The sequence below is a fragment of the Actinomyces minihominis genome (assembly GCF_900187855.1).
GTDB classification, from domain to species: domain Bacteria; phylum Actinomycetota; class Actinomycetes; order Actinomycetales; family Actinomycetaceae; genus Scrofimicrobium; species Scrofimicrobium minihominis.
Map to the genome: position 1 here is coordinate 1 of NZ_FYEG01000011.1, position 48,332 is coordinate 48,332.

The 48,332-nt window shown below is 58.3% G+C and carries 37 protein-coding genes, 1 other RNA gene and 1 pseudogene; 26 read left to right on the forward strand and 13 right to left on the reverse strand.

Annotated elements, in window-relative coordinates; genetic code table 11:
- Nucleotides 1-41 precede the first annotated feature (41 nt).
- The 7 genes from CS903_RS08685 to CS903_RS08715 all read left to right on the forward strand — a co-directional run bounded on the left by CS903_RS08685 (nt 42) and on the right by CS903_RS08715 (nt 7,798).
- Nucleotides 42-164: a hypothetical protein gene (locus tag CS903_RS08685; protein ID WP_503089913.1), complete on the forward strand. Its 123-nt coding sequence runs from the start codon at nt 42-44 to the stop codon at nt 162-164.
- Between the two features lie 548 nt (nt 165-712).
- Complete coding sequence (locus CS903_RS08695) at nt 713-901, forward strand: AsnC family transcriptional regulator (RefSeq protein ID WP_099333169.1); 189 nt, start codon at nt 713-715, stop codon at nt 899-901.
- 102 nt (nt 902-1,003) lie between these two features.
- Nucleotides 1,004-2,203 carry a recombinase family protein gene (locus CS903_RS08700; protein ID WP_207203803.1) on the forward strand — a complete coding sequence of 400 codons (1,200 nt, stop codon included), beginning with the start codon at nt 1,004-1,006 and terminating at the stop codon, nt 2,201-2,203.
- Complete coding sequence (locus tag CS903_RS08705) at nt 2,196-3,755, forward strand: recombinase family protein (protein ID WP_099333171.1); 1,560 nt, start codon at nt 2,196-2,198, stop codon at nt 3,753-3,755. The genes CS903_RS08700 and CS903_RS08705 overlap by 8 nt, the downstream gene beginning before the upstream one ends.
- Before the next feature lie 485 nt (nt 3,756-4,240).
- On the forward strand, nt 4,241-4,369 hold the full coding sequence (locus tag CS903_RS09635; protein ID WP_277984885.1) for a hypothetical protein: 129 nt from the start codon (nt 4,241-4,243) through the stop codon (nt 4,367-4,369).
- 169 nt (nt 4,370-4,538) lie between these two features.
- Entirely contained in the window at nt 4,539-6,443 is a 1,905-nt protein-coding gene (locus tag CS903_RS08710) for a YcaO-like family protein (protein ID WP_129587643.1), read from the forward strand.
- Between the two features lie 50 nt (nt 6,444-6,493).
- The gene (locus tag CS903_RS08715; protein WP_242491826.1) at nt 6,494-7,798 is read left to right on the forward strand and encodes an MFS transporter; all 1,305 of its coding nucleotides are present in this window, start codon (nt 6,494-6,496) and stop codon (nt 7,796-7,798) included.
- Nucleotides 7,799-8,107: 309 nt separating this feature from the next.
- Here the strand turns inward: CS903_RS08715 and CS903_RS09325 are convergent, their stop codons facing one another.
- The 5 genes and pseudogenes from CS903_RS09325 to CS903_RS08740 form a co-directional block, all read right to left on the reverse strand.
- Entirely contained in the window at nt 8,108-8,518 is a 411-nt protein-coding gene (locus CS903_RS09325) for a hypothetical protein (RefSeq protein WP_129587644.1), read from the reverse strand.
- Nucleotides 8,519-9,139: 621 nt separating this feature from the next.
- A pseudogene (locus CS903_RS09805) lies at nt 9,140-9,247 on the reverse strand (transposase-like zinc-binding domain-containing protein); the annotation flags it as partial.
- A 226-nt stretch (nt 9,248-9,473) separates the two neighbouring features.
- Nucleotides 9,474-10,073 (reverse strand): hypothetical protein, encoded by a 600-nt coding sequence (locus tag CS903_RS08730; RefSeq protein ID WP_129587645.1) that lies wholly within the window; start codon nt 10,071-10,073, stop codon nt 9,474-9,476.
- 65 nt (nt 10,074-10,138) lie between these two features.
- Nucleotides 10,139-10,873 (reverse strand): hypothetical protein, encoded by a 735-nt coding sequence (locus CS903_RS08735; protein ID WP_099333177.1) that lies wholly within the window; start codon nt 10,871-10,873, stop codon nt 10,139-10,141.
- Nucleotides 10,870-11,772, reverse strand: coding sequence for an ABC transporter ATP-binding protein (locus tag CS903_RS08740; protein ID WP_164996723.1), 903 nt, complete (start codon nt 11,770-11,772; stop codon nt 10,870-10,872). The genes CS903_RS08735 and CS903_RS08740 overlap by 4 nt, the downstream gene beginning before the upstream one ends.
- A gap of 115 nt (nt 11,773-11,887) precedes the next feature.
- Here CS903_RS08740 and CS903_RS08745 point away from each other — a divergent pair, with 115 nt between their 5' ends.
- Together CS903_RS08745 and glnA are read left to right on the forward strand one after the other, a co-directional pair.
- Complete coding sequence (locus CS903_RS08745; RefSeq protein ID WP_099333179.1) at nt 11,888-12,127, forward strand: AbrB/MazE/SpoVT family DNA-binding domain-containing protein; 240 nt, start codon at nt 11,888-11,890, stop codon at nt 12,125-12,127.
- Nucleotides 12,128-12,391: 264 nt separating this feature from the next.
- Nucleotides 12,392-13,813 (forward strand): type I glutamate--ammonia ligase, encoded by a 1,422-nt coding sequence (gene glnA / locus CS903_RS08750; RefSeq protein ID WP_099333180.1) that lies wholly within the window; start codon nt 12,392-12,394, stop codon nt 13,811-13,813.
- Nucleotides 13,814-13,860: 47 nt separating this feature from the next.
- Here the strand turns inward: glnA and CS903_RS08755 are convergent, their stop codons facing one another.
- Nucleotides 13,861-14,346, reverse strand: a complete 486-nt coding sequence (locus tag CS903_RS08755) for a TM2 domain-containing protein (protein WP_099333181.1) — start codon at nt 14,344-14,346, stop codon at nt 13,861-13,863.
- Nucleotides 14,347-14,660: 314 nt separating this feature from the next.
- On the opposite strand from CS903_RS08755, the gene CS903_RS08760 reads away from it, so the two are divergent.
- From CS903_RS08760 to CS903_RS08785, 6 genes are all read left to right on the forward strand, one after another.
- Nucleotides 14,661-16,262 (forward strand): cell wall-binding repeat-containing protein, encoded by a 1,602-nt coding sequence (locus CS903_RS08760; RefSeq protein WP_099333182.1) that lies wholly within the window; start codon nt 14,661-14,663, stop codon nt 16,260-16,262.
- Nucleotides 16,263-16,511: 249 nt separating this feature from the next.
- Nucleotides 16,512-17,762, forward strand: a complete 1,251-nt coding sequence (locus CS903_RS08765) for a sugar ABC transporter substrate-binding protein (RefSeq protein WP_099333183.1) — start codon at nt 16,512-16,514, stop codon at nt 17,760-17,762.
- A gap of 228 nt (nt 17,763-17,990) precedes the next feature.
- Nucleotides 17,991-19,604 carry an ABC transporter permease subunit gene (locus CS903_RS08770; RefSeq protein WP_242491827.1) on the forward strand — a complete coding sequence of 538 codons (1,614 nt, stop codon included), beginning with the start codon at nt 17,991-17,993 and terminating at the stop codon, nt 19,602-19,604.
- A 1-nt stretch (nt 19,605) separates the two neighbouring features.
- Nucleotides 19,606-20,520, forward strand: a complete 915-nt coding sequence (locus CS903_RS08775) for a sugar ABC transporter permease (RefSeq protein WP_099333185.1) — start codon at nt 19,606-19,608, stop codon at nt 20,518-20,520.
- Between the two features lie 50 nt (nt 20,521-20,570).
- A complete protein-coding gene (locus CS903_RS08780; protein WP_207203804.1) occupies nt 20,571-25,190 on the forward strand; it encodes a DEAD/DEAH box helicase in 4,620 nt (1,539 codons plus the stop codon).
- Between the two features lie 24 nt (nt 25,191-25,214).
- Nucleotides 25,215-26,030 carry a DNA-formamidopyrimidine glycosylase family protein gene (locus tag CS903_RS08785; RefSeq protein ID WP_099333187.1) on the forward strand — a complete coding sequence of 272 codons (816 nt, stop codon included), beginning with the start codon at nt 25,215-25,217 and terminating at the stop codon, nt 26,028-26,030.
- Here the strand turns inward: CS903_RS08785 and CS903_RS08790 are convergent.
- Nucleotides 25,988-26,731 (reverse strand): DNA-3-methyladenine glycosylase I, encoded by a 744-nt coding sequence (locus CS903_RS08790; protein ID WP_164996724.1) that lies wholly within the window; start codon nt 26,729-26,731, stop codon nt 25,988-25,990. The genes CS903_RS08785 and CS903_RS08790 overlap by 43 nt on opposite strands.
- A 134-nt stretch (nt 26,732-26,865) precedes the next feature.
- Here CS903_RS08790 and CS903_RS08795 point away from each other — a divergent pair, with 134 nt between their 5' ends.
- The 4 genes from CS903_RS08795 to CS903_RS08810 all read left to right on the forward strand — a co-directional run bounded on the left by CS903_RS08795 (nt 26,866) and on the right by CS903_RS08810 (nt 31,704).
- Nucleotides 26,866-27,930, forward strand: coding sequence for a zinc-binding alcohol dehydrogenase family protein (locus tag CS903_RS08795; RefSeq protein ID WP_099333189.1), 1,065 nt, complete (start codon nt 26,866-26,868; stop codon nt 27,928-27,930).
- 195 nt (nt 27,931-28,125) lie between these two features.
- Nucleotides 28,126-30,039 (forward strand): anthranilate synthase family protein, encoded by a 1,914-nt coding sequence (locus CS903_RS08800; protein WP_099333190.1) that lies wholly within the window; start codon nt 28,126-28,128, stop codon nt 30,037-30,039.
- A gap of 42 nt (nt 30,040-30,081) precedes the next feature.
- Nucleotides 30,082-30,930 (forward strand): Nif3-like dinuclear metal center hexameric protein, encoded by an 849-nt coding sequence (locus CS903_RS08805; RefSeq protein WP_099333191.1) that lies wholly within the window; start codon nt 30,082-30,084, stop codon nt 30,928-30,930.
- Nucleotides 30,931-30,978: 48 nt separating this feature from the next.
- A complete protein-coding gene (locus tag CS903_RS08810) occupies nt 30,979-31,704 on the forward strand; it encodes a CT398-like coiled coil hairpin domain-containing protein (protein ID WP_099333192.1) in 726 nt (241 codons plus the stop codon).
- Between the two features lie 30 nt (nt 31,705-31,734).
- Here the strand turns inward: CS903_RS08810 and rnpB are convergent.
- The 5 genes from rnpB to panB all read right to left on the reverse strand — a co-directional run bounded on the left by rnpB (nt 31,735) and on the right by panB (nt 36,209).
- Nucleotides 31,735-32,118: RNase P RNA component class A (gene rnpB, locus CS903_RS08815), an RNA gene on the reverse strand.
- Between the two features lie 28 nt (nt 32,119-32,146).
- Nucleotides 32,147-33,547: an aldehyde dehydrogenase family protein gene (locus tag CS903_RS08820; RefSeq protein WP_099333193.1), complete on the reverse strand. Its 1,401-nt coding sequence runs from the start codon at nt 33,545-33,547 to the stop codon at nt 32,147-32,149.
- A gap of 3 nt (nt 33,548-33,550) precedes the next feature.
- A complete protein-coding gene (gene ppgK, locus CS903_RS08825) occupies nt 33,551-34,330 on the reverse strand; it encodes a polyphosphate--glucose phosphotransferase (RefSeq protein WP_099333204.1) in 780 nt (259 codons plus the stop codon).
- Between the two features lie 127 nt (nt 34,331-34,457).
- Complete coding sequence (gene map, locus CS903_RS08830; protein WP_099333205.1) at nt 34,458-35,276, reverse strand: type I methionyl aminopeptidase; 819 nt, start codon at nt 35,274-35,276, stop codon at nt 34,458-34,460.
- Between the two features lie 120 nt (nt 35,277-35,396).
- Complete coding sequence (gene panB, locus CS903_RS08835; protein WP_099333194.1) at nt 35,397-36,209, reverse strand: 3-methyl-2-oxobutanoate hydroxymethyltransferase; 813 nt, start codon at nt 36,207-36,209, stop codon at nt 35,397-35,399.
- Between the two features lie 178 nt (nt 36,210-36,387).
- Between panB and pheS the strand changes: the two genes are divergently transcribed.
- The 4 genes from pheS to CS903_RS08855 all read left to right on the forward strand — a co-directional run bounded on the left by pheS (nt 36,388) and on the right by CS903_RS08855 (nt 42,213).
- On the forward strand, nt 36,388-37,488 hold the full coding sequence (gene pheS / locus CS903_RS08840; protein WP_099333195.1) for a phenylalanine--tRNA ligase subunit alpha: 1,101 nt from the start codon (nt 36,388-36,390) through the stop codon (nt 37,486-37,488).
- 1 nt (nt 37,489) lies between these two features.
- Nucleotides 37,490-40,186: a phenylalanine--tRNA ligase subunit beta gene (gene pheT, locus CS903_RS08845; protein WP_099333196.1), complete on the forward strand. Its 2,697-nt coding sequence runs from the start codon at nt 37,490-37,492 to the stop codon at nt 40,184-40,186.
- A gap of 232 nt (nt 40,187-40,418) precedes the next feature.
- The gene (gene argR, locus CS903_RS08850) at nt 40,419-40,916 is read left to right on the forward strand and encodes an arginine repressor (RefSeq protein WP_099333197.1); all 498 of its coding nucleotides are present in this window, start codon (nt 40,419-40,421) and stop codon (nt 40,914-40,916) included.
- Nucleotides 40,917-40,989: 73 nt separating this feature from the next.
- Nucleotides 40,990-42,213, forward strand: a complete 1,224-nt coding sequence (locus CS903_RS08855) for an argininosuccinate synthase (protein WP_099333198.1) — start codon at nt 40,990-40,992, stop codon at nt 42,211-42,213.
- Nucleotides 42,214-42,280: 67 nt separating this feature from the next.
- On the opposite strand, the gene CS903_RS08860 is transcribed toward CS903_RS08855, so the two are convergent.
- Nucleotides 42,281-43,549, reverse strand: a complete 1,269-nt coding sequence (locus CS903_RS08860; RefSeq protein ID WP_099333199.1) for an arginine deiminase — start codon at nt 43,547-43,549, stop codon at nt 42,281-42,283.
- Nucleotides 43,550-43,682: 133 nt separating this feature from the next.
- On the opposite strand from CS903_RS08860, the gene argH reads away from it, so the two are divergent.
- The 3 genes from argH (at nt 43,683) to CS903_RS08875 (ending at nt 47,978) form a co-directional block, all read left to right on the forward strand.
- Nucleotides 43,683-45,125: an argininosuccinate lyase gene (argH, locus tag CS903_RS08865; protein ID WP_099333200.1), complete on the forward strand. Its 1,443-nt coding sequence runs from the start codon at nt 43,683-43,685 to the stop codon at nt 45,123-45,125.
- A 125-nt stretch (nt 45,126-45,250) separates the two neighbouring features.
- Complete coding sequence (gene tyrS, locus CS903_RS08870; protein ID WP_099333201.1) at nt 45,251-46,519, forward strand: tyrosine--tRNA ligase; 1,269 nt, start codon at nt 45,251-45,253, stop codon at nt 46,517-46,519.
- Nucleotides 46,520-46,580: 61 nt separating this feature from the next.
- Entirely contained in the window at nt 46,581-47,978 is a 1,398-nt protein-coding gene (locus tag CS903_RS08875; protein ID WP_099333202.1) for a threonine/serine exporter family protein, read from the forward strand.
- Nucleotides 47,979-48,332: the final 354 nt, after the last annotated feature.

The following is a 48,332-nucleotide window of genomic DNA, read 5'->3' on the forward strand; positions in this document are numbered from 1 at the left end:
CGGCCAGTAAGCCCGCTGCGAGTAAGCCTGCGGCGGTCAACATTGAAGCCCTCGCGAACGCCGTGATCCGCGGGGACTACGGCAACGGCGAAGAGCGCAAACGCCGCCTCGGCGCCAACTACGCCGCCGTACAAGCCAGGGTCAACCAGAAACTCGGCTACTAACAACAGCCACTTCTAACCGCCCCACCTGTACGTCTTCTTCTCCGGAAGCGCGTGCAGGTGGGGCGCTTTTTGCGTTTAAGACCCGGGTTTTCGGCGTGGGGTTATATTTCGGGCCTTCTCGGAGCCCTCCAAGTAAGGGAACTTTCGAGAAGGGAGCCAGTCATGGACGCTTTGGTTCGTGAGCGCGTCGTGGAGCTGCGCCGCAGAGGACACACCTACGGAGAAATCAGCGAAACCACAGGCGTGCCCCGAAATACGGCGAAATCAATCTGCCGTAGAACACCCACCGACACCGCCCGGGTGGAGGGCGTGTGCGAACAATGCAAAACCAACCTGCCAGACGGGGAGCAAGCGCGCAGATTCTGCTCGGCTAAATGTCGCCTCGACTGGTGGCATCAGCACCCAGAGCGCCTCAACCGAAAAGCCCTGTACTCCTTCACCTGCGCCCACTGCGGGACCGAGTTCATGGCGTACGGGAACCGGAAGCGTAAATACTGCACCCACGCCTGCTACGTCCAGGCTCGTTTCGGCACCAAAGGCGGCAGACGGTGACCCCAGAGCGTTTTGACGCCGAGGTGCGCCTATTTCAGGCCATCGCGTTCGTTGACACACTGCTCGAGCGAGGCATCCTAACCACCACCGAAGCGGATACAGCCCGTGCTCGGCTCGCCCGACAAAATCGCTCCCTGGTGGGGTCTTTGTTGCTGCAGGTCCGACTTGATAACCGGGGAGTTTAGAGCGTGTATGGACACAACAAAGAGGTCGAGCAGGGGAGGGGAGCACCCTTGAGAACACTAGAAGTAATCCCGGCCAAACCGGCCCCACCAAAAAGACTAAAAGTGGCCGCTTACGCCCGGGTCTCCAGCGATGTCGGGCGGCTGCCCGCGTCCTTTGCCGCGCAGGTTTCTTACTACTCTCGCCTCATCCAAGGAAACCCGACCTGGGAATATGTGGGCGTCTACTCAGATGAAGGAATCACCGGCACCAGCACCCGCAAACGCGACGGGTTCAACCACCTCATGGACGCCGCCCGCGCAGGCGAAGTAGACCTGATTTTGACGAAGAGCATCTCCCGGTTTGCCCGCAACACCGTGGACCTGCTGGCAGCCGTGCGCGAACTAACCAGCCTGGGGGTGCCGGTGCGGTTTGAGCGCGAAAACATCGACACCTCCACCGCTGACGGAGAACTCTTGCTCACCCTGCTGGCCTCGTTCGCTCAGGCTGAGTCGGAGCAGATCAGCCAGAACACCAAGTGGGGAATCACCAGAGGATTCCAGGCGGGCAAACCCACACCCTGCCAAATCTACGGATACCGGTACGTCGGCGGCACCCTAGAGATCATCGAAGAAGAAGCCGCCGTGGTTCGCAGACTCTTCCACGACTACCTAGCGGGCATCACCCCCGAGGCCACAGCCGAAGCGTTGAACCGTGAAGGCGTGAAACCGCGGCGCGGGAAGAAATTCCTAGGCAAGAACCTGCGCAGACTCCTCGAAAACGAGCGCTACACGGGCCGCGTTCTAGCGCAGAAGTGTTACCGCACCCGCATCGCCGACAACGCTTCGACGACAGTGAACCGCGGGGAGCTGCCCAGGTACCTGATCGAAGATGCGCACCCGGCAATCATTGATGACGACACTTTCGAGGCCGTGCAAAAAGAACTGGCGAGAAGGCGGCAGGTGGGACTGGCGCGCAGTCCCGGAGGATACAGCGCTCTGACCTCAAAAGTGGTCTGCACCGAGTGCTCGCGCCACTTCCACCGGCGCACCCGAACCACCCGAGCCGGGGCGAAGCGGGTCTTCTGGTGGTGCTGGACCGCGACACAAGGAACCGGGAACCCCTGTGGCTCGCCCCAAGTTGGCGAACAGGCCCTCAAAGACGCGTGCGTGAAAGCGCTCGGCCTGGACGAGTGGGACCCAGAAGCCGTTTTGACCCGAATCGAAAACATCACCGTCGCGCCCGGCGGGAGGGTCCGCGCCAACCTACACAACGGCGAAACCAAAGGATTCGTCTACGCCAAAGGAGTGATAAGCGATGTCTAAAGTCACCACCATCCCCGCGAGTCGGCCAATGCACGCAAACCGACCGGCCACGCAGCAAACCACCAGGCGGGTCGCGGGATACGCGCGCGTTTCAACCGACATGGAAGAACAATCCGGGTCTTACGCCGCCCAAGTCTCCTACTACACCGACTACATCCAAAACCACGCAGACTGGGAACTCGCAGGCATCTACACCGACGAAGGAATCAGCGGCACCTCCACCGCCAAACGCGGCGGGTTTCGCTCCATGGTCCAAGACGCCCTCGCAGGCAAGATCGACTTGATAGTCACCAAAAGCGTGTCCCGTTTCGCCCGTAACACCGTCGATTCCCTCACCACGGTACGAAACCTCAAAGACGCCGGTGTCGAGGTGTTCTTCGAGAAAGAGAACATTTGGACTTTTGACTCCAAGGGCGAGCTGCTCATCACCATCATGTCCAGCCTCGCCCAAGAAGAATCGCGGTCTATCTCCGAGAACGTCACCTGGGGGCACCGGCGAGCCTTCGCTAATGGGCGGGTCATGGTTCCCTACTCATCCCTGCTCGGGTATAAGAAAGGTGAAGACGGCGGACTCGCCATTGATGAGAGCCAAGCCAAGGTTGTGCGCCGCATTTACTCGGGCTACCTGAGCGGTCACGCGCCCGCGAGAATCGCCCGTGAACTCACAGCAGAGGGCATCCCAACGCCCAGGGGTAAAACCAAGTGGACGGCTACCACCATCCGTTCCATCCTCAAAAACGAAAAATACAAAGGCGACGCGCTCTTGCAAAAGAGCCTCACCGTTGATTTCCTGACCAAGAAAACCAAGGTCAACGAAGGTGAAGTGCCCCAGTACTACGTGACTGGCAACCACGAAGCGATCATCGACCCTGCCGTGTGGGAACAAGTCCAGCGTGAGACCGAGCGACGCAAGAACCCCAGTGTGCGCAGCAGCCACCCCTTCGCGGCCAAGATTCGCTGCGGAGGGTGCGGAGGGTGGTTCGGGCGGAAAACCTGGCATTCCACATCGAAGTACGCCCGCCACATCTGGCGATGCAACAACAAATACGAAGGAGACAAAACCGGTTGCACCACGCCCCACGTCACCGAAACCCAGGTCGAGGAAGCCTTCGTGGCGGCCCTCGCGGAACGCCTAGATAGGGAGACTGTTGGGGGAGAAGTCTTGGCGTTCCTGGATGCCACTGTCTTCAACACCAGCAAGAACCGCGCCAAACTCGCCAAGCTTGAGGAAGAAGTTGAAGGGCTCGTCGCCAGGATCAACGGGCTGGTCTCCGCTGGAGCAAGTAAAGCCCTCAACCCAGACCAGTACGAAGCTGACTACCGGGCCCTCGAAATGAAATACCTCGCGGCCGATAAGAAGCGGAATGACGTGGCCGAGGCAATCGCCGACCTGGAACACCGAAGCCGAGGGGCCCACCAAGTCCACGACTACCTACAAACCCAGCCACCCCTGACCTACACGCCGGAAGCCTGGACCACCCTCGTCGCCGAGGCCGAGGTCAGCGCTGACGGCACGATCAGTGTTCGCTTTGCGGACGAAGTTCGAGGCTGAGTGCCAGGGGTCCGGGGAGTTGGCGGTATCTTGACGAATTCCAGGACCTGTTTGGCCTTCCCGAAAGGCTTCTCCAAGGTGACGGAAATGCGAATGCTCGCGTGGTTCACTGGCACTGAGGCCTTGGAGGGTTTCACGTGCTCGGCAGAAGACGCACAAGCGCAGGTGAGGTAGCCGTGGGTTCTCCGTTCGCGCTGTGGCCTAGCGAGGTCTCCGGGCCGCGCGAGAAGAACCGCGGATTCCGGCTGTGCGCGGGCTCTAGGTGGCTGCCGACAGAGGTTGACTGGACGATGGCCCTGGACCGGGACCGATCGGGCCGGCATCATTCATTCACGTTGCGATCGCCCTGCCCGCGTCGAAACAACCGCAACGAGCGCTGCCGGTGGCATCGAGGTGCTCACGCCTGACAACTTGCAGGTCTGCGCCCAGCTGGGACTTCCGGTATCTTTAGAAGGAAGCTAGTCCAAGCTACCGAAGGAACAGCAATGCAACCAAAAGTCATCGTGCCCGACGTCGACCTAGATAACGAGTTTCTCGAAGTCGAGTTAGAGCCCCGTTCAGAGAACATCCTTGCGCCGAACGGCAACCACCACCCTTCGGTGGATCCCACCTAGATCGGAGGACTAGGTGGCTGTCACTCAGCTCTGGGAGGTGGGTGGGCTCATCAAAGCTGTAAAAAGTGATGATGGGCGCCTTTTTGTCCCGAGGCGTCATGTTGCCGTTCCGCCTAACTTCGCCCTGAGTCGGCCTCTACCGTCTGTTGGGACGGGCGAGGCGGGTGGGTTGGCAACTGAGAATAGCGAGGGTTTGACCGTCGTTCTTGACTCGGACCCTGAAATTCAACCCGAAGAGCTAATCCGTCAGCTCGACGTGCTTAGGGGCTCTAGCCTCGTCGTCCTCACCGCATCCACATCCATCGATAGGAAGCGCGTCCTAGAGGATGAGGCATTGGCGGCAGGCCTTCAATTCCGACTGGTTGAGATCTCCTATCCCGTGGTGACCATCGGCCCGAGGAGCGACAGTGAAACCGGGCCTCTCGTGCCGCACCTCTTTGCGCGCAGAAAGTCCAATTTTCCGGATCCCGCCCTGTTTGACCTGGTGGGCGAGGAGGCCACTTATAATGCCGAGTGGGATCTGGTGGCCGACGTAGTCCAGATAATCATATCGAGTGGTGCTCTGGATGACTCAGCCAGCCGAGAGTCCTGCGATTATCGCATCACCGAATTGAACCTCCAGTCGGGTGAACGCATGTCCTCAGTTTTGCTTCCTCTTTGGTCCAACGAAGTGCTCACTGGCCTGGCAAGCGAGGTTGATTACAAAAGCCCCGAGGCGCGCCATCCTAAACACGGCATCATCCGAAAGCTGCGGAGGATCCATATGGGGTCCACGCTCCCAGCGGACCTGGTAACGGTGCAGGCCGATGTGGCTGACCTCCGTCATGTGTCCCCTTGGGCGAACAACACGGTTTGTCAGGGGAGCACGTTCGGCGATGTGCAGGGAGCGGAACTGGCGGCCATCGGAGAAGCCTATGAACGCTACTGTGCGAACATAGTGGAGGGAAAAGAACTCGTGGTCGGTTCCCGGAGGGATCTGGGATCTCGCGGGCTTACGTTGGTCAACCCTAAGGACTTGATCCTTTTTTCTGAACGCCAACTGTCAGATCAAGGCTTTCCGTTCTGCGATTTTGATGACGACACGGTAACAACTTGGGTAGAGGGCCGCAGTGTCTACGACGGAGAGTCGATCTACGTTCCATTGACAATGGTGTACGTCAACCATAGACGGCTGGGGAGAGTCGGGGACTATCCCCTCCCGCCCATCAACGCCCCGGCGTACACCGGGATCTCATCCGGACCCACCACGGAGTTCGCTCTCATGAACGCCATCCAAGAGGTGTTCGAGCGGCACGCGACAATGTGTTGGTGGCACAACGTGCCGTTTGCGCGCGGACTTGACCCTGAGTTTTCGGACCGTGTGCTCGAGGTTGTCGGGGAGCTTAACGACAAAGGCAACATCGTTTCCATCTTGGATATCCCTAATCGCTTCGGTGTTCCTATCGTTGCGGCAACGATACGAAACTTCAGCCGAGGGACGACCAACACAGGGTTTGCGTGCAGGCTCGATACGGAGGCCGCTGCGCTAAAAGCGCTCACCGAGGCGTGCACGCTACAGGCAGGTAGCTTTGATCTTCTTGACCCGGAGGGCGAACTCTTTAGGGCGATCACCAGAGGGGAGCTGTGGGAAGGCGTGGCCAAGCCCTGGAGAGAGGATAGGGCGTACTTGGAAGACTACTCTGGGAACTTCCATGACTTGCGGGATCTGATGCTTCAGCAGCAAGCTAACCTGGACCCTCGATCCCCAGCGTTCACGGATCCCTGGCTGTTCCCACAAGCGCTGCAGGCTAAGCGACCGCTCTACCCGAGTAGGCCCGAGTCTCTTGAGACCTACCTGGAAGTTCTGCGAAAGCTCGGCCTGGAGCCGATAGTAGTTGACGTTACGAGTGCTGATGTGCGAGCTCTGGGGGTGGAGGTGCTGAGAGTCTTGGTCCCCGGCCTGGTTCCCAACTTTGCCGTGGGGGACATGCACCTTGGCGGTGGAGTTATCCAGCGTGAACCCGTAGTACTCGGATTGGCCGAAGCGCCGACCAATGTGGACTCGCTGAACTACTTCCCACTGCCGCACTGCTAGCCATGTCTGAGCTTTCATCTGGTCGTCAGTTAGTGCTTGCAGTTGCGTTGGTGACCACTGAATTGATCGCGGGGATGCAGAGCTACCTGACTCAGCTGATCCTGCCGATCATGGCGGCAGACCTGGATGCTCAGAGCTTCTATGGGCTGATTATTGGCTCTGGAGCTATCGCCCAGTTCATTGCTTTGCCGATCGGCGCGAACCTGATCTCTCGGTTCCGGCTCCCGCCGCTGCTAATGGTCCTCACGCTCGGGGTCACTGCCGGGGCGATCATCTCCGCCGTCAGTCCCAACGTGTGGGCCTATCTCCTGGGTCAGGTCATTAGATCCTTCGCTGGCGGCGCCATGGCGACGGCAACGATCGGAGCGGTGGCCCTTGGACTTGAGGGCCGGGCACGCCGCCTTACTTTGGCCTTCTCGTCGGCCAGCTGGGTCATCGCCTCAATCGTGGGGCCAACCTACGCGGCGTGGGTGACGCACCTGCTGTCGTGGCGTTGGTCCATGCTGATCTACCTTCCGTTGCTAGTCCTGGCCAGATGGATCATCGCGATGAACCTGAAGACGAGGACGAAGTCCCGGCCCTCTCCGCTGGATTTACGCGGCGCTGTGATGCTGGGATCCGGCCTGGCCCTCACCATCGCCCCGGTGACTGGGGTGCTCCGAATCGTATTGGTGCTTGCCGGGGTAGCCGTGTTGATCGCCGGTGCCGTCAAAGTGCTTCCGCCCGGGACTTTTACCAACTCCTCCCCTCGTTATGCGGCGATTGCGGTCATGTTTTTCCTCACCGGCACATACTTTGCGGCGAACGAGGTCATCACGCTCACCCACCACGACGTCTACGCGGCCGGCGCTCAGGCTCTTGGAGTGGTCGTTCTGTGCGGCGGACTCGCTTGGGCGCTGATCGGCTTACTGACGGGCGTCCGGCCGGCCAAGGGATTTCGTGCCTACGCGAACCGAGCGACCGTCGGCACGCTTACGATGGCTGGGTCGTTCGCGCTCATCGCGGTGAGCATCGCGATCGGGATGCCGTGGCCCGCGATCATAGTGCTCTCGGTGCTGTGGACCGTTGCCAGCGTTGGGATGGGGATGACCTACCTGGACACCTTGAACACACTGTTCGAGGAGCCGCACGAACCAGACGGCCTAACTCTGGAGCAGGTCGCCGCAGCGTCGGTCATTGCCGAGGCAGTAGCCAGCTCCATCTTCGTGACGCTTGCGACCGTGGTCATTGGCGGGTTGTACGAGGGCAGCGGCCAAACAGCTGCACCCGCACCCTACGTTATCGTGTGGGTTGTCCTAGCGGTCCTTGCTCTAGTGCCCGGGGTCTATCTTTACCGTGCTAGAGCGAACGCCTGAGTCCTTCAACAGCTCTTCCAGGGTTCAACGACATGCTGCTTAGAGCAGCGTAAAAAACTTCGGAAGGCTGTTGCCGCCGAGATGGGGGCACATCGGATAATCGGGGCGAGGATCCGAAATCTGCCTTCCCGCTACGAGGTGGCGAGTGCCAGATTTCGGCCCGCATCTCGAGTTCTGTCGATATCTATCTGGCCCAGCGCCGCCCAGAAACCCAGTTTGACGCACCCGCCTGATTTTTGACCCACCTGGCGTGAACCTTTTGACGTTGGCCCTAACGTCGATTTGTATCCAATTGGGTCACTAAACAACTCAATGTTCGATGTTCAAACTTGCGACGTCCGCAGGTTTGACATCCTCCCCTGCACTCAGCCTGACCTCGTAGGTCAGTGCTACGGCGTGGAGGTTCGGATCGAGAAGTGAATCGAAGGGTTCACCGGGTTCGCCTTCCACCGTGTCGACGTTCTCGACTTCGTAAACATGGATGCGTTCGAAGAACGCCTGGTTGCAGATGCGTCTGAGCGAGTCGTCAATGCTCATGTAGATCGCGTGCATGTCACCGGCCAAGGCGAGACAGTCTTCGAGGTGCGCTTTGGCTTGGTCGTACTCGATCTGGCCGGCGTCGATCTGCGCGTCGAGGAACGTGAGCCGTCTGGCGATGCTGTCCTGTTCTTCCTTGAGGAGATCGAGCGGGACGGCTCCGGCGTGGTGTGCGTGCAGCAAGCTCCGGCGTTCGTCACGAAGCTTGTCGCGGTCAGCGGCGAGTGTGTGCCGTTCGGCTTTGTTGGGATAGCGGCCAGAATTGGTGTCTAAACTCTGGGTTTGGGCGTGTCACGTGTCGTGGGTTATTGGGTTCGTCCGGCCCAGCCTTTTCTGGGTCAGAGTCCTTTTTCGGTGTTGGGGTGGGTTTACCCGTGGTTTGCCAGTTTTTGAGGATCTGTCTCGGGGTGGCGGGGTCTTGGGTGTAGGAGTGGAGGACTCATTCGATGGCGCAGGTGAGGTGGTTTTCGGGTAGTCCGGGGTGGGCTTTGATGACTTGCTTGACCTGGTTGTTGATTGATTCCACTGCCATCCCAGGATTAGGCCGGTACTTGATCGAGTGATGAGTAGACACCACCCGTAAGCCAGGTAGGTGCCATCAATGAAGATCTGGTCATGGATTTTTCCTGTTACTGGTGGGGTAGGAACAGGAATGTTCCAACACCAAGAGATGCGTCTGCGTAGGCTTCGGCCTGTGGTGGTGGCATCGAAGTGTTTTTGTGTCTGTTTCCCACTGATCCAGGTTAGGAATCGTGCAAAGGTAGCGAGTTCCTTCTGGTCTTGTCGGCGGCGTGTGGCACTGGCATTGCAGTTAGTACACCGCCAACGAACCTTGCCGTTACGGGTCCCGTTACGTTTGAGCTCTGGCTCGCCGCAGGCCGGACACTTCTTGGTTGATGCAGGTCTTCCCATGTTTCAAGACCAGCAATACCGGGCCTAGCACACAAATCCGTGAATCCGGGGATCTAGAGGTCTTTACCAAACCGTAAGGTTTGAGAGCATAACCATCACGACTTTCCCACACCACCGCAACGAAAGATCAATAGTTTAGACACCGCTAATGGCCGCATACCCGATTCTGAGTTGTTCACGGTGGTAGTGGGTACCAGTCGGGTTCTTTACCCGGTTGAAGGGCCGGTCAATTCCTGAGTTGTGCTGGCAATGCAGTCAGTGTTGCCACCGCCAGGAGGGCCATTGTCAGGGATACGGCCCAGACTATTGCGAGGGGCCCAACGGATGTGGTCGGCATTTCAGCAAGCATAGACAAGACCAGCAGGGTGGCTCCGAGAAGCATGGTTGTGATCCAGGGGACGACAAGCGCCATGTTGGCTCCGCGCCACAGTGCCATTCCAATTGTCACGGTGGTGCAGGAGATTGCTGTGAGAGGTGCGGCTATGAGTGCGGTGAGGATGAACGGAACACAGATGTGAGTGTAGACCCCGGAGATCATGATTGTGCCAACCATCAGAACAAGGGTGGGGAGTGCAGCAATAAGGATGAGGGCTGCTGATATTCCTAGGACTACTGCGCTTGTTGATACGGCGGATGCTCTGAGAGTTAGTGTCGTGCCTGAAGCCATGTCACGGGTTAGTGGCCCGCTGACATAGGACATCAGAAGGAACAGTGTCACGATCAGTGGGGCCAGCAGAACAATGATTGTGGCGCTGTCTTCGGTTGCCCACAGGCGGGCGGTGCCTGAGGCTATCAAAACAAGAATGCTGACAAGTCCGAAGGACACCAGCATTCCTGATGAACCTAGACATTCTCGTAGTGTTACTCGTGTGACTACTGATACCGCACGTTTCATCGACATGCCAAAGTCACTTTCTCTTTGGTTACCAAGATTCCTAGAACTGCTGCGGCGACGACTGTCGCCCCAGCTAGGATTCCCAGCCACGTCATCAGCCATTTGGGGCTGATACCCGCAGCTCCCAGCCGTGCAACCAGCACGATGGCTCCGATGTAGATGCCGTTGGCGGCTGCCGAACCCGCCACTGCGTTACTGGTAAGCCCGATCGCGTTGATGATCGCCGCAGTGCCTGCCAGGAACACCGGCAGGATGAGAAAAGTGGACCAGTAGTACTCGCTTGGGACTGAGCTCATCGAATAGTTCTGTGCCCAAGCGGTCCGCATCAACGAAACGGCTGAGAAGGCTGCTAAAACGGAGACTACCCAGGCAATCGCCCAGAGGGAAGCAGATCGTGCAATCCAAGTTCCCTTCGCGCCCAGGGGAGAGGCAACCTGAACAAGAAGACGTCCTGTCGTTTGCTCACGAGTCAGGGGAGATCCGAAAAGGATGGTGAATGCGAGGCCACCTGCAATCAGTCCCGCTGTAGTCCCGGTTGTCCCCAGGATGACACCGATGATTGGGCTCTGTGGATCATGAGCGGCCAACGGTTTGAGCCCCAGGCTTCCTGTCATCACTACTGTCAGTGCTATCACCAAGACGGTGATCGCTCCGTAGAGAAACACGAGGCTGTAGGTGCGAAGCGTCGAGACCGTGTTGCGCACCGCGGCAGCCCAGAGAACCCGGATCATGCTGGTGAGTCCGCACTCTTGACGGCTGCTGCAAAGACTTGCTCTAGCCGGGCACTGTTGGAAGTGAAACTTGTGAGTTCCACTCCGCGCGCTGCTAAAGCCGCCACTGCTTCTGACACCGTGGTGTTGGGGTCAAGAGTGAAGCAGAGCTGCGATCCTTGGATCGTCTCGATGGTCAATCCGTCGATGCTGCTCAGAGTCTCTGCCGCCCCCTCATCAAACGGTTTCTGAGTCGTGGCACTGATCGTCTCGGGTCCTGTCGTTGCGGATATTTCACTCATAGTGCCCTGGAGCAGTATTTTTCCCTGCCCGATGAGGGCGATGCGATTACACAGTCGTTGGACTTCGTCCAGGTTGTGCGAGCTAATCATTACGGTCTTGCCGTGGTCTTGTACCAGCTGTGTAATTAGATCGTGAATCTGGATTTGCGATACGGGGTCGACTCCTGAGGTCGGCTCATCCATGATCAACACCTGAGGATCATGAGCAACGGCGCGGGCGATAGCCACTTTTTGACGCATTCCCCTGGAGAAGGTTCTGACTTTGTCGTTGGCCCTATCTGCCAAACCGACATGGTTGAGCACCCGGGTAACAATGGTCGGGTCCGGGGGACGGTTGTAAAGCTCTAAATAGTACGCAATGTTCGCGGCTGCAGTGAGATCATCAAACAGACCATCCTGGTCAAACACGACTCCGGTTTTCGCCCGAGCAGCGGCAGAACCAGCAGGATCACCAAGGATTGAAACAGTCCCGCCTGTAGTTCGATACAGCCCCAGAACTGTCCGGATGGTCGTGGTTTTTCCCGCACCATTCGGGCCGATGAACCCAAAAATGTCACCCTGGTTCACCTGGAACGACACATTATGAAGGATCTCCTTGCCTCCCAATGCGCACTGCACATGATCTACTAAGATGGCCGCGATGGGGCTAACAACCCCACTAATCTTACTTGTATCCTCAGGCATACTTTTCATACTTTTATAGTAGCGCAGCTCCAATTTCAGAAAGACTCAAATGGCCAAACGCCCAAAAGGGAAGTACGCATGGACCGCAAAGATCGGCGAGAAAGGCCAGCTGGTCATTCCTAAAGAAGCCAGAGATATCTTCGGGATTGAGCCCGGGGACAGTGTTCTCATCCTCGGTGACATCAAGAGGGGACTGGCGATTGTCAATAGTGAGCGACTGCTCAAGATCGCGGACACCGTTTTCGACACAAAACCAATAGACCCGCCAGATGCAACGACCGATCGTTGAGTGCCAGGACGTCCTCGACCCCGAAGGAAGCCCAGCACAGATACAAGGCACAGTGGGGCTAGTGCGAAGACGCAGTGGTGAAGATCCGGATTAGAATACTCCGCTCATGAACTGCCAGAGGTTTTCTGGACGCTTCAAACATGATCCAGGTGTGTAGTAAATATACTTTTGCGATGCACGACCTCGATTCTCGATCTACAGATCAGAGCAGGTGGTAGCAGGGCCCACTGCGACAGGCGGGGGAACCGGCGAGAGGACCATGACATGGTGCACGGATCAGAAGAGCTGTTGGCAAAGATTAGCGAGCAGGAAGTGCAGAACGTCGATGTTAGATTCTGCGACCTCCCAGGAGTGATGCAGCACTTTACAATTCCCGCTTCATCATTTGGGCCGGAGGTGTTCACGGAAGGCGTCAACTTCGACGGATCCTCCATTACCGGGTTTCAAAAGATCCACGAGTCTGACATGACTTTGATTCCCGATCCCGCCACCGCCTACGTTGACCCGTTCCGTCAGGCAAAGGCGCTCAACGTTGCCTGCTTCGTCTTCGATCCTGCAACGGGGGAGCACTACTCCCGGGACCCGCGGGTGGTGGCATTTCGAGCAGAGCAGTACCTGCGGGACTCGGGCATTGCTGACACTGCCTACTTCGCGCCGGAAGCCGAGTTCTACATCTTCGACGACGTTCGCTACGAGTCCAAGCCCAACTCTGCATTCTTCCACCTGGATTCGGCCGGCGCAGAATGGAACAAGGGGCGCAAAGAAGAGGGCGGAAACCTGGGGTACAAGACGCGCCACAAGGGGGGATACTTCCCGGTTGCTCCCACAGACCACTACGACGACCTGCGGGATGAGATCGTCCTCCGTATGGAAGAGGTGGGACTTCGGGTGGAACGGGCCCACCACGAGGTCGGATCTGCGGGTCAGAGCGAAATCAACTGGCGCTTCAACTCCCTCCTGAAGGCAGCCGATGACCTGATGACCTTCAAGTACCTGGTGAAAAACACGGCGTGGAAGGCTGGGAAAAGCGCGACGTTCATGCCCAAACCCCTCTACGGAGAAAATGGTTCTGGCATGCACGTCCACCAGTCACTGTGGAAGGACGGGAAGCCCCTGTTCTTCGCCGAGGACGGCTACGCCAACCTTTCCGATACCGCGCGCTGGTACATAGGTGGAATTCTCAAGCATGCTCCGTCGCTGCTGGCATTCACCAATCCCACGGTGAACTCTTACCACCGTCTCGTGCCCGGGTTTGAAGCACCAACCTCACTGGTCTACTCTGAGGGAAACCGTTCTGCTGCAATCCGTATCCCCGTCACGGGGATGAACCCAAACCTGAAGCGCATTGAGTTCCGTTGCCCGGACGGTTCAGGCAATCCCTACCTGGCGTTCTCAGCCATGTTGCTCGCGGGTATCGATGGTGTGCAGAACCAGATCGAACCACCGGAACCTATGGATCGGGACCTCTACCACCTGAGCCACAAGTGGCAGTCAAGGGTCGCGCAGGTTCCAACGCGCCTGGGGACCGCTCTAGACGCACTCGAAGAGGACTATGAGTACCTTGTGGATGGAGGGGTCTTCACACCCGACCTACTCTCGATGTGGGTCGGTCTGAAAAGAGACGAAATCCGCGCCATCAGCAGTCGCCCCCACCCGATGGAGTTTGACCTCTACTACGGGATCTAGGGGGTTCATGTTGACGGCGCGGGGGGGTTGAAGAGGGAGGCTGCCGACTAGAACCCGGTCTGACCGACCGGGCGCATCGGGCGACCCAACGCGTCGAGATCCCACTTAGCTCCTACCTCGGACGCCAGAATCAGGATCCCTTCGACGAGGCCCCAGATTCCTGACACCCAGGAGAGAATGCCAAACGAGAGGATCGTGATTAGAAGTTGGGCAACGCCCTTGCCGGTGTAGCCAAGGTAGAAGTTGTGTACCCCGAGAGCGCCAAGCAGGATGCCAAACAAACCGGCAGCCAGCTTGTTCTTGCTGCTCCAGGGCACTTCCTCAACTGTGAACTGCTCAAAGGTAGGGGTTGCGTAGGGCTGCCCGTAACCGCCAGAGGTCGGATAGGTCTGGGCGTAGGGGTTGCTCTCGGACGGAACAGACTGCTCGTACGGAGCATTCTGTGGAGTCGCTTCAGGGGTGAAGTAGATGTTCTCTTTCGCAACGGTCTGCTGAACGGCGGGGGACTGGTCTCGGTTCTTGTCTTCGCTCATCGAAGTTCTCTCTACTGGTGACACGCTTCAGGTTGATATGGGGCAATGCTAATCCGGGGAAGATAGTGATGGATATGGGGGAGGTCCCTGAATCCTCCCCCAAAGAAGTTGTAAAGAAGCCTTAATGGTTAAGTTAAGGCTTTGAAAACGATATGCATATCGCGTGTCAAGGTTCGGTGTTGGCCTGAGCAATGCCTTACAAAAGCAAGCGTAGAGTGGCGCCCTACGTGTTAACTTGGTGGCTGGTGATGACGTAGTTCGACCCCTAGGGGTTGGGTCATCCCTGGAAATGTCGTCAACAGTCAGGAAAATGGGTGCTTCGCAAGAATGGCAACCATCTGGTTAAATCTGCCGCGATTGCCTCGGCCGGCCTTCTCTCACTAGTCGCCTCCATGGCGATAGCAGGACAGGCCGTAGCGGTCCCCACCGAGGGATATCCCGAAGGATCCGCGGAGCAGACGGAACTTGAAAACGGGATCGCCCCCCTCGAAGAGCCAACAGACATCCCGCAGAATCTTCCTCAGTCGGTCGAAGATTCCGAGGAACCACTCGAGGTCTTGAAGTCAAGGGCCGTCGATCAAACGTCAACCGATAATACGGCGTCGGCTCCGGCCTCCCCCTGCGAGATTCCCCAGGCTAACTTCACCGGAACGATCCCCAGCTCCGTGTACCGAATCTCAGGGGCCACGCGCTATGAGACTTCCGCAAAGGTGGCCCAGACAGTCGCTGCAGTACCAACGGGCGCCTCAAGTGCTGTCTTTATTGCGTCGGGAACCAACTTCTCGGACGGTCTCTCCCTCGGGGCTCTAGCTGGTCATGCTGGTTGGCCTCTTCTACTTACGGCCCCGGGTTCTCTGAGCCCAGAAACCCGACGCGTTATTGAGGAGACCGCGCCAACGCACGTTTACATTGCGGGTGGGACAGCGGCGGTTTCACAGTCGGTTGAGTCAGCGGCTGTTGCCGCCACGGGGCGCAGCGCTGAAGAGGTTACGGTGGTCCGGTTTGCCGGTGGCAGTCGCTACGAGACCTCCGCCGCGATCGCGGAGTGCTTTGAACCCGGCTCCCCAGTCTTCCTCACCACGGGTGCGGACTTCGCAGATGGAGTGGTCGCCGGAGCCCCAGCGGTTAAGTCTGGAGGCCCCGTCATTCTCACCCAGCGAAACGTGCTCGGAACTGAAGCTGAACAGGCAATCACGCGGCTGAAGCCGACCAGTGTCAGCATCATTGGTGGGACCTGGCCAGCTGCGCAACTGACGAAGATCAAAGCAGCATCCTCGACCGATGCGGTGACGGTCTATGCGGGGGCGAACCGCTATGCAACAAGCGCGAAGGTCGCGAATGCGTTCTACGGCACCGGTTCGAAGCCCCTCACGTTTACCGTCGGGACTTCATTCCCAGATGCGCTGGCCGGGGTTTCAGCTGCAACGGTTGTGGAGTCACCCATTGTCTTGACCAGGTCTGACTGCAGGCCGAAGGATATCGAAGCGGTCTCGAAGCAGGCCACCAACAAGGTCATCCTCGGTGGTACCGCGGCGGTGAGCGATGCTGCGCACACCTCGACATGCCAGCCTCCCAAACCAACCGTTCCTACCAAGACCTTGCTCTCTGTGGCTCAGAAGCAGGTCGGGAAGTCCTACGTCCTCGGCGCAACAGGTCCGAACAGCTTCGATTGCTCCGGACTGACGCAGTACGTCTACAGGGAGATGGGCGTGAACATCCCGCGTAACTCCTACCAGCAGCTGAGCCAGGGACGCAGGGTGTCCAATCCTGCTCCGGGTGACATCGTTGTTCTGGGTGGGGGATCGCACGTGGGAATCTACGTCTCCCCGGGGGTAATGATCGACGCGGGTAACCCTAGGGTCGGCGTCTCGCAACGCGCAATCTATGCGACGCCTTCGGCCTACATTAGGTTCTGATAGTCACTACTTTTCAGTGGGCCCCTTACGCCGTGACAGCAGTGTCATAAAGGTGTAGCGGGCCTTCTTTGATCCACGTCACAAAGCATGTTTCGTTTCGGTTACAGATTGTGTGACCTTCTGCTCCGAACCTGAAATTGCGTTCGGTGTGGACTAGCGTGAAGACATCTGGAGCCCCGTTGGAGCATGCAATTGTGTGCCCGAAAAACGGGGCCCTGATATCCATAAGACAAACTGAAAGTAGTTTAAATGCGTAAATCAGTATTTGCTGGCGCAGCAGCTACCGCGGCCCTCGCACTGGTGCTCGGTGGATGCTCCTCCGGTACTTCCGATGAGACGACGACTCCGGAGCAGAGCGGCGAAGAGACCGGCGTTACCGAAACCGCTGACGGCGAACTTACGGTGTGGGTCGATGAGACCCGCCAGGCAGCTGTTGAGGCCGCTGCAACCGAGTTCACCGAAGCAACGGGAACCAAGGTCAACCTGGTTCTCAAGAACTTTGATGAGATCCGTGCAGACTTCTCCGCACAGGTCCCGACCGGCAAGGGCCCGGACATCACCGTTGGCGCACACGACTGGTTGGGTGAGTTCACCGCCAATGGTGTCGTAGCTCCGATCGAGCTCGGCGACAAGGCTTCGGAGTTCCAGGAGACCGCGATTTCGGCGTTCACCTACGACGGCTCCCTCTACGGCCTTCCCTACGCAATAGAGAACATTGCGCTGATCCGTAACGTAGCGCTGGCTCCCGAAGCTCCCGCGACCTGGGATGACGCAATGGCAGCCGCTGAGGCCGCAGGTACCAAGTACAAGTTCCTTGTACAGATGAATGGTGAAGAGGGCGACCCCTACACCTTCTACCCGCTGCAGTCCTCCTTCGGCTCCACCGTTTTCAAGCAGAACGCTGACGGCTCCTTCACAAACGAGCTGAACCTGGCAACGGGTGGCGACGAGTTCGCACAGTTCCTGCAGGACAACGGTCATAAGGGCACCGATGTCTTCAACCAGGACCGCACCTACGACATCGTTGTAGACGCATTCTCGAAGGGCGAGTCGCCCTTCCTGATCGGTGGTCCGTGGATGCTCGACTCCTTCGGTGACGTCGAAATCGCAATCGACCCGGTCCCCTCGGCCGGTGGCCTGCCCGCACAGCCTTTCGCTGGTGTTCAGGGCTTCTACCTCTCCGCACAGTCGAAGAACCCGCTGATTGCCAATGACCTCCTCACCAACTACCTGGCTTCTGAGACCGCTCAGATCGCCATGTACGAGGCCGGCGGTCGTCCCCCGGCCCTGATCTCGGCACAGGAAATTGCAGCACAGAACCCGGTCACCGCAGGTTTCATCGCTGCCGGTGCTGATGCACAGCCAATGCCTTCCATCCCTGAGATGGCTGCAGTGTGGACCCCCTGGGGCCGCACCGAGGCTCAGATCATTGCTGGCGATGTAAACCCGGCAGAGGCTTGGGCAAAGATGATCTCTGACATTCAGGCAGAGATCGGCTAACCAGCCTGGACCTAGCGGTCATTTTTAGCAGTGGGGGCGCGGAGAGAATCCTCTTCGCGCCCCCACTCATGAGAACAAATCTCAGGTTTCGTGGCCTAGCCCAATCTCACTGGCTATAATCTAGAGGTAACCGTCATTAGCCCGGGCTCTCATGCTTGGGCAAGTCTGTATGTCTCGGCGATGGTGCCGAATTAAGGAAGATTAATGGACAGCGTCCAGACTTCGAATATGGCGACTTTAATGGAACTCGACGAGGTTCGTAGTGCCAAAAAGAGTCGTTTTAGACTTCCCCCGAAGGACCCGGATGTAAACCGTTGGGGACCGGGCTTTGTCGTCAAGCTGGTCTTGATGGCCCTGGTCAACGCCTTTGGGGTCTACGTTCTCTTCATGAGCTTCACCAAAGACTCATGGGGGATCTTTGCGGTAATGCTCGCCCTACTTATCTTCACCGACTGGATCTACTTCTCCGGTCGTACACTTCCGCTGAAGTACATCATTCCCGGTTTGACGTTCCTTCTGATCTTTCAGATCTACACCGTCGGGTACACGATGTACGTGTCGTTTACCAACTACGGTGACGGCCACAACTCCACCAAGGCCAATGCGGTGACCGCACTGCTGATGCAGAACGAGAACCGTGTTCCGGACTCACCCACATATCCGCTGAAGGTCATCAAGCATGGGGGTGAGCTTGGATTCGCCATCGTTGATGACGGCACGGTGATGATTGGTTCATCAGAGACGCCACTCCACGCTGAACCCAATGCTGTCGTTAGCGATGGAAAGATTACAGAGGTTCCCGGTTGGGAAATCCTCACTATGAACCAGATCGTTCAGCAGCAACAGGAGGTCGTGGACCTTCGTGTGCCTGTGAGCGAAGATCCAAACGCGGGTTCCATCCGCACGACTGATGGTTCGACTGGTTTCCAGGCTCGCTCTGTATTGAACTGGGACCCGCAAGCCGACACGATGACCAACATTGACACCGGTGTGGTCTACAGAGACAACGGTCAGGGTCAGTTTGAGTCAGATGACGGTCAAACGCTTCCTGTGGGATGGCGCGTGGGCGTTGGTTTCGACAACTACACGAAGGCTTTCGGTGGTGACTCGAAGTACTCCGGTCCGTTCTACCAGGTTCTGCTGTGGACGTTTGCGCAGGCGCTGCTTTCGGTGGCACTAACTTTCCTACTCGGCTTGTTCCTGGCCATTACCTTCGATAAGAAGGTCAAGGGGCAAAAGATCTATCGGACGCTGATGATCCTGCCCTACGCGATTCCGGGCTTCATTTCTGCCCTGATTTTCGCGGGTATGTTCAACAAGTCTTACGGCTTTATCAACCAGGTCATACTCGGAGGAGCGCAGGTTCCCTGGCTGCAGGATCCCTGGCTGGCAAAGTTTGCGATCCTCTTCGTAAACCTTTGGTTGGGCTTCCCCTACATGTTCCTCATTGCCACGGGTGCGCTGCAGTCAGTGCCTGAGGACGTGACCGAGGCAGCCAAGATTGACGGTGCCAGTGCATGGCGCCAGTGGGTGTCAATCAAGATGCCACTGGTTCTGATTGCAACCGCCCCGCTGCTGATTTCGTCGTTCGCGTTCAACTTCAACAACTTTACGCTGATCTACATGCTGACCGGTGGTGGGCCATCATTCGGTGATCCGTCTGTGCCACTTGGTCACACGGACATCCTGATCACGATGGTCTACAAGATGTCCGGTATCGATGGTGGAGCCACCAAGGACTTCGGCCTTGCCTCGGCTCTCTCGATCCTGATCTTCATCATTGTTGGAACTATTTCTGCGATCGCGTTCCGTCAGACTCGCAAGCTTGAGGAGATGATGTGACATGGCAACCCAGGTAACTTCAAAGACCCCTGTCACCGCAAACACAGACGAACCTGTGCAGAACAAGCACTCGTTTGGGTTCTGGCTTCGTGAGTACGGTTGGCGCCACCTTGTCGGTGTTGTTGTCGTCATCTACGCCCTCGTTCCGATCATCTACATCATCTCGGCTTCTCTGAATCCGGGAGGCACGCTGACGGGGTCGAACCAGCTTTTCCAGAAGATCGATTTCGAGAACTACCAGCGCCTTGGTGGCACCCGGTTCTGGCACTGGATGGGCAACTCCCTGGTGATTGCAATCTCGGTGTCGGTGGGAACCGTGCTGATGGCGGCCGCCGCTGCCTATGCTTTCTCCAGGTTCCGCTTCACAGGACGCAGGGTTGGTCTCACTTCGCTTCTGATCATTCAGATGTTCCCGCAGATGCTGGCATTCGTTGCCATCTTCCTGCTGCTTTTGAACCTGGGTGATGTGGTGCCCATCCTCGGTGTGAACTCCACACTTGCATTGATTGCCGTGTATCTGGGAGGAGCGCTGGGTGTAAACACCTTCCTGCTCTACGGATTCTTCAACACGATTCCGAAAGAGCTGGATGAGGCGGCCAAGATTGACGGGTTGTCCCACGGCCAGATCTACTGGCAGATCATCCTGAGGCTAGCCGCTCCGATCCTCTCGGTCGTTGCGCTCCTGTCGTTCATTTCAACTTTCGGTGAGTTCGTTATCGCCCGGGTTGTGTTGCAGCAGGAAGAGAACTGGACGGTAGCAATTGGTCTCTACTCGTGGGTAGCTAGCCGCCTTGACGCCAACTGGGGACAGTTCGCAGCAGGTGCGATTATTGCGTCGATTCCGATTCTTCTACTCTTCCTGTTCCTTCAGAAGTACATTGTGGGTGGTCTCACCGCCGGTGCTGTGAAGGGATAGTTCAAGAGCTGAGAGCCCACTTTGTCGGAGGTCGAAGATAGTATTCGACCATGGGTGCAAAGAGGGGCGTAACAGGATCTAGTCCAGAGAAGCCCTCCGAAATGGAGGGCTTCTCTGCGTCTGCACGCAGGTGGTTCCACGCGGTCTTTGCTGCCCCAACGCAGGCGCAGGTAGAGGCATGGGAAGCCATTCGTGCCGGTCACAACACCCTTGTGATTGCACCAACGGGTTCGGGGAAGACGCTCTCTGCGTTTCTCTGGGCAATCGACCGTCTTACCCAAGAGAAGGGGCAGGCTGACAGTTCTTCACCAGGGGGCAGCCGGATCCTCTACATCTCACCTCTCAAGGCACTGGGAGTGGACGTTGAACGCAACCTTCGTGCCCCTCTAGCGGGGATTCGGGAGGCGATTCTGGGGGATGGCGGAACCGATCCGCAGATTTCAGTCGGCGTACGATCCGGGGACACTCCCGCGTCTGAGCGGCGCCGACTCCTGGCCCACCCGCCAGATATCCTCATCACCACCCCCGAGTCCCTGTACCTGATGCTGACAAGTCGTGCGGCAAAGACACTGAAGACAGTGGATACGGTCATTATCGATGAGGTGCACGCCCTCGCCGGAAGCAAACGAGGTGCGCACCTAGCACTCTCCTTGGAACGTCTCGACAAAGTCCTCGAGAAACCAGCACAGAGAATCGGGCTCTCTGCGACCGTAGAACCGGTTTCGGAGGTTGCGCGGTTCCTCGGGGGCACCCAGCCGGTTGAGGTGGTGCGCCCGCCAAACAACAAGCGTTTCGACATTACGGTAGAGGTTCCTGTTGAAGACATGTCGAACCCACCGGTTCCACAGGCTCAGGTTCTCAACGCCAACTCGGGTCCCAGTGACTATCGCCTGGGTTCAATCTGGCCATCGATTGAGGCTTCCCTTTACCAGAGGATTCTTGGGGCCCAGTCGACCATTGTCTTCACCAACTCCCGTCGCTCTGCGGAGAGGCTTACCGCTGCCCTAAATGAGCTCCATAGGGATGAGGGAGAAGAGGTGGCTAAGGCTCACCACGGTTCCGTCTCAAAGGAGATGAGGGCGCGCGTGGAGGAAGAGCTGAAGTCCGGCAGCCTACGCTGCGTCGTAGCTACCGCATCCTTGGAACTTGGCATCGACATGGGAGAGGTCGATCTGGTCATTCAGATCGACCCGCCCCCATCGGTCTCAGCTGGACTGCAACGCCTGGGGCGCTCGGGGCACCAGGTTGGAGGAGTGTCCAAGGCAGTCTTTTATCCCACTCACCGCTCAAAGCTGCTTGAGACAGCGGTAATAGCCTCCCGGATGATCAGCGGAAAGATAGAGGCCGTCAAGGTTCTCTCAAACCCGCTGGACGTCCTCGCTCAGCAGACCATTGCGCAGACGGTCTCCGGGCCCCTCGATGTTGAAGGTTGGTTTGAAGAGGTTCGTCGTTCGGCTCCGTTTACTAATCTGCCTCGAAGCGCCTACCTCGGTGTCCTCGACCTTATTTCTGGAAGATTTCCGTCGACTGAGTTCGCGTCTTTGAGGGCGCGTGTTGACTGGGATCGCAGTCTCAATGTGCTGACAGCTCGCCCGGGATCCCAGAGACTGGCAGTCACAAACGGCGGAACTATTCCAGATCGGGGACTCTACCGTGTCGTGGCGGGTGCCTCCGAGGAAGGAGGGGGATCCCGGGTCGGTGAGCTTGATGAAGAGATGGTTCATGAGACCCGGGTCGGCGAAGTCTTCACGCTGGGCACAACTCCATGGAGGGTCCGCAGGATCACAAGGGATACGGTAGAGGTTGAGCCGGCATTCGGGGTGGTGGCGAAAACTCCGTTTTGGCGTGGCGACTCGCCGGTTCGTCCCGTCGAGTTGGGGGTAGCTCTCGGTGAACTTGCAGGAACTCTCTTAGAAGGGGGTGAAAAGGGGATCGGAGCCGAGCCCCTCCTTCGTAATCTCGGATTTGATGATTTTGCCATCGCCAACACACTGACCTATGTTCGGGAACAGATAGAGGCCGTAGGAGTCCTTCCCAGCGCCACCAACATGGTGGTTGAGAAGACCAGGGACGATGTCGGCGATTGGCTTTATATCCTCCAGTCACCCCTCGGTCTCGCGGTGCACGCCCCCTGGGCCCTAGCCATCAATGCCCGTCTGCGTGACTCATGGGGTTTGGACTCCCGAGCTACCGCGAGCAATGACGGGATTATCGTTCGCCTGGCTGACTTTGAAACTGATGGGGTGGTGGACCAACAGACACCCAGCGCCGCAGATATCTTCCTTTTTGAGTCTGAAGAAATTACTCAGTTGGTACGTAGCGAAGTTGAGAACTCAGCGGTGTTTGCCTCCAGGTTCCGAGAGGCGGCCTCAAGGGCCCTCATCCTTGGCAGCTCGAAGCCGGGGCAGCGTTCCCCGCTCTGGCAGCAACGTCTCCGTGCTTCAGCCCTTCTTGAGGTGGCAGCTAAATATCCTGATTTCCCCATGATCCTCGAAGCCATGCGAGAGGTACTCCAGGATGTTTACGACACCCCGGCACTTGAGAAGGTCATGGGGGATCTGGGCTCAAGACGCGCCACCATGGTTGAGGTTGTGACGGAAGTTCCTTCTCCCTACGCTCGGTCTCTCCTCTTCGGCTATGTCGGTGAGTTCATGTATCAGGGGGACACCCCCGTCGGAGAGCGGCGCATTGCTGCACTCAGCGTTGACCCGGCAGTCCTTCGAGAACTGCTGGGCGAGATACCCCTGCGCGATCTGTTTGAAGCAGATGCAATCGTCGAGGTTGAGTCTGAACTACAGCGAACCAAGTCTGGTTGGCAGGCACACGGAGTCGACGGACTTGTGGATCTGCTCCGTATCCTCGGCCCCCTCACTGAAGCCGAGATTCTGCAGAGGTTCACTGCAGACTCAAAGGAGCAGGGTACTGAGAACGAGGCTCTTAAGCAGGCACTGAACCAGCGTAAGGTGTTCGCCACGCGCATGGCCGGAAGGGACTACTTCGCAGCCGTAGAGGATGCGGGTCTTTTAGTTGAGGCCTGCGGCGTGGCCATTCCACCCGGGGTGCCGTCCGCCTTCCTCGAAGGGGCTGCCGATTCCGTAGAGCAGATCCTGGGGCGCCATTTTGCTACCCACGGCCCAGTTACCGTCAGTGAGATAACCGGAAGATTTGGGCTAGCGGAGTCAACGGTTCAGCTGGCCCTCCGGGTTCTTGAGGGGCGGGGGATCGTGGTTTCGGGGCTTTTCCTTCCTGAAGAGTTAGCCGACAGGCGCGGTGTAAAGCCGGATCAGGTTCAGTGGCTATCTCAGACTGTTCTTGAGAGGATCCGCACGCGCTCCCTGGCACTTCTTCGTGGAAATGTTGAGCCTGTCAGCGCAGTGACTTTCGCTAGGTTCCTGGCGGACTGGCAGTACTGCGGGGGGCGTGTCGAAGGATTAGAGGGGACCTACACGGCGCTCGACCAGTTGGCGGGTATCCCACTGCCTGCCTCCACCTGGGAGACCCTGGTGCTTCCCCAGAGGGTGTCAAATTATGACAAGAGTTGGTTGGATCTGCTGGTTGGAAACGGAGAGCTCACCTGGATCGGTCGGGGAGCCATAGGTGGTCGGGATGGTTGGGTACAGTTCACTCCAACCGGAATGCCCCACAGGCCAGCTGCTGGGCAGAGTCGAGAGAAAACGCCAGTCGAACTTGCCATCTTAGATGAGCTTCAGACACGAGGGGCACTTTTTGCTCCGGCTCTCCTTGACGGTCTGGTCAACAGGGATCTTCATGTGACTGCCAAAGACCTGGGGGACGCTATCTGGTCGCTCGTCTGGGATGGCCTTGTAACATCAGATTCGGTAGATGCTCTGAGAGCAAGAATTAGTGGCCGCAAAAGTGCTCAGAAAACACCTGCCCTGAGATCACGTGGGCGAGCCATGCTCCGGCGCAGCTACGGGGGTGTAGTGCCCCGGGGTCGATCAGTGACTGCAAGTCCCGCAACAGAGCCTTCACTGGCAGGACGCTGGTCACTGGTAAGCCAGGATACGACGGGAAGCGAAGCCACCGAGGTCGCGACATTTGAAGCACTTCAGGTACTGGAAAGATACGGGATTGTGACCCGGGGGAGTGTGACAACCGAGCAGTTTCCGGGCGGTTTTGCACAGGCCTATCGCCTTTACACCGACTTTGAGATCGCTGGTTCCTGCCGCAGGGGATACTTCGTTCACGGACTTGGCGGAGCACAGTTCGCGGTGCCTGGAGCTGTGGACCGACTTCGAGATATCGAGGACGAAGGTAGAGTCACGGTTCGAAGAAGCGTCCTTGCCCTGGGTGCCACAGACCCTGCAAACCCCTACGGGGCATCCCTGGACTGGCCAGACTCCCTTGAGCATGGAGCCTCCCCGAAGAGGAACCCGGGTGCGTTGGTCGTCCTCATCGATGGAAGTCCGGTCCTCTACTTGGAGCGCGGTGGTAAAACGGCTCTCGTGGATGTTGACTGCGGTGAGAAAGAGAGGCTCGCTGCCGCAAGCGAGCTGGTCAGAGTGGTCCGTCGTGCAGATCTCGCAAGCTTCACTATTCAAAAGATCAACGGAGTGGCTGTCCGGGAGAGCAAGTGGATGGGTGCTCTACTCGAGGCGGGGTTCTCGGAACTACCCCGGGGGCTAACGCTCCGTAGGCAAGTTCACTGACATGCGTAACTTTGGAGGTCTCTGATGCCAGAAGGAGATACTGCCTATCGGGTGGCGCGCCAGATTGGTGAGGCACTGAATGGGCAGGTCCTGACTCGGTTCCAGGTGCGCACAGGTTCTTTGGCTACGGCGGATCTCCATGGCCAGACAGTCTCCTCAGTGGAGCCCTTCGGTAAACACATCCTGGTGCGCATCGGAGAGCACTCCCTGCATTCCCACATGCTCATGGATGGGGTCTGGCACATCTATGCGAGGGGTGCCCGCTGGCGGAAGCCCGCCCACCAGGCCCGGATAGTTCTTGGAACCGACAGGGTTGAAGTCGTGGGGTTCTTGGTAGCGCAAGTTCGGCTACTTCTCACGGCATCCGAGGGGGAGGTAGTGGGGCATCTTGGGCCAGACCCTCTCAAGCCCGACTGGGACCGTGGGGGTATCTTCATAGCAGCTGAGAGGGTGCAGCAGGATCCAAGACCCATCCACGTTGCCCTGATGGACCAGCGCAGTGTGGCGGGCTTCGGAAATGAGTACGCGAATGAGCTGTGCTTTTTGATGGGGGTCGATCCAGAGGCTCCCGCGACAAGTGTTGACGCTCTCGCCTTTATGAAGCTTGGGACCAGACTGATTCGGGCGAATCGTGACAGGGTTGAACGAACCACAACCGGTAACCTGCGAGCGGGTCAGAGAACCTATGTGTTCGGGAGGGCGGGGTTGAACTGCCGCAGGTGCGGGTCACAGATCCAGCTCAAGAGGCTTGGGGCAGACCCCGCATCACTTCGTAACGCACACTGGTGTCCTGTCTGTCAGCCGCCTTTCTCAGGGGTTTCCTCGGGCCCAGAAGTGTAGAGCCGCGCACCGTCCTTCGACCACAGACCCGTCACACCGCGACGGTGAGTTCCGACCAGGTTGGTATCGACAACTCCGATGCACTGCATCAGCGAGTAGCAGATCCGCGGACCCACAAAGGTGAAGCCCCTCGCCTTTAAAGCCTTGGCCAGGGCTACAGACTCAGCTGATTCAAGGGGAACCTCTGATTGTGCGTGTGGCACCGGGGTTGTCTCAGGCTGGAAACTCCAGACAAGTTCGGCAAGTCCTGTCATTGGGCCATCCGGTGAGTGTGTTGGTGGAGTCGTCATTTCAAGGTAAGCCCGGGCATTACCGATGATTGCCTTGAGCTTTCGTGGATTGCGCAGCATACCTGGCGCCTCGAGCACCGATTCGGCGTCTTCTTCACTCAGTGTTGCGATTCGGTGGGGTGAGAAGTGGAAGAGGAGCAAGTCCATCTCCTCTGCTCTGCCCAGGATAGATCCCCAGAAGAGGCCGGCCTGAAGGATCAGCAGAGAAAGCATACGGAACACGCCATCATCATCGCTAACGGGTTCTCCCCAAACCCTGTCGTAAAAGTCCTGCATGGAAGGTGATCTCACCGCCCACTTTGGGCGTCCGAGCCCATCCGGGCCGATGACGATTTCGGAGTCATCAGGTAACACTCCGTCTTCTGTGGTGTCCCCCTGCCGTACTAGGATCGCCCTACCTCGATGTGCCACCTACGTCCTCCACTTTTTGGTCCCGGGGTGTTGTAATCGAGCTTCATCTTGCGCGTCTTGGCTATGTTCTGAACCTGGCACTCAGCATTACTGTGGATATCACCGGAGCAAGAAACAGTGGGGAAGGGGGCGGAATGGAGAACGAACAGGTCACTTCGGTGGCACTCCTGCGCCGCGGGATGCCTCATGCGCCCGGTGTCTTCGGTGTCGTGAATGGAGATAAGGTACCGGTCCCTCACGGCCGGGACCTGCTGGTGCGTGTCTACGCCACCTCAGTCAACCCGGTCGACTGTAGTGTCCGGCGAGGTGAGACCCCGGGGCCAGCCAGTGGCATTCTCGGGTTTGATGCGGCGGGAGTTATCGAAGCAGTTGGCCCCACCACGAGGTTCTTCGAGGTTGGGGACCGTGTCTTCTACTCCGGGGCACTTGACCGCTCAGGGGCTAACACGAGCTTCCAGGTTGTTGATGAACGCATCGTTGGACACATGCCAAGAAACATCACCTTTGCGGAAGCTGCGTCACTACCACTCACCGGACTCACGGCATGGGAAGGACTGTTTGACAAACTGAGACTGCGCTCCGATTCAGGGGGCACCATGCTGATCCTCGGCGGTGGGGGTGGGGTCGGTTCGATGGTCATCCAGCTGGCCAAGGCTTTGACTGAGGCGAGGATCATTGCTTCCGCCTCCCGAACTGAGAGCCGTAGTTGGGTGCGGAAACTGGGGGCTCACGAAACTGTCAATCATTCCTCCGAGGACCTGGAAGAAGAGATTCGTCGTGCAGCACCAGGGGGTGTGGACTATGTTTTTTCGATCCGCTCCAAAGACTTTCTCCCGGTGTTGACCAAGGTGATGAACCCCTTCGGGCAAATTGTCGGAGTGGACTCAGCGCGGGGCGCCGACTTGCAACTCCTCGAGCCAAAGGCACTGAGTTGGCACTGGGAGAACACTTTTGCACGCGCTGTCCACGGCGCTGTTGATATCGCTAGCCAGCACCTAGCGCTTGATGCCATCTCTCAATTGGTGGAGGCTCGTCAGATTAGGCCCACAGTGACCCAGATTCTGCAGGGCGTCAACATTGATACCCTCCGTGAGGCACACCGTCGTGTTGAGCTGGGACACACCGTGGGGAAAATCGTCCTCGTGCGGGACGACGTCCCCGCCGAGGGGTTGGTTCCACGTAACTTCAAGGTTGGGTGAAGTACCGTTCGTGAGACAGATCGCGTTTTACCGGGTCTGTGCACTAGGGTTCAACTCGTGATCAAGATGCACAGCTTCGGTTGGTGGCCGGCCCGTTAGGCCGCTCACCGCTGACGGCCGCCCGAAAGAGGCAGGCTTGCATTCCTAGGGTGACTTTCAAGCGGCATGTTCCGCCAATCAGTTAGGACACCCACGATGAACAAAGATTCATTTGCGTACACTCTCGACCGCGCCGGCCGCACCGCTGACTCTGCACTGCCCAATGAAGTCAAGTACCTTCTTCGTGATGATTGCGCGGATCCGGTTGCCATCGTCCGTCGGCAAGACTCGGACACCGCTCTGGTTCTGACCGGGGAGGTCGAAGCTGCCTCCCTCCTTGCAGATATTCCCCTCGAGGGCGGCGATGTTCTCGCGTTGATTCCTTACCACCAGATTCGTGAGAGGGGCTGGGAGGCGCAGCAGGGACCCGAGAAGCTGCTCTACCTGCGTGTCAGCGAGCGTTGGGAGGTTCCACTCACAGCATTGACCGACCTGCTTCCCTCCGAGCCTCCCGTGACCGAGGATATCGGTTTCATGATGACCGATGAGGCTTACGCAGAGGAGGTGGGAGCAATCATCCGCGATGAGATTGGTCGCGGAGAGGGTGCAAACTTTGTCATTCGCAGGGATTACCTGGCCCACACAGAAGCTCCGGTGCGAAGCACCGTTCTCTCCTGGCTGCGTCAGCTTCTAGTCCATGAGGCCGGCGCGTACTGGACATTTGTCTGGGTCGGTGCCGGAGTGGCCTGCGCGGGAGCCTCTCCGGAACGCCACGTTTCGGCGGAGGACGGTACCGTCCTCATGAACCCTATCTCGGGCACTTTCCGCCACCAGCCGGAGGACCCTACCGTAACTTCTCTGCTCGAGTTCCTCGCTGACCGCAAAGAGTCAGAGGAGTTGGTGATGGTCGTTGACGAAGAGTTGAAGATGATGTCAGCAGCGTGCCCAGAGGGAGGGGTGATGAGGGGACCCTATCTGAAACCAATGACCAGGGTGACCCACACGGAGTACCTCCTCGAGGGCAAGTCCAGCCTTGATCCACGTGAGATTCTGCGTCTGACCATGTTTGCGCCGACGGTAATCGGCTCTCCGATGGAGAGTGCCTGTCGGGTGATCGCCCGACACGAAACTAGCCCGCGCGGATACTACTCAGGTGTACTGGCACTGTTCGAGGAAGGCCCGACAGGCTACCGGATGGATGCTCCCATTCTGTTGCGAACCGCGTTCATAACCGAGGAGGGTGACATCACCGTCTCGGCGGGTGCGACTCTGGTGCGCCACTCCGACCCCGCGAGTGAAGCCCAGGAGACGAGGGCGAAAGCAAGTGGAATGCTCACCGCCCTCGGGTTGCTGCCGAGGTCGTTGGGAGGCAAGCCGGGAACCCCTTCCTCATCGCCCACTGCAGGAATGGTCAACCTCCCAGAGGTTCAGCAGGCTCTGCAGCTTCGCAACCGGGACCTAGCGCCCTTCTGGAGGGATGAACAGACAGCCGAGCACATGTTTGATGGACGCGCTCTTCTGGTCGACTGCGGGGACGACTTCACGCAGATGCTGGCTCACCAGCTGCGCCACCTTGGACTCGAAGCGGTGATCGTGCCCTGGTTTGAGCTGACAGGAAACGAGGACGTGGATCTCGTGATCTTTGGTCCCGGTCCGGGCGATCCGACCGACGAGGCCGATCCCCGCGTGGTGCGGGTAGGTGATCTAATTGCACAGCGGGTAGAGAGTGAGAAGCCAACCGTCGCCGTCTGCTTCTCACACCAGATCCTCGCTCTCCGTGCTGGACTTCCCCTCGAAACCCTCAAGCACTCGCGCCAGGGTCTGCCCCTGCGTGTTTCGATCCTTGGCAAAGAGGGGCTGATTGGTTTCTACAACACCTTTGCGGCAGTGGCGCCGAATGGTTCGAAGACACCGGGGCTTGGCCTTGAGGTCGAATCAGATCCCGAGTCGCAGGTGGTCGCCGCACTCGTCGGGAAGCATGTCGTCGGAGTTCAGGGTCACCTCGAATCCGTGCTCTCCTATGACGGCTTCACCACTCTGGAGCGCGTCGTGGCCCATGTACTTGGGTAGGGTTGAGGTTGGTTCAAGCCGGGTGAGGGGCGGAGGATAGCGATGCTAGAAGTTGGCACGGTGGCAGAGTGGATGCACCAGTGGTATCCACGCGAGACCGCAGAGTCTTGGGATCGAGTCGGTCTGATTGTCGGCTCGAGGTCGCAGCCCGTCTCGAAGATTCTGCTTGCCGTCGATCCGGTCGAGGCTGTCGGAGAACAGGCGCGGGACCTGGGTGCTCAGATGATCATCACCCATCACCCGCTTTACCTCAGGGGAACATCTTTCCTTTCCGAGGACGATACCAAGGGGCGCCTTGTCAGCAGCCTAATCCGCTCGAACACGGCGCTGCTGAACGCCCACACCAACGCGGACGTTGCGGTGGATGGAGTAGCCCAGGCGCTCGCGGATCTCCTGGGTGTTCTCGACACAGAACCAATGACGCGAACGATAACCGATCAGAGCATTGGTCTTGGTCGAGTCGGGGTTCTGCCAGAACCTGTCCCGCTACGCCAGTTTGCAGGTGAAGTCGCACGAAAGCTCCCCTCGGGACCCAGCGGTATTCTTGTGGGCGGGGACTTGGACAGAGTGATCTCTCGCGTGGCGGTTTCCGGTGGTTCGGGGGACTCGTTCCTCGACCTTGTCAAGAGCCTGGAAGCAGATGTCTACGTCACCGCAGATCTTCGTCACCACCCGGCATCGGAACACCTTGAGGACGATGGTCCAGCACTTATCTGTGGTTCGCACTGGGCCACCGAATGGCCATGGCTACCGGTTTTGGCCCGCAGACTCACAGACAGGGCTGCCGCCGAAGGATTCCAGCTTGAGGTCGTGGTCTCCGAGATTTGCACAGAGCCCTGGGCACTTCACCTGCCCACCTCGGGCCCAACTGTCGACCCCAACACACTGTAAGACACAACTTCCCAGATTCAGACAGCAGCACAACGAGGAGAGCCCGGCGTGAGAGTAGAGCATACAGACCAGATCAAACTTCTAAGACTGCAGGAGGCAGATCTTCGTATCTCTCGTTTGGGGCACCAGATGGCTTCCAACCCCCTTCACAGCAAGCTCCAGGAGTTGGCGGGAAGAGCCGATGACCTGCGCCGTTCCGTTGTGGCACAGAAGGTGGACCTGGCCGACCGTCAGAGACACATTGATAATGTCGAGGGCGAGGTCTCCAAGGTCGAGCAACGTCGACGAGTTCAACAGGAGCGTCTCGATTCCGGCAAGGTCGGCATTCGTGACATGAGTGCAGTTGAGCATGAGATTAAAAAGATTGTTGAGCGCAAAGAGCAGCTCGAACTTGAGGTCCTTGAACTTCAGGAGGAGCTTGAGAAGCGTGAGGCATTTCTAGAGAAGACTGAAGCTGCTGCGCTAGCACTGGCCCAGGATGAAGCTCAAACCAGGGAACAGCTTGTTGCTGAAGCCGGGGCTCCCGCAGCCGAGCTCGAAGAAGCCCAGGCTGAGGCAGAGATGCTTCGGCGTTCCCTGCCCGAGGCTGTCATCGACGAGTACGACCACTTCAGGCAGCGCACGGGTGTTCTGGCAGTTCTGAGGTTCGAGGACGGGCGGCTTGTCAATGCGCCGATCGAACTCACGATGGAAGAGCTTGGCTCTCTGACGCGTGCCCCTGAGGACGAACTTTGGGAGTCCGAAGACTGGGGCTACCTTGTGGTTCGGGTCTAGCGAGCCACCGTCAAAGTGAGTTGAAGTGTGGTGGTGAGTTGGCCGATACGCCGGGTTCTGTTAGCACGATGAACCACCGTGCCGGCAACCATTCATCTAGGACTTGCGTTACCGCAAGTCTCAAGCGGTCTACCCGAAGGTAAGGAGCGGGCAGCTCCGGCCTTCTGCTTGACCTTGCACCAAGTGGGGTTTACCAAGCCAGCCAGGTCACCCTGGCTGCTGGTGCGCTCTTACCGCACCGTTTCACCCTTACCAGTTCCCCGATTAGATCGTGAAGCTGGCGGTCTGTTTTCTGTGGCACTTTCCCGCGGGTCGCCCCGGGTGGCTGTTAGCCACCACTTTGCCCTGAGGTGCCCGGACGTTCCTCGTGAACCGGGTCTATAACCCGGTCCCCGCGGCTGCCTGGCCAACTCACCGAAGGTAATTCTACAGTGCCCCGCAACTAGAGGAGTTTCGTGAGGATGGCGCGTTGTGCTTTTCGTTTGGCGTAGGGCGGGTACTTCACAGCGGGATCAACCCGTGTGGAATGGTAGAAAACTCCCCGGGCATTCGTGAAGGTTTCGAATCCGTGACGGCCGTGGTACTTGCCGAAACCGGAGTTACCTGTCCCACCGAAGGGAAGCTCGTGGATCATTGGTTGAACCGTCGCGTCGTTGACACAGGCATCGCCGGAGTCAGTTCGTGTCAAGATCTCTTCGGCTATCTCCATCTCACCTGTGAAGACATAGAGTCCCAAAGGTGCTGGCCGGGCATTGACCCAGCCAATGGCCTCTTCGATGGAACCGATCTCAATGATCGGGAGGATGGGACCGAAGATTTCCTCATTCATCAGGGCGGAGTCAAGGTCGGGTTCGGTGATGATGGTGGGGGCGATATAGAGGTCATCCTCGTCCGTGTACCCACCGTGAACGACGGTTCCATCGCCCAAGTACGCCTGTAATCTCTTGAAGTTCGCCTTGTTGACGATTCGACCAAAATCAGGACTGGCCTGTGGGTCAGCTCCATAGAACTCACGGATAGCCTCCCCCAACTCATGAATCAACTGGTCCTTGACTTCCGGCAAGACCAAGACGTAGTCGGGAGAGGTACAGACTTGTCCCGCATTCATAAAACGACCGAAGGCAATCCGGCGGGCGGCGACTTTGATGTCAGCAGAACTGTGAACAATGGTGGGGTTCTTGCCACCCAGTTCGAGGACGCACGGTGTGAGGTTCCTGGTGGCACCCGCATAGATGATCCGGCCCACCCGGGGGCTTCCGGTGAAGAAGATAAAGTCCCAGTTCTGCTCGAGGAGCTCTTCAGCTACATCGACCCCACCGGTCTCAACCGCAAGTTCGGACGGGTGGAAATACCTTGCGACCAGTTCCGCCAGGACTTCAGCAGAATTTGGGGCCACCTCGGAGGGTTTGATGACCACGGTGTTTCCTGCCGCGAGAGCAGCGATTGCCGGCCCCAACGTAAGCATGTAGGGCTCATTCCAGGCTCCGATGACCAGGGCGACTCCGAAGGGGTCCCTGCGGATGCGTACTTTACCCGGCTGCCAGACAGGGGAGAGGGGCTCATGTTCGGGCTTCATCCACTGGTCCAAGTTCCGCAGAGCATAGCGGGCTTCCCGGACTGTGTATTCGACATCAATGAGGTCAGAATCGGTCCGGTTGCGACGCAGGTCCAGTTCTAGTCCCCGGTGCATGGCCTCGCGGTTCTCTTCAACCATGCGGATAACGGTCTCAAGCTTTTCGCGCCGCCACGCAGCACTGCGGGTAAGCCCGGACTTGAAGTGGGTGCGCTGCATCTGGACGAGCGCGGAGATGCGTCTCTGCTGCTCGCCTTGAGGGATCGACATGGGCTACTTGGGAAGTGCTTCTGGCTGAATCCCCCGGACCTGTTGGTCGGCGTAGACAGCAGCTCCGACAATCCCCGCTGTGTTTCGAAGTGCAGCAGGAACAATGGGACAACCAAGGCTGAGGTTCGGAAGGAACTTCTCATGCTTCTTCGAGACCCCTCCGCCAACGACGAGAAGATCGGGTGAGAAGAGCATTTCGATGTGGGAGTAGTAGCGCTGGAGGCGGGCCGTCCACTCTTCCCAGCTCAGCTCCTGCTTGACACGCTGGCTAGCCGCCGCGTGGGACTCCGCATCCCGACCATCAATTTCGAGGTGCCCAAGTTCGGTGTTAGGAATCAGAATCCCGTTGTACAGCAGCGCTGAGCCGATTCCGGTACCGAGTGTGGTGACGATGACGGTGCCATCGATACCGTTGGCTGCACCAAAGTAGTACTCGGCTACACCGGCGGCATCAGCATCGTTCAGTACGACGGCATCATGGCCCGTGACCTCACGGAAAAGAGTGTCGGCATTGATGCCTGTCCACGACTTATCAAGGTTGGCAATGAAGGGGATGATCCCGTGGAGGACGGGGGCCGGAACAGTGATCCCGATCGGAACATCGGGATCTGCCCCTAGCTCGTCAATAATGGCCTTGCAGATTTCAGCAACAGCCTGGGGGGTTGAGTTCTCAGGGGTGTCGTGGCGAATCCGCTCCCCAATAAAAACACCCTCATCGAGATCAACCAGTGCGCCTTTGACGCCCGAACCACCAATGTCGATGCCTACTCCGACACGTGCCATTTCAACGACCTTTCTACCGCCCCACCATTGGGGTGAAAACTTGGAAACCTCTGGCTGCAGTGAGACGTCAACCCCTGTGGTCATTCCGACGCGGACCACAAATCTCGGAGCCGGTGAGGCAACGAAACTAGGGGAGCGTGAGAATCTCTGCGCCATCCTCAGTTACAACAATAGTGTGCTCATACTGAGCTGTCCGGCCCTTGTCCTTGGTTAGGACAGTCCACCCGTCATCCCACTGTTCCCATTCGATGGTGCCCAGGGTCAGCATCGGTTCAATGGTGAAAACCATGCCCTCTTCGATGGTGTCCGAGTAAAGCGGAGCCGCATCGTAGTGGGGAACGATTAGGCCGGAGTGGAAAGCCTCTCCGACGCCGTGACCTGTATAGTCCCGAACCACCCCGTAGTCGAAACGTTTCGCATAGGCACTGATAACACGGCCGATGACATTGAACGGGCGACCGGGTTTAACAGCTTTGATACCCCGCATCATGGCGATCTTGGTTCGTTCCATCAGCAACTGGCTCTCAGCATCAACACTTCCGGCTCCAAACATGGCGCAGGTGTCACCGTGAACACCATCCTTATAGGCCGTGATATCAATGTTGACGATGTCGCCATCTTCGAGGACACGACTATCAGGGATGCCATGGCAAATCACCTCGTTGATTGAGGTGCAGCACGACTTGGTGAAGCCCATGTAGCCAAGGGTCGAAGGATAGGCGCCGCGTGCGACTATGAACTCATGGACGGCACGGTCGATCTCATCGGTAGTCACTCCGGGTTTCACCATGGATCCAGCAAGCTCGAGGGCCTGGGCGGCAATCCGGCCGGCCTCACGGATCTTTGCGACTGTTTCAGACGACTTGATATCCGAAGTAGTCACGACCTCGGGTCCGTCGTGGAACATGTATTCAGGACGCTCAATGCTGGCGGGTACCGGCAGCATTGGTGAAACCAAGCCGGGGGTAGTCGTTCCAAGTGGTGCGCGGTTGGCCCCGTTTGCTACTGCCATTTCCTACTTCCTCAAATCCATCCTGGCCGCAATCCTCAGTGTGATCACGGTTCTCTACTGCACCCGGTAGTTGTCTGGTCCCGGGAATGAACCATCCCTCACTGCCGCAACGTACTCGGAGGCAGCTCCTTCAAGTGCTGCGCCAAGTTCGGCGAACCGGCGCACAAACGAGGGCGTCCACTCTGTCATCCCGGCCATATCGGACCAGACAAGAACCTGACCGTCACAGCGTGGTCCAGCACCGATACCAATGGTGGGAATCCTCACTGCTCGCGTAACCTCTTTGGCGAGTTGTGCGGGAACCATTTCGAGGACGAGTGCGAAGGCCCCCGCCTCTTGAAGTGCCAGAGCATCAGCCCAGAGCTTTTCTCCCTGTTCACCTCGTCCCTGCAGCCGTGGTCCCCCGAGCGCATGCTCAGATTGCGGGGTGTAGCCGAGATGTCCCATGACGGGGATTCCACCGTCAACGAGCATTTCCACCGCGGGAATTCGCTCTGCTCCGCCCTCGAGTTTCACCGCGTGCGCCCCGGCACGCATGAGGCGCGTTGCCGATTCAAAGGCTTGAAAGGGACCTGTTTCGTACGTGCCAAAGGGAAGGTCAGCGACAATTAGCGGTCGTTTGGTGGAGCGGGCGACTGCCCCCACCGCGCGCTCCATGTCGTCGAGTGAAACTGTCAGGGTTGAGTCATGGCCGAGCATCACGTTGCCTATCGAGTCTCCGACAAGGAGCATGTCGACGCCAGCTGCTTCGAATATCGGTGCCGTTAGGGCATCGTATGCCGTCAGCATCGTGATAGGGCGTCGTTCAGCTTTAGCTTGCATGAGATGGTGCAGACGTACCCTACTCGGTTGGTGTGTTGAAGCCATTTCTCTACCTCCGCCTCCATCTTGTCACGCTCTTCCGACAGTTTGAAATAGCGGCGCTCGCAATCATGGAGGCACTGGGTGAAGTGGGCACGGTGCGTTGATGACGGAGGGGGCAAGTAGAGTAGTGGGGTAGAAAAAACGGGTTCAAGTACGGGCCCGTCGAAGCGAAGGGACGGAAATGCCGACCACAGGCGACGCCTTGAATGCGACGCAGCTGGACCCGCGTGATGGAGATGCCATCGCTGCCTGGGCCTCCTCGGCGCAAGAGTTGATTGATGCCGCGACCACGCAGGCAGAGCTACGCGATGCAAAGAGCGAGGTCTTTGGTGACAGGTCCGCCCTCGTCCTCGCGAACCGCATGATCGGAAAGATTGATCCAAAGGAGCGGGCCGTTGCCGGCCAGAATCTCGGCGGGGCTCGAAAGGAACTCAACCGGGTATTTGAGGATCGCAAGGCTTTGATTGATGCACAGGCTCAGGCTGAGGTGCTGAGGTCGGAGGGTGTTGATGTCACGATGCCCAGCCAGCGTGTCCCGGTTGGATCACGCCACCCCCTTGAGCTGCTGATCGGCCAGATTGAGGACTTCTTCCTCTCGATGGGCTGGCAGATTGGTGAGGGACCAGAGGTTGAACACGAGTGGTTCAACTTTGACGCACTGAACTTTGATGCTGATCACCCGGCTCGCCAGATGCAGGATACCTTCTACATAGACGGCACCACCGTCGGAGGGGTCGATGAGGGGGATGCGTCCCTGGTGTTACGGACTCACACCTCGCCCGTCCAGTCTCGAGCACTGCTTGAGCACGGTGCTCCCCTCTACGTTGCCGTTCCGGGCAAGGTGTTTCGCAGTGATGCGTTGGACGCCACCCACACTCCGGTCTTCCACCAGATTGAGGGACTTGCGATCGACAAGGGACTCACGATGGCTGACCTGAAGGGGACTCTCGACCACTTCTCCCGGGCGATGTTTGGTGAAGAAGCGAAGACGCGACTCCGTCCCTCGTTCTTCCCGTTCACCGAACCCAGCGCTGAGATGGACTTTTGGTTCCCCCAGAAGAAGGGCGGACCCGGTTGGATTGAGTGGGGAGGCTGCGGAATGGTCAACCCCAACGTTCTGCGCGCCGCTGGTCTAGATCCTGATGAGTACTCAGGATTTGCCTTTGGAATGGGCCTTGAACGTACCCTCATGCTGCAGCACGGAATCTCTGATATGCACGACATTGTCGAGGGCGACCTGAGGTTCTCCCGCCAGTTTGGTCTCTACGGAAAGGGACGCTGATATGCCTTACATTTCCCTGTCGTGGCTTGCTGACCACGTCGAAGTACCCGAGGGGGCCACCACCGAGGAGCTGGCCGCCGACCTCGTCAAGGTTGGAATAGAGGAAGAAGCGATCCTGCCTGCAGCGGTTGTGGGTCCGCTGGTTGCAGGCAAAGTGCTGTCGGTTCAGACCGAGCGGCAGAGTAACGGCAAGGACATCAACTACTGCCGAGTCGATGTGGGTCAGTTTAACGATGAGCCGGGAACAGGCGCTGAGAAGTCACACCTGGCAAGTCGAGGCATCATCTGCGGAGCTCATAACTTCACTGAGGGTGACACGGTTGTGGTCGCGCTTCCGGGAGCGATCCTGCCCGGACCATTCCCAATTTCGGCCCGCAAAACCTACGGTCACACCTCGGACGGAATGATCTGTTCTGAGCGCGAGCTCGGCCTCGGTAACGATCACGACGGCATCATCGTCGTTGACAAGATGATGACTGAAAGCCTGCCGACTCCCGGTACAGACATGATTCCCCTCCTCGGCCTCGGGGAAGAGGTTCTTGAGGTCAACGTGACGCCGGATCGCGGTTACTGCTTCGCGGTTCGTGGACTTGCGCGTGAGTACGCGCATTCAACCGGGGCTAAGTTCCACGACCTGGGCAGCGTAGAAGCTCTAAGGACACCCCTTCCGACTTCGGAGGAGGGCGCTTTCAAGGTTGAGGTTGCAGCTGATTCCATCCTCGAAGGACGACCGGCAGCCGACAGGTTTGTCACGCGGATCGTGCGTGGGATCGACCCGAATGCAAAGTCGCCCGACTGGATGGTCAAGCGCTTGGAGCAGGCGGGAATGCGCTCAATTGGGCTTGCCGTGGATGTCACCAACTACGTCATGCTTGATCTCGGACAACCACTTCATGCTTACGATATTCGCGCAGTTGAAGCACCATTCGTGGTTCGTCGTGCTGTCGAGGGCGAAAAATTCACCACCCTCGATGAAGTTGAGCGTGAGCTGGATGAGGGCGATATCGTCATTTCTGATTCGCCGAATGGTCCAGGATCGCGCATCGTTGGACTGGCCGGAGTCATGGGGGGTCAGGACTCTGAGGTCCAGGGGGATACAACCGACCTGGTCATAGAGGCTGCCCACTTCGACTCGATCTCTATCGCACGCACCTCACGCCGCCACCGACTCTTCACTGAATCTTCAAAGAGGTTCGAGCGCGGGGTGGATCCGGAACTGGCCCCGATAGCGGCAGCTCGTGTCGCTGAGCTTCTGGCCGAGTATGGCGGGGGAGTGGTTGATGACTCAGGTTTTGACCTCAATGCAGTCGTTCGGCCCGCACCCCTTCAGATGAAGGCAAGCGAACCGAGAAGGCTGACGGGGGTCGACTACACCCCGGAGCAGATCGTCGGGTACCTCGAGGACATCGGCTGTGAGGTTGAGTTCGATGAGGTGATTGGCGAGGGCGGAAGCACGTCCTTCGAGTTCCTTGTTACCCCGCCGACGTGGCGTCCCGACCTGACTGGTGCAGCCCACCTTGTCGAAGAGATTGCTCGACTTGACGGATACGACAAGATTCCATCGCGGATCGCGATGGGTCCCGGATCTCAGGGGCTGTCAGTGCGGCAGCTGGTGAGGCGAAGGGCTGCTGACACGCTGGCCAACACTGGTTTGGCTGAGGTCAAGTCATACCCGTTTGTGGGGAACGCGCATGATCGACAGGGTATTCCCGACGACGATATGCGACGAAAGGCCGTGCGTCTGAGGAACCCACTTGCCAATGATGCGCCACTTCTGCGCACCTCTCTGCTTGATACAACGCTGGATATTGCAGCTCGCAATGCCGCTCGAGGTGTCAGTGATCTCGCCCTTTTCGAGATGGGACAGGTGACGAATCCTCAGGGCACGGTTCCCTCCCCGATTCTCGGAGTTGAGGACCGTCCCTCTGATGACGAACTGGCTGCTCTCCTCGCAGGTGTTCCCTCTCAACCGTGGCACGCCGCTGCAGTCGTGGGTGGACCTTTTGCCTCGCGCTCGGGTGCACAGTTGGAAGAAGGGGCCCCCCTTCAGGCGCACTGGGGTTGGTCTGATGCCATTCAGGTTGCCCGAGAGATTGGTGAAACCAGCGGGGTTCGTGTTGAAGCGACTCGTACCTGGCTTCCAGAGGGCACAAAGGTACTTCGTGGCGCGCCACTCCCGAAGCAGGCTGAGTCCCCCGAAGAGACCGCTCCATTCCACCCGGGACGCTGTGCGACGCTGTTCGTGCGTTCAGGCAAGGGCTTCAAAGTGGTTGGGCGGGCCGGTGAGCTCCACCCTGCCGTCATCGAAGAGTACGGTCTTCCGCCTCGTTCAGCAGCCATGGAGATCAACCTCGATGAGATAGCAGCACTTACTAAGTCCGGCTTCATTCAGGCTAAGCCGGTGTCGACGTACCCACCGGTCAAGGAAGACCTCGCTGTTATCGTCGAGGACTACATTACTGAGGGCGATGTTGCGAACGTGATTCGCCGTGCTGCGGCTCCTCTTTTAGAGACGTTGACCCTGTTCGACATCTACCGGGGAACACAGATTCCCGATGGGTCAAGGTCACTGGCATACTCGCTGACACTGCGGGCACAAGACCGAACCCTGAAGCCAGAAGAGGTGACTGAAGTTCGAGCAAAGATTATCGCTGACCTTGAGAAGCGATTGAAAGCTTCGGTGCGAACCGGCGCATAAACTCTCAACAGGAACGGCCTCGATAAGACTTCATGTCGGTCGAGGCCGTTTCAAATTACCCAGGACCATCGAGATCCTGCGGGGTTCAGTGTCCTGTCTCACCGTCTCAAATCCGGACAGTCCAACGCAAAATATTCACTCGACCGTATGATTATGCAGTCAGGTCCAAGCCGGTGCCTAAAGGTTCGGCTTGGAAGGCGGGATGGGAACTGGATTGAGAACGGAGAGCAGAATGGCGGACTTGCCGCTCGATACTAAGACTGCGCGACACAACACGATTCTTGACCTAATCGCTGCGAGCCCAATTACATCGCAGGAGCAACTGCGGCGGATGCTCGCAGAGCGAGGCTTCGAGACGGCACAGGCGACACTTTCGCGGGATCTTTCGGAGCTTCAGGCTGTCAAAGTGAAAACCAACAGCGGCGCCTCGGTCTACTCCGTTCCCGATGTCAACGGGCTGCACCTGGCAGAACCCCTAGAGGGAAACGTGCGTCTTGCCCGCTGGTGTCAGGACCTGCTCGTCAGCGCACAGGAAGCGCAGAACCTCCTTGTTCTTCGCACCCCGTCCGGCGCAGCAAACCTTCTCGGGTCCGCCATTGACTCTTCACGCCTGGCCGGGGTCCTAGGCACTATCGCCGGAGACGACACGATCCTGGTGATCTGTGACAACGACGAGCGTGCCCAGCAAGCTCGAAAACTGCTCACCCAGCTGGCCGAGCGTGGGGCCTAGGCATTCGGCTGCATTCGCAGACCGGCAGACAGTAGATTCTTGAAGTCCCTCGGGGGCACGAAAGGTAGTGGTAATGAGCGAGTCCAAAGATCGGGTAGTGCTTGCGTACTCGGGTGGCCTAGACACGTCTGTCGCCATCGGATGGATCGGCGAACAGACGGGTGCCGAGGTCATTGCGGTTGCAGTAGACGTCGGTCAGGGTGGTGAGGACCTCGAGGTCATTCGCCAGCGAGCCCTCGACTGCGGTGCGGTGGAAGCCTATATTGCCGATGCTAAAGACGAGTTCGCCGAGGAGTACTGCATGCCGGCCCTCCGGGCCAACGGTCTTTACATGGGTGAGTATCCGCTGGTTTCCGCACTTTCACGTCCCCTGATTTCCAAGCACCTGGTGAAGGCAGCCCGTGAGTTTGGTGCGACCACCGTTTCACACGGCTGCACAGGTAAGGGCAACGATCAGGTTCGGTTCGAGGTCGCAATCACTTCGGTGGGTCCCGACCTAACCTGCCTTGCTCCTGTGCGCGATCTCGCCCTCACCCGTGATGTTGCCATTGACTACGCCGTCAAGCACGACCTTCCGATCGAAACAACAAAGAACAACCCGTTCTCGATCGATCAGAACGTCTGGGGTCGGGCCATTGAAACCGGTTTCCTCGAAGACATCTGGAATGAACCCACGAAGGACGTCTACAACTACACGGACGATCCCACCTACCCGCCGCTGCCGGACGAGGTCGTGATTACCTTCAAGCAGGGTGTTCCTATCGCGATCGACGGGCGTCCCGTTTCACCGCTTCAGGCCATTCAGGAAATGAACCGAAGGGCTGGGGCGCAGGGCATTGGTCGAATCGATATTGTCGAGGACCGCCTGGTGGGCATCAAATCTCGTGAGATCTATGAAGCTCCCGGTGCGATGGCCCTGATTACCGCACACAAGGAACTGGAGAATGTCACCGTTGAACGCGAGCAGGCCAGGTTCAAGTCCCGGGTGGATGAGCGCTGGTCTGAGCTGGTGTACGACGGCCAGTGGTTCAGCCCTCTGAAGCGTTCACTCGACGCGTTCATCGACGATACACAGCAGTATGTCTCGGGGGATATCCGCATGACCCTGCACGGTGGTCGCGCCACGGTCACGGGACGGCGTTCCGAGACCTCTCTCTATGACTTCAACCTTGCCACCTACGAGACCGGCGATACCTATGACCAGAGCAATGCGCGCGGGTTCATTGAGATCTTTGGGATGACCTCAAAGTTGGCTGCGGCACGCGACGCCAAATACGGCCGCGGAGTGACCATCTAGATAAGAAAACAAAGTCGGAATGTTCGGCAGGTCGACGGGGTGCCTTAGCTCCGGACCTGCCGAACTCCTATTTTGCGCCAGACAGGGCTGGCTCTCGTTCAACAGGGCAGGACATGCACCGCGGGCCTCCGCGTCCTCTGCCCAGCTCAGATCCCTCGATCTCAATGACCTCAACTCCGGCCTCACGCATCGCCCGGTTGGATCGCGGGGTCCGAGAGTAGGCCACGACCCGACCCGGTGCCAGTGCCAGCATGTTGAACCCGTCGTTCCATTGCTCACGGGACAGCTCTGCGGAGGTGGCGTCGGGCCAGATGAATCGAAGCGGACGCTCCAGGGCTTCCTCAACGGCCCGGGGAACATCACTGCTCAACGTCCTCACCAGGGTTTTCTCCGATTCGGCATCCCATTCGAGTAGCACACAGGGTGATGCGATGGCCTCCGGATAGAGGACAAACTTGTCCCTATCAACCTGGGTCATCACCGTATCCAGGTGCATGAACTCTCGCCGCGAAGGCAGCATGATGGCAAGTACTCGGGTGGCACGACCGGCTTTGAACAGCTGTTCCGCCAGACGCTCAACGCCCTGGGGAGTGGTCCGTTCAGAAATTCCTATCGCCAGAACCCCGTCGCCGAGGACGAGAATGTCGCCGCCCTCAGCAGCTCGGTGCGCACCGGACATCCCGGTGGTCCAGATATCAAAATCGGCCTTCTTGAATGCCGGATGGAACTGATAGATCGCGCTGTAATGCAGGGATTCCCTCCTCCGCACCTCGCGTCGCATCGAGTTGATGGCGACACCCCCGTACATCCACACCGATGCGTCACGCGTAAACAGGTGGTTGGGAAGAGGTCCAACGAGGAAGTCATCAGCGCCCAGTGTCTGCGCCACGAGTGAGGGGACCGGCGAAATCTGCTCCCATTCAGCCTTGGTGATTCCTTCGACGCACACCCGCGCTGTCCCGTACGGTGTCAGGCTGTCTGCCCATTCACGAAGAGCGGGGGCAAGCAACGGTCCGAGTCGCTTGTAGTTAACCGTGTTGTCGAGGACGAATGTCTTCGCCTCGGGGATAGCCAGGGTCTCCGTGAGCAAGTCTGTGAACTCAACGGTACGGACCCCCTGCTCTCGCATCTGTTCGGTGAAGAACTGATGCTCGGCTTTGGCCCGTTTCGGTGAAAGGAGGTCGTCGAAAAGGAGGTCGTTGTGGTTGGGGGGAGTGAGTCGATCAATCTCTGGTCCCGGCTGATGGACTATGACTGTCCTCAGTGGTGAGATCTCATCTTCAACATGAATCTTCAGTGTTTGCGGCAAATCTTCGGTTACGACTTCGTTGCTCATACGAACTCAACTTTCTTGAACTGTCTTAGAGACTACAGACCACCGGGCACCGCCGCGCGTCAGTCGGGGAAGTGGTGATGGTTCAGTTCGGACGTCGGCGCGCACTAGAACGTGGAGCAGGCATGATTGGACCATGACTCAGAATGAGAATCCGCAGCCTCGTCCTATCGCCGAATCAGCAGCACTCTGGGGGGGACGGTTCCGTTCAGGTCCCTCCGACGCCCTGCAGCGACTGAGTCTTTCAACCCATTTCGACTGGCGTCTAGCCGCTGATGACATTGAGGGATCCCGTGCGCATGCCCGCGCACTGGCCAAGGTTGGTCTGCTTACCGACGAGCAGCTGATCTTGATGCAGGCTGCCCTTGACAGTCTGCTTGAGGACGTTCAGTCGGGCAGATTCGCTCCGGTTCTCGAGGACGAGGACGTTCACACCGCCCTTGAACGAGGACTCATGGAGCGGGCCGGCGCGGAACTGGGTGGACGGCTACGAGCTGGTCGATCCCGCAACGACCAGATCGCGGCGCTCACCCGCAGGTACCTGCGCCGTCAGGCTCGGCACATCGGAGCCCTGACCCTCTCCCTGGTCGATGCTTTGGTTGATCAAGCGAAGTTGGCGGGCGACGCCATCATGCCCGGGCGCACCCACCTGCAGCATGCCCAACCCGTCCTGGTGGCACACCATCTCCTCGCTCATGCCTGGCCGCTTGTGAGAGATGTCGAGCGCCTCAGGGACTGGGACTCTAGAGCAGCTGCATCCCCGTACGGAGCGGGGGCACTTGCGGGGAACACCCTCGGCCTCGACGCCCAAGCCATTGCCGAGGAGCTGGGGTTTGATCGCGTGGAACCCAACTCAATCGATGCAACCGCGGGACGCGATGTCATTGCAGAGCTTGCGTTCGTCTTCTCAATGATTGGAATCAACCTCAGTCGATTTGCCGAAGAAGTCATCATCTGGAACACCAGGGAGTTCAGCTTTGTTGAGCTCGATGATGCCTACTCGACTGGCTCCTCGATCATGCCGCAGAAGAAAAATCCCGATATTGCCGAGCTGGCGCGCGGGAAGGCCGGGCGTCTGATCGGAGATCTCTCGGGCCTACTGGCGACGCTCAAGGGCCTCCCCCTGGCATACAACCGTGACCTTCAAGAGGACAAGGAGCCGGTGTTTGACCAGATCGACACTCTGGATGCGCTCCTTCCGGCATTTTTCGGCATGGTTGCGACCATGCGGCTCAACTATGAGCGGATGGCGGCTGAGGCTCCCCGGGGCTTTTCCCTCGCAACAGATATTGCTGAGTGGCTGGTTCGTGAGGGCGTTCCATTTCGAGTGGCACATGAGGTTGCCGGTGCAGCAGTAACCTACTGCGAAGATCGGGAAATCGAACTGGGTGACCTCACCGAGAGCGACTTGGCAAGGATTGATCCGCTTCTGCAGCCGGCTGTTTTGGAGGTCCTTACGGCCCCGGGATCGGTACGGGCACGCAGCGGCATAGGTGGCACCGCACCGGAGCGCGTCCTCGAACAGCTAGTGGTTCTCGAGGAGGCAGTTAGGGATTCCGGAAGGTGGTGCGAGAGTTAACGCACCCCGGCCCAGCGCGCTTTGTTTCGCGCCTGTTGGCAACGTAATCTGAACCTGCTAGAAGCCCGGCTACGCATCGGGACGACGAAGATCGCTGGATCTTCCACAATATAGAAGGAGAAACGGTGAGCGACCTCATCGAAGAGCTCCGCTGGCGCGGACTGGTTGCACAGCACACGGACGAGAAGGCACTGTCCGAGGCGTTTGAGGACGGACCGGTTACCTTCTATTGCGGCTACGATCCCACCGCGCCCTCCCTGCATCACGGTCACCTTGTGCAGCTGATCCTCATGCGCCACCTGCAGAATGCCGGGCATAAGCCCCTGGCCCTGGTCGGTGGTGCCACAGGCTTGATTGGCGATCCTCGCGAGGTGGGGGAGCGCTCGATGAATGACACCTCCATTGTTGAAGAGTGGGCGGCACGCTTGCGTGCCCAGATCGAGCGGTTCCTTGACTTCGATGCCGAGGACAACCCTGCCAGGATGGTCAACAACCTGGACTGGACTGGGGAAATCTCTGCCATCGGTCTACTGCGTGACCTTGGTAAGCACTTCCGCCTCGGAACCATGCTCTCGAAGGACATCGTTGCTCGGCGACTCAAGTCAGATGAGGGAATCTCCTACACCGAGTTCTCCTACCAGATTCTTCAGGCCAATGACTACCTGGAGCTCTTCCGCCGGTACGGCTGCACGCTTCAGACCGGTGGCAACGACCAGTGGGGCAACCTGATTGGCGGCATGGACCTGATTCGCCGCGTTGAGGGCAAGGGTGTTCACGCGATGACAACCCCGGTCATCACCAAGGCCGACGGTTCCAAGTTTGGCAAGTCTGAGGGGGGAGCCATCTGGCTTGATCCCGCCATGATGAGCCCCTACGACTTCTACCAGTTCTGGCTTCAGACGGCCGATGAAGACGTAGTGCGAATGCTCAAGGTGTTCACTTTCCTCGATCGGGAACGTATCGAAGAACTAGAAGCGATCACGGCAGAGCGACCGCAGGCCCGTGAGGCGCAGCGCGTTCTTGCTGCCGAAGTGACCCGTTTCGTACATGGTGAGGACGAACTGCAACGGGTTCAGGCGGCTACGAACGCCCTGTGGGGTCGGGGGGATCTGCACGAGGTCGATAGTGAGACCTTGGCTGCGGCCATTCAGGATCTTCCCAAGGCTGAGATTGTCCTGGGTGAGACCACGGTGATCGACGCCCTGGTTGCCACCGGCCTCGAGGCCGGACGAAAGGCCGCCGTCCGTACGGTTAGCAGCAACGGACTCTCAGTCAACAACGTCAAGGTCGCGGATGTCGATAGGGTCTTCGTGCCCGAGGATGTTCTTGCGGGTGGTGTTGTTCTGCTGCGTAAGGGTCGTAAGACTCTGGCCGCAGCAGTTGTAGAGGCCTAAGTCGAACTCACGATTGCTTAACGCTGACCTTCTGGTCAGCGTTGCCACTTGAAGAAGGACCATGGTCAAGTCAGCAGTTCACAGTCTTTCATCGCTGTGGTGGCGGACACTCGGCAACGATCATCCTCCAGTCCTCGATGATGACGAGTCGGATGAGTATCTGACAGCAAGCCGCGAGAACTCGCGGATCGTCCTCCACATCCTTGACTTCGCAGCCCGGCTTGGCGATGCGATGCTGGCTGTGGGGGCATCCGCACATGAGGTGACTGTCGCTTCGGGACGGGCTGCTCGATCCTACGGACTCCATGGTGTGCACGTTGTCGTCACGTACAACTCTCTGTCGGTGTCCTATCAACAGCACGAGGATCAGTGGCCGGCGACGATCACCCGGGTGGTGAAATGGGATCAACCCAACCATGCCAAGTTACAGGCATTGCAGGAGCTTCTCGTAGCGGTTGAAGATGGGTTGGAACTTCCTGAGGCACGAAGCCGTTTGCGGGAGCTGCGCAGAAGCCCGTTCCCCTACAACACGGCATCGGTGGCAGGCGCTTCGGCGCTACTTGCGATGGGTGTCAGCATCATGTTTGGCGCCTCTGCGGTCATCATGATCCTGACATTCTTTGCGGCGCTGCTGGCAGCCTTCACGCAGGCTGGCCTCAGCAGGTTCGCACTGCCGATGTTCTTCAGCCAGATGGCCGGAGGTTTTGTCGTCACCCTTGTCGCCGTAGGTGTCAGCGCCCTGGCTCACTTGGGACTTGAGCCATTCATCGAAGTGCGTCCCTCAATAATCGTTGTAGCCGGAATCATGATGATGCTGGCTGGAATGTCGGCTGTGGGAGCAACCCAGGATGCCATTGATGGGTTTGCCGTGACAGCTAGCGGACGCATCCTTGACTTGACGATGAGGACGCTCGGCGTTGTGATCGGAATTCTGCTCGGCCTCCAGTTGGGATCACTGTTTGGAGTTGAGGTTCCGCTATTACCCACGGCAGTTCCTTTCGGATCGATTCCTCATCAAATGGTGGGGGCGGCCCTGGTCTCTGGCGCGGCGGCCCTGACCAACGGGGGGCGAATCCGGATGGTTGGGATCAGTGCGATTCTTGGAATGGTTTCGATCGTCACCTTTGCTGGAGCAAGTCTGCTGGGCATCGGCGTAGCAATAGCGAGTGCGCTCGGGGCTCTCTTCGCATCCTTTATCGGGGGGACCCTGGCGGTGCGGACCCGGATCCCAGAGGTCGCGATGACCACGGCGGCAATCATCCCGCTGGTTCCAGGTGTTTCGATCTTCCGCGGTCTCCTTGGCATCGTCCAGGCAGAGGGATCCTTCGATGGTCTTGTCATTGGTGGCAATGCCCTGGTGGTTGCGGCCATGACGGCTGTGGCAATCGCTGCGGGGGTTTCGCTCGGTTTGTATATCTCGACACCCTGGAGGTCGAAGAGACGTCACAGCCATCGATGACACGCCCGGGTGGGGGGTTGGGTGTGGGGTGTTTTTGGGGTTGGTGTGGGGTGGGTTTTTGTTGTGTTTGTTGGGTTTGTGGGTGGTGTGGTTGGGGTCACGGGGGTTTGGTTTGACGGTGTGGTGGGGTGGTGGGTAGTGTTCTTATTCGTTGCCCCGGTGGTCGGGATGTGGCTGGGCCGGTTTGGTTTGGTTGTGTTTTGGTTGTTGGGGTGAATGTCCTTCACTTTTTGTGTGGGTGTTGTTTGTGAACTTGATAGTGTGTTTTTTTGTTTGATTTTTGAGTGTACTCAATAAATTCTTTGTTTTTGTTGGTGTTTTTTTGGTTGGGATGGCTGCCGTCTTTTTTGGTGG

Coding starts and splice junctions, on each gene's coding strand:
- panB (WP_099333194.1), bottom strand. CDS start 36,209: ATGGCTTCAACACACCAACCGAGTAGGGTACGTCTGCACCATCTCATG.
- CS903_RS08875 (WP_099333202.1), top strand. CDS start 46,581: ATGGTCAAGTCAGCAGTTCACAGTCTTTCATCGCTGTGGTGGCGGACA.
- map (WP_099333205.1), bottom strand. CDS start 35,276: ATGCTGCCGGTACCCGCCAGCATTGAGCGTCCTGAATACATGTTCCAC.
- CS903_RS08705 (WP_099333171.1), top strand. CDS start 2,196: ATGTCTAAAGTCACCACCATCCCCGCGAGTCGGCCAATGCACGCAAAC.
- CS903_RS08780 (WP_207203804.1), top strand. CDS start 20,571: ATGGGTGCAAAGAGGGGCGTAACAGGATCTAGTCCAGAGAAGCCCTCC.
- CS903_RS09635 (WP_277984885.1), top strand. CDS start 4,241: ATGCAACCAAAAGTCATCGTGCCCGACGTCGACCTAGATAACGAGTTT.
- CS903_RS08785 (WP_099333187.1), top strand. CDS start 25,215: ATGCCAGAAGGAGATACTGCCTATCGGGTGGCGCGCCAGATTGGTGAG.
- pheT (WP_099333196.1), top strand. CDS start 37,490: ATGCCTTACATTTCCCTGTCGTGGCTTGCTGACCACGTCGAAGTACCC.
- argH (WP_099333200.1), top strand. CDS start 43,683: ATGACTCAGAATGAGAATCCGCAGCCTCGTCCTATCGCCGAATCAGCA.
- argR (WP_099333197.1), top strand. CDS start 40,419: ATGGCGGACTTGCCGCTCGATACTAAGACTGCGCGACACAACACGATT.
- CS903_RS08820 (WP_099333193.1), bottom strand. CDS start 33,547: ATGTCGATCCCTCAAGGCGAGCAGCAGAGACGCATCTCCGCGCTCGTC.
- CS903_RS08745 (WP_099333179.1), top strand. CDS start 11,888: ATGGCCAAACGCCCAAAAGGGAAGTACGCATGGACCGCAAAGATCGGC.
- CS903_RS08765 (WP_099333183.1), top strand. CDS start 16,512: ATGCGTAAATCAGTATTTGCTGGCGCAGCAGCTACCGCGGCCCTCGCA.
- CS903_RS08855 (WP_099333198.1), top strand. CDS start 40,990: ATGAGCGAGTCCAAAGATCGGGTAGTGCTTGCGTACTCGGGTGGCCTA.
- glnA (WP_099333180.1), top strand. CDS start 12,392: ATGGTGCACGGATCAGAAGAGCTGTTGGCAAAGATTAGCGAGCAGGAA.
- CS903_RS08795 (WP_099333189.1), top strand. CDS start 26,866: ATGGAGAACGAACAGGTCACTTCGGTGGCACTCCTGCGCCGCGGGATG.
- CS903_RS08735 (WP_099333177.1), bottom strand. CDS start 10,873: ATGATCCGGGTTCTCTGGGCTGCCGCGGTGCGCAACACGGTCTCGACG.
- CS903_RS08805 (WP_099333191.1), top strand. CDS start 30,082: ATGCTAGAAGTTGGCACGGTGGCAGAGTGGATGCACCAGTGGTATCCA.
- CS903_RS08770 (WP_242491827.1), top strand. CDS start 17,991: ATGGCGACTTTAATGGAACTCGACGAGGTTCGTAGTGCCAAAAAGAGT.
- pheS (WP_099333195.1), top strand. CDS start 36,388: ATGCCGACCACAGGCGACGCCTTGAATGCGACGCAGCTGGACCCGCGT.
- CS903_RS08775 (WP_099333185.1), top strand. CDS start 19,606: ATGGCAACCCAGGTAACTTCAAAGACCCCTGTCACCGCAAACACAGAC.
- CS903_RS08860 (WP_099333199.1), bottom strand. CDS start 43,549: ATGAGCAACGAAGTCGTAACCGAAGATTTGCCGCAAACACTGAAGATT.
- CS903_RS08755 (WP_099333181.1), bottom strand. CDS start 14,346: ATGAGCGAAGACAAGAACCGAGACCAGTCCCCCGCCGTTCAGCAGACC.
- CS903_RS08800 (WP_099333190.1), top strand. CDS start 28,126: ATGAACAAAGATTCATTTGCGTACACTCTCGACCGCGCCGGCCGCACC.
- ppgK (WP_099333204.1), bottom strand. CDS start 34,330: ATGGCACGTGTCGGAGTAGGCATCGACATTGGTGGTTCGGGCGTCAAA.